The sequence below is a fragment of the Paratissierella segnis genome (genome assembly GCF_014385195.1).
Lineage (GTDB): Bacteria > Bacillota > Clostridia > Tissierellales > Tissierellaceae > Paratissierella > Paratissierella segnis.
The window spans coordinates 1-57,671 of the sequence record NZ_JACRTG010000030.1 but is presented as its reverse complement, the minus strand read 5'-3'; the positions used below and the strand labels follow the sequence as shown (position 1 = coordinate 57,671).

50 protein-coding genes (1 of these 50 running past the window's edge) are annotated in these 57,671 nt (G+C 33.7%); 33 read left to right on the top strand and 17 right to left on the bottom strand.

What is annotated here, in order from left to right:
• The 9 genes from H8707_RS12830 to H8707_RS12790 form a co-directional block, all read left to right on the top strand.
• Positions 1-881: the end of a phosphoribosylformylglycinamidine synthase gene (locus tag H8707_RS12830; RefSeq protein WP_262430542.1), read on the top strand. It extends 2,806 nt beyond the left edge of the window; only the last 881 of its 3,687 coding nucleotides appear in the window; its start codon lies beyond the left edge, outside the window; the stop codon is at positions 879-881.
• 10 nt (positions 882-891) lie between these two features.
• Positions 892-1,371, top strand: coding sequence for a 5-(carboxyamino)imidazole ribonucleotide mutase (gene purE / locus H8707_RS12825; RefSeq protein WP_262430541.1), 480 nt, complete (start codon positions 892-894; stop codon positions 1,369-1,371).
• A 13-nt stretch (positions 1,372-1,384) separates the two neighbouring features.
• On the top strand, positions 1,385-2,731 hold the full coding sequence (gene purF / locus H8707_RS12820) for an amidophosphoribosyltransferase (protein ID WP_262430540.1): 1,347 nt from the start codon (positions 1,385-1,387) through the stop codon (positions 2,729-2,731).
• A gap of 45 nt (positions 2,732-2,776) precedes the next feature.
• The gene (gene purM / locus H8707_RS12815; protein ID WP_262430539.1) at positions 2,777-3,817 is read left to right on the top strand and encodes a phosphoribosylformylglycinamidine cyclo-ligase; all 1,041 of its coding nucleotides are present in this window, start codon (positions 2,777-2,779) and stop codon (positions 3,815-3,817) included.
• Complete coding sequence (gene purN / locus H8707_RS12810; protein ID WP_262430538.1) at positions 3,799-4,428, top strand: phosphoribosylglycinamide formyltransferase; 630 nt, start codon at positions 3,799-3,801, stop codon at positions 4,426-4,428. Before purM ends, purN begins: the two co-directional genes overlap by 19 nt.
• Positions 4,429-4,432: 4 nt before the next feature.
• On the top strand, positions 4,433-5,965 hold the full coding sequence (purH, locus tag H8707_RS12805) for a bifunctional phosphoribosylaminoimidazolecarboxamide formyltransferase/IMP cyclohydrolase (RefSeq protein ID WP_262430537.1): 1,533 nt from the start codon (positions 4,433-4,435) through the stop codon (positions 5,963-5,965).
• 152 nt (positions 5,966-6,117) lie between these two features.
• Positions 6,118-7,368, top strand: a complete 1,251-nt coding sequence (purD, locus tag H8707_RS12800) for a phosphoribosylamine--glycine ligase (RefSeq protein ID WP_262430536.1) — start codon at positions 6,118-6,120, stop codon at positions 7,366-7,368.
• 165 nt (positions 7,369-7,533) lie between these two features.
• Positions 7,534-9,204 (top strand): formate--tetrahydrofolate ligase, encoded by a 1,671-nt coding sequence (locus tag H8707_RS12795; RefSeq protein ID WP_262430535.1) that lies wholly within the window; start codon positions 7,534-7,536, stop codon positions 9,202-9,204.
• 110 nt (positions 9,205-9,314) lie between these two features.
• On the top strand, positions 9,315-9,620 hold the full coding sequence (locus H8707_RS12790; protein WP_262430534.1) for a YerC/YecD family TrpR-related protein: 306 nt from the start codon (positions 9,315-9,317) through the stop codon (positions 9,618-9,620).
• A gap of 68 nt (positions 9,621-9,688) precedes the next feature.
• Here H8707_RS12790 and H8707_RS12785 read toward each other — a convergent pair whose 3' ends face one another.
• Positions 9,689-10,129, bottom strand: a complete 441-nt coding sequence (locus H8707_RS12785) for a GNAT family N-acetyltransferase (RefSeq protein ID WP_262430533.1) — start codon at positions 10,127-10,129, stop codon at positions 9,689-9,691.
• Positions 10,130-10,172: 43 nt separating this feature from the next.
• Entirely contained in the window at positions 10,173-10,601 is a 429-nt protein-coding gene (locus H8707_RS12780; protein WP_262430532.1) for a MarR family winged helix-turn-helix transcriptional regulator, read from the bottom strand.
• Positions 10,602-10,777: 176 nt separating this feature from the next.
• On the opposite strand from H8707_RS12780, the gene H8707_RS12775 reads away from it, so the two are divergent.
• From H8707_RS12775 to H8707_RS12750, 6 genes are all read left to right on the top strand, one after another.
• Positions 10,778-11,461 (top strand): response regulator transcription factor, encoded by a 684-nt coding sequence (locus H8707_RS12775; protein ID WP_262430531.1) that lies wholly within the window; start codon positions 10,778-10,780, stop codon positions 11,459-11,461.
• A 1-nt stretch (position 11,462) separates the two neighbouring features.
• Positions 11,463-13,334 carry a sensor histidine kinase gene (locus H8707_RS12770; protein WP_262430530.1) on the top strand — a complete coding sequence of 624 codons (1,872 nt, stop codon included), beginning with the start codon at positions 11,463-11,465 and terminating at the stop codon, positions 13,332-13,334.
• Between the two features lie 77 nt (positions 13,335-13,411).
• Entirely contained in the window at positions 13,412-14,767 is a 1,356-nt protein-coding gene (locus tag H8707_RS12765) for an ABC transporter substrate-binding protein (RefSeq protein ID WP_262430529.1), read from the top strand.
• Positions 14,760-15,647, top strand: a complete 888-nt coding sequence (locus H8707_RS12760; RefSeq protein WP_262430528.1) for a carbohydrate ABC transporter permease — start codon at positions 14,760-14,762, stop codon at positions 15,645-15,647. The genes H8707_RS12765 and H8707_RS12760 overlap by 8 nt, the downstream gene beginning before the upstream one ends.
• 12 nt (positions 15,648-15,659) lie before the next feature.
• Complete coding sequence (locus tag H8707_RS12755) at positions 15,660-16,529, top strand: carbohydrate ABC transporter permease (RefSeq protein WP_262430527.1); 870 nt, start codon at positions 15,660-15,662, stop codon at positions 16,527-16,529.
• A 6-nt stretch (positions 16,530-16,535) separates the two neighbouring features.
• On the top strand, positions 16,536-17,864 hold the full coding sequence (locus H8707_RS12750) for an efflux RND transporter periplasmic adaptor subunit (RefSeq protein ID WP_262430526.1): 1,329 nt from the start codon (positions 16,536-16,538) through the stop codon (positions 17,862-17,864).
• 185 nt (positions 17,865-18,049) lie between these two features.
• Here H8707_RS12750 and H8707_RS12745 read toward each other — a convergent pair whose 3' ends face one another.
• The 6 genes from H8707_RS12745 to H8707_RS12720 form a co-directional block, all read right to left on the bottom strand.
• Complete coding sequence (locus H8707_RS12745) at positions 18,050-18,868, bottom strand: glycerophosphodiester phosphodiesterase family protein (protein ID WP_262430525.1); 819 nt, start codon at positions 18,866-18,868, stop codon at positions 18,050-18,052.
• A 56-nt stretch (positions 18,869-18,924) separates the two neighbouring features.
• Entirely contained in the window at positions 18,925-20,205 is a 1,281-nt protein-coding gene (locus tag H8707_RS12740) for an MFS transporter (RefSeq protein WP_262430524.1), read from the bottom strand.
• A 414-nt stretch (positions 20,206-20,619) separates the two neighbouring features.
• The gene (locus H8707_RS12735) at positions 20,620-21,675 is read right to left on the bottom strand and encodes an ADP-ribosylglycohydrolase family protein (protein WP_262430523.1); all 1,056 of its coding nucleotides are present in this window, start codon (positions 21,673-21,675) and stop codon (positions 20,620-20,622) included.
• Between the two features lie 38 nt (positions 21,676-21,713).
• Positions 21,714-22,676: a translation initiation factor eIF-2B gene (locus H8707_RS12730; protein WP_262430522.1), complete on the bottom strand. Its 963-nt coding sequence runs from the start codon at positions 22,674-22,676 to the stop codon at positions 21,714-21,716.
• A 2-nt stretch (positions 22,677-22,678) separates the two neighbouring features.
• A complete protein-coding gene (locus H8707_RS12725; protein WP_262430647.1) occupies positions 22,679-24,049 on the bottom strand; it encodes a PTS transporter subunit EIIC in 1,371 nt (456 codons plus the stop codon).
• A 9-nt stretch (positions 24,050-24,058) separates the two neighbouring features.
• Positions 24,059-24,922, bottom strand: a complete 864-nt coding sequence (locus H8707_RS12720) for a PRD domain-containing protein (RefSeq protein ID WP_262430521.1) — start codon at positions 24,920-24,922, stop codon at positions 24,059-24,061.
• Positions 24,923-25,591: 669 nt separating this feature from the next.
• On the opposite strand from H8707_RS12720, the gene H8707_RS12715 reads away from it, so the two are divergent.
• The 14 genes from H8707_RS12715 (at position 25,592) to H8707_RS12650 (ending at position 41,694) form a co-directional block, all read left to right on the top strand.
• The gene (locus H8707_RS12715) at positions 25,592-27,022 is read left to right on the top strand and encodes a PTS transporter subunit EIIC (protein WP_262430520.1); all 1,431 of its coding nucleotides are present in this window, start codon (positions 25,592-25,594) and stop codon (positions 27,020-27,022) included.
• Entirely contained in the window at positions 27,003-28,448 is a 1,446-nt protein-coding gene (locus H8707_RS12710) for a glycoside hydrolase family 1 protein (protein ID WP_316699682.1), read from the top strand. The genes H8707_RS12715 and H8707_RS12710 overlap by 20 nt, the downstream gene beginning before the upstream one ends.
• 132 nt (positions 28,449-28,580) lie before the next feature.
• The gene (locus H8707_RS12705; protein WP_262430519.1) at positions 28,581-29,534 is read left to right on the top strand and encodes an ABC transporter permease; all 954 of its coding nucleotides are present in this window, start codon (positions 28,581-28,583) and stop codon (positions 29,532-29,534) included.
• 16 nt (positions 29,535-29,550) lie between these two features.
• Positions 29,551-30,420 (top strand): ABC transporter permease, encoded by an 870-nt coding sequence (locus tag H8707_RS12700; RefSeq protein ID WP_262430518.1) that lies wholly within the window; start codon positions 29,551-29,553, stop codon positions 30,418-30,420.
• A 167-nt stretch (positions 30,421-30,587) separates the two neighbouring features.
• Positions 30,588-32,249, top strand: a complete 1,662-nt coding sequence (locus tag H8707_RS12695) for an ABC transporter substrate-binding protein (RefSeq protein WP_262430517.1) — start codon at positions 30,588-30,590, stop codon at positions 32,247-32,249.
• 78 nt (positions 32,250-32,327) lie between these two features.
• Positions 32,328-33,314: an ABC transporter ATP-binding protein gene (locus tag H8707_RS12690; RefSeq protein ID WP_262430516.1), complete on the top strand. Its 987-nt coding sequence runs from the start codon at positions 32,328-32,330 to the stop codon at positions 33,312-33,314.
• Positions 33,314-34,294, top strand: coding sequence for an ABC transporter ATP-binding protein (locus H8707_RS12685; protein WP_262430515.1), 981 nt, complete (start codon positions 33,314-33,316; stop codon positions 34,292-34,294). The genes H8707_RS12690 and H8707_RS12685 overlap by 1 nt, the downstream gene beginning before the upstream one ends.
• Positions 34,295-34,441: 147 nt before the next feature.
• The gene (locus tag H8707_RS12680; protein ID WP_262430514.1) at positions 34,442-35,851 is read left to right on the top strand and encodes an amidohydrolase; all 1,410 of its coding nucleotides are present in this window, start codon (positions 34,442-34,444) and stop codon (positions 35,849-35,851) included.
• Positions 35,852-35,950: 99 nt separating this feature from the next.
• The gene (locus H8707_RS12675) at positions 35,951-36,952 is read left to right on the top strand and encodes a Gfo/Idh/MocA family protein (RefSeq protein WP_262430513.1); all 1,002 of its coding nucleotides are present in this window, start codon (positions 35,951-35,953) and stop codon (positions 36,950-36,952) included.
• 225 nt (positions 36,953-37,177) lie between these two features.
• Complete coding sequence (locus H8707_RS12670) at positions 37,178-38,059, top strand: PRD domain-containing protein (RefSeq protein ID WP_262430512.1); 882 nt, start codon at positions 37,178-37,180, stop codon at positions 38,057-38,059.
• Between the two features lie 544 nt (positions 38,060-38,603).
• On the top strand, positions 38,604-39,083 hold the full coding sequence (locus tag H8707_RS12665) for a PTS sugar transporter subunit IIA (protein ID WP_262430511.1): 480 nt from the start codon (positions 38,604-38,606) through the stop codon (positions 39,081-39,083).
• Between the two features lie 63 nt (positions 39,084-39,146).
• Positions 39,147-39,611 (top strand): hypothetical protein, encoded by a 465-nt coding sequence (locus tag H8707_RS12660; RefSeq protein WP_262430510.1) that lies wholly within the window; start codon positions 39,147-39,149, stop codon positions 39,609-39,611.
• A 90-nt stretch (positions 39,612-39,701) separates the two neighbouring features.
• Complete coding sequence (locus H8707_RS12655; protein WP_262430509.1) at positions 39,702-41,357, top strand: putative manganese-dependent inorganic diphosphatase; 1,656 nt, start codon at positions 39,702-39,704, stop codon at positions 41,355-41,357.
• A 103-nt stretch (positions 41,358-41,460) separates the two neighbouring features.
• Positions 41,461-41,694 carry a hypothetical protein gene (locus H8707_RS12650; protein WP_262430508.1) on the top strand — a complete coding sequence of 78 codons (234 nt, stop codon included), beginning with the start codon at positions 41,461-41,463 and terminating at the stop codon, positions 41,692-41,694.
• Between the two features lie 432 nt (positions 41,695-42,126).
• Here H8707_RS12650 and H8707_RS12645 read toward each other — a convergent pair whose 3' ends face one another.
• The 4 genes from H8707_RS12645 to H8707_RS12630 form a co-directional block, all read right to left on the bottom strand.
• The gene (locus H8707_RS12645; RefSeq protein WP_262430507.1) at positions 42,127-43,209 is read right to left on the bottom strand and encodes a DUF871 domain-containing protein; all 1,083 of its coding nucleotides are present in this window, start codon (positions 43,207-43,209) and stop codon (positions 42,127-42,129) included.
• A gap of 136 nt (positions 43,210-43,345) precedes the next feature.
• Positions 43,346-44,668 carry a PTS cellobiose transporter subunit IIC gene (celB, locus tag H8707_RS12640; RefSeq protein ID WP_262430506.1) on the bottom strand — a complete coding sequence of 441 codons (1,323 nt, stop codon included), beginning with the start codon at positions 44,666-44,668 and terminating at the stop codon, positions 43,346-43,348.
• A gap of 18 nt (positions 44,669-44,686) precedes the next feature.
• Complete coding sequence (locus tag H8707_RS12635; protein ID WP_262430505.1) at positions 44,687-44,995, bottom strand: PTS sugar transporter subunit IIB; 309 nt, start codon at positions 44,993-44,995, stop codon at positions 44,687-44,689.
• A 49-nt stretch (positions 44,996-45,044) separates the two neighbouring features.
• The gene (locus H8707_RS12630; protein WP_262430504.1) at positions 45,045-45,407 is read right to left on the bottom strand and encodes a PTS lactose/cellobiose transporter subunit IIA; all 363 of its coding nucleotides are present in this window, start codon (positions 45,405-45,407) and stop codon (positions 45,045-45,047) included.
• A 329-nt stretch (positions 45,408-45,736) separates the two neighbouring features.
• On the opposite strand from H8707_RS12630, the gene H8707_RS12625 reads away from it, so the two are divergent.
• Positions 45,737-48,406 (top strand): sigma 54-interacting transcriptional regulator, encoded by a 2,670-nt coding sequence (locus tag H8707_RS12625; protein WP_262430503.1) that lies wholly within the window; start codon positions 45,737-45,739, stop codon positions 48,404-48,406.
• Positions 48,407-48,443: 37 nt separating this feature from the next.
• Here the strand turns inward: H8707_RS12625 and H8707_RS12620 are convergent, their stop codons facing one another.
• Complete coding sequence (locus tag H8707_RS12620) at positions 48,444-49,985, bottom strand: PucR family transcriptional regulator (protein WP_262430502.1); 1,542 nt, start codon at positions 49,983-49,985, stop codon at positions 48,444-48,446.
• A 253-nt stretch (positions 49,986-50,238) separates the two neighbouring features.
• On the opposite strand from H8707_RS12620, the gene H8707_RS12615 reads away from it, so the two are divergent.
• From H8707_RS12615 to H8707_RS12605, 3 genes are all read left to right on the top strand, one after another.
• Positions 50,239-51,003 carry a glucose 1-dehydrogenase gene (locus H8707_RS12615; RefSeq protein WP_262430501.1) on the top strand — a complete coding sequence of 255 codons (765 nt, stop codon included), beginning with the start codon at positions 50,239-50,241 and terminating at the stop codon, positions 51,001-51,003.
• Positions 51,004-51,070: 67 nt separating this feature from the next.
• Complete coding sequence (locus tag H8707_RS12610; protein ID WP_262430500.1) at positions 51,071-52,306, top strand: hypothetical protein; 1,236 nt, start codon at positions 51,071-51,073, stop codon at positions 52,304-52,306.
• Between the two features lie 32 nt (positions 52,307-52,338).
• Positions 52,339-53,358 carry an aminomethyltransferase family protein gene (locus H8707_RS12605; RefSeq protein ID WP_262430499.1) on the top strand — a complete coding sequence of 340 codons (1,020 nt, stop codon included), beginning with the start codon at positions 52,339-52,341 and terminating at the stop codon, positions 53,356-53,358.
• A gap of 75 nt (positions 53,359-53,433) precedes the next feature.
• Here the strand turns inward: H8707_RS12605 and H8707_RS12600 are convergent, their stop codons facing one another.
• The 4 genes from H8707_RS12600 to H8707_RS12585 all read right to left on the bottom strand — a co-directional run bounded on the left by H8707_RS12600 (position 53,434) and on the right by H8707_RS12585 (position 57,529).
• Entirely contained in the window at positions 53,434-54,756 is a 1,323-nt protein-coding gene (locus H8707_RS12600) for a D-serine ammonia-lyase (RefSeq protein WP_262430498.1), read from the bottom strand.
• 26 nt (positions 54,757-54,782) lie between these two features.
• Positions 54,783-55,553: a class I SAM-dependent methyltransferase gene (locus tag H8707_RS12595; protein ID WP_262430497.1), complete on the bottom strand. Its 771-nt coding sequence runs from the start codon at positions 55,551-55,553 to the stop codon at positions 54,783-54,785.
• 140 nt (positions 55,554-55,693) lie between these two features.
• Positions 55,694-55,939, bottom strand: coding sequence for a transposase (locus tag H8707_RS12590; protein WP_394354675.1), 246 nt, complete (start codon positions 55,937-55,939; stop codon positions 55,694-55,696).
• Between the two features lie 57 nt (positions 55,940-55,996).
• On the bottom strand, positions 55,997-57,529 hold the full coding sequence (locus H8707_RS12585) for a PucR family transcriptional regulator (RefSeq protein ID WP_262430496.1): 1,533 nt from the start codon (positions 57,527-57,529) through the stop codon (positions 55,997-55,999).
• Positions 57,530-57,671: the final 142 nt, after the last annotated feature.

Sequence of the window (57,671 nt, the reverse complement as noted above, 5' to 3'; positions counted from 1 at the left end):
ATGAAACAATGGAATTAGAAGATTTAACAGCAAAATGGGAAGGTACATTAAATGATGTATTTCCAATAAATAGAGATTCCGAACAAGCTTCAATCAAACCCTATAATAGAGGGCAAATTGCAAAGAGCAAACACAAAATTGTTAAGCCAAGGGTATTGATTCCGATATTTACCGGTACTCATGGTGAATACGATATGGCACAAAGCTTTATAAATGCAGGTGCAGAAGTTGAAACATTTGTGTTTAAATCATTGAATAAAAAATATATAGAATCGTCCTTCAAAGAGCTTTCAAAGAAAATAGAGAAATGTCAGATTCTAGGGTTTCCAAATGGACAAATTTATGGAGATGAACCTGAAGGAAGCGGAAAGCTAATAAAACTTATCTTCTCAAATTCATATGCAAAAGAGTCCTTGAATGAACTTTTAAATGTTAAAGATGGATTGATCCTGGGAATCGGAGAAGGGCTGGCAGGATTGCTGAGATTGGGACTTATAGATGTTTCGCCATTTTTAACCTATAATAGCTCAGGAAAATTTTTATCCGACTTTGCGGATATTGAAGTCATTTCAAATCTATCGCCATGGATGAATTGTATGGAAGTAGGAGAAATATATACTTCACCGTTGGCTACAAAGGAAGGAAGAATCATTTTAGGTGAAAATGCAGATAAGTTAATCGAAAACGGACAAGTGGCAACTACCTTCTATAAATCCAATCCTACAGGCTCACAAATGGCTGTAGAATCGCTAAGCAGTAAAGACGGAAGAATTTTAGGAACAGTCGCATCTATTGAAAGATTGGACAGCAATATATATAAGAATATAGATTTAAAAGGTACACACAAAATATTTAAATCAGGTGTAAAATACTTTGATTAGGAGTGAAAAAATGAAAGTCAGCATAGTAATGGGAAGTATTTCAGATAAGGAAATAAGCGGCAAGGTGATTAAAATTTTAGAAAAGTTTGGAGTAGATTATGAAACAAGGGTCATATCAGCTCATAGAACCCCTTATAAAGCCTTGGAATTTGCAAATGGAGCAGAAGAAAACGGCATAGAGGTTATCATCGCTATAGCCGGAAAGGCGGCACATCTTGCAGGGATCATAGCAGGCATTACACCGCTTCCGGTAATAGGTATTCCTGCTAAATCATCTACCATGGACGGACTTGATTCATTGCTTTCTGTAGTACAGATGCCAAAGGGAGTTCCCGTTGCGACCGTAGCAATTGATGGAGGAGAAAATGGAGCACTACTGGCAGTACAGATGTTGTCAATCAAATATCCGGAGTTAAGAAAGAAATTTAAAGAGTATAAGAAGGAAATAGCGGAAGAAGTTATTATGATGGATAGGCAGATTAACTCGTAAGGGGGAAGTAAATTTGAGTGGTGTATTTGGCATATTTAGCAAAAATTCAAACAGTGTTTCCCAAATAATATATTATGGTCTTTTTGCACTTCAGCATAGAGGGCAGATAAGCTGTGGAATTGCAATTAATAACAATGGATTTTTAGATTATCATAAGGATTTGGGATTAGTTCATGAGGTGTTTTCAAAGGATATCTTTGATAGATTGAGAGGGAATATGGGTATAGGGCATGTGAAATATGCCTCCTCTCATGAAGAGCAGACCCAAACAAATACAGAGCCTGTAGTTATGGGTTATAAAAAAGGTGCTTTTGCATTGGCTTTCGATGGCAGTATTGTTAATTCCAATGAACTTAGGGATAAATTGAAGGAATCAAATACCGTGCTTCAATCAGATTTAGATGCAGAGGTTATAGCAAATGTAATAGCTAAAAATCAATGTGCTGATTTAGAGGATGCATTAAATAAAACTTTAAATGAAATAATAGGCTCCTACAGCCTATTATTGATGACAAACGATATGTTGATAGGAGCTAGGGACCCAAACGGTTTGAAGCCGCTTTCCTTAGGGAAATTAGGCGATGATTATGTACTGGCATCGGAAAGCTGTGCATTTGATGCAATTGGAGGAGATTTTGTTAGAGATATAGAACCGGGTGAAGTTGTTTTAATAAATGATAATGGAATAAAAACAATATCAAAAAATTTTTCAGAGAGAAGGCCTTGTTTATTTGAGTTGGTGTATTTTGCAAGGTCGGATAGTTTTATGGATGGAAAAAGCATTTATAGATCGAGGATAGAAGTTGGTAAACAATTGGCAAGGGAATCCCAAATTGACGGAGACATCGTAATCGGCGCTCCGGATTCAGGGATAGTATTTGCCATAGGATATGCTGAAGAATCCAAAATACCCTATGCTGAGGGAATGATAAAGAATAGATATGTTGGACGGACATTTATCCAGCCCAGCCAAGAGTTAAGGGAGCAAGGTGTAAGAATCAAATTAAATGTTCTTAAAGAAAATATAGAAGGCAAAAAAGTAATCTTAGTAGATGATTCGATAGTCCGTGGCACTACGATCAAAAGGACTGTGGATATGCTTAGAGAAGCAGGAGCAAAGGAAATTCATGTGAGGATCGCATCACCACCGGTGCTCTATCCATGCCATTTAGGGATGGATACTCCAAGCAAGGATAATCTAATATCGGCAAATATGGAAGCAGAAGAAATAAGGGAACTCATAGGAGTGGATTCGTTATATTTTTTGACTTTGGAAGGATTATTAAAAGCTATAGGTAATAATGGATTTTGCAAGGGGTGCTTTACAGGAGAATACGCAGTAGAGGAAGGAAAAAAGTAAGAGGTAAAAACATAGTGAATTGTGAATTGATAAGGAGGTTTTATAATGCCTTTAACGTATAAGGATGCAGGCGTTGATAAAGAAGCGGGATATAGAGAAGTTCAGCTTATAAAAAGTTTTATAAAGAAGACTCATATCCCAGGAGTTTTATCGGAATTAGGTGGATTTTCAGGCTTATTTCAACTGGATATATCAAAATATGAGGAACCGGTATTGGTTTCAGGGACGGATGGAGTAGGTACTAAGTTAAAATTGGCTTTTATGATGGACAAACACGATACCATAGGAGAAGATTGTGTTGCAATGTGTGCCAATGACATACTGTGTCAAGGAGCTAAGCCTTTATTTTTTTTGGATTATATAGCTACAGGGGAACTTATTCCTGAAAAAATGGCCAGCATTGTGGAAGGAGTGTCCAATGGATGCATAAAAGCAAAATGCGCATTGATAGGTGGAGAAACAGCAGAAATGCCCGGATTTTACAATAAAGACGAATATGATATAGCAGGATTTTGTGTCGGAGTAGTAGATAAGGGAAAGATAATTAACGGCAGTAAGATCGAAGAAGGTGATTATATCATTGGGTTAAAATCCAATGGTATACACAGCAACGGCTATTCAATGGTGAGAAAGATTGTGTTTGAAAAGCAAAATTTGGATTTAAATACCTATATTGAAGAATTAAATTGCACTATAGGAGAGGAGTTATTAAAACCAACGAGAATTTATGTAGATCCCGTTTATGAATTAATAGAAAAGTTCAATATTAAAGGGTTATGCCATGTAACAGGCGGTGGATTTTATGAGAACATACCTAGGATGTTTCCAAAAGGACTTGGAGCATTTATAGATACGTCAAAGATAAGTACTCCGTATATTTTCAAACTATTACAAGAATGGGGAGATATTGAAACGGAAGAGATGTATTCCACGTTCAATATGGGCGTAGGCATGGTATTGGTGGTATCAAGAGACGAAATAGACGAAATAACAAATTATTTAGATTCCATCAATGAATCATTTTATCTTTTGGGTGAAGTAAAAAGAGGAAATGAAGGTGTTGTCCTATGTCATCAAAGAGGATAGGAGTTCTTATCTCAGGCAGCGGTACAAATCTTCAAGCAATAATTGATAATATCAATTCTGGAAATATAAACGGAGAAATAAAACTTATTGTTTCAAACAGAAAAGATGCATATGGATTGGAAAGAGGAAAACTGGCAGGGATAGAGAATATGTATTTACCACGCAAAGAATTTTCAACTGATCAGGAATATGACGAAAGATTGATATATGAATTTAGACAGCGGAATATTGATTTGATAGTATTGGCAGGATATCTCAGAATACTTTCCAAAAGTTTTATAGAGGCATTTAATAATAGGATAATAAATATTCACCCTTCGTTGATACCCAGCTTCTGCGGGAAGAATTATTATGGAACAAAGGTACATGAGGGAGTATTAAAATATGGTGTTAAATATACCGGTGCAACGGTTCATTTTGTAGATGAAGGTACTGATACCGGACCTATAATCTTACAGGATGTAGTAAAAGTTGATAATGATGATACGGTTGAAGAACTTCAAAAAAAGGTGTTAAAGATTGAGCATAAAATTTTTGTAGAAGCAATTAGCCTGTTTTGCGATGATAAATTGAGTCTGAAAGATAGAATAGTGAGAATAAATAGGGAGTGATTTTGTGAAAAGAGCGTTGATAAGCGTATATGATAAGGAAGGAATAACCGAATTTGCAAAAAACTTAAGTCTGTTGGGTTGGGAGATTATATCAACCGGCGGAACTTCAAAGATTTTAAAAGATGCCGGAGTAGATACTGTTGAAGTTGAAAGCATTACAAATTTTCCTGAAATATTGGATGGCAGAGTAAAAACATTGAATCCGTATATTCATGGGGGATTATTGTACAAAAGAGATAATAAAGCCCATGTAAAGACGGTTGAAGATCTTCATATTAAGGCAATTGATATGGTAGTAAACAATCTCTATCCATTTGAAGAAACTATAAACAATCCAAAATCCTCATATGAAGATATTATTGAGAATATAGATATTGGTGGACCTTCTATGATTAGAGCAGCAGCAAAAAATTATGAATATGTAACTGTAATTGTAGATCCAAAGGACTATAATAAGGTACTTAATGAATTAAAGGACCATGATGATACATCAATTGAGACTCGTAAATATCTGGCAAGAAAGGTATTTAATTATACTGCATACTATGATGCTGTAATTTCAGATTTCTTTAATGGCGAGGAAAATATAAAATATCCGGAAAGAATAACTTTCCCATTTAAAAAGGTACAAGAGTTAAGATATGGAGAGAATCCTCATCAAAGCGGGGCTTTTTATAAAAAAGCATCTGAAGTAAAAGGGACTATAGCATCGGGGAATCAAATTCATGGTAAGGAATTGTCTTATAACAATATTAATGATGCCAATGGAGCATTAAAGATTTTAAAAGAATTTGACGAGCCTACTATCGTAGCCATAAAACATTCCAATCCTTGTGGAATAGGATGCGGCGAAAATTTGTTGGAAGCTTATATAAAGGCTTTTGAATGTGATAAGGAATCAATCTTCGGAGGGATTATTGCCGCTAATCGAGAGATTGATAAGGATGTAGCTGAAAAAATAAATGAGATATTTATAGAAATTGTGTTAGCACCTTCCTTCAGTGAAGAAGCTACTGAAATATTGAGCAGAAAGAAAAATATCAGATTGGTTCAGATTGAAGATATAATGAAAAATAACTATGAAGAATTGGATTTTAAAAATGTATTGGGAGGATTATTGATTCAAGACAGGGACAATAAACTTTTGATTGATGATCTAAAAGTAGTGACAAAGAAAAAACCAAGTGATGAGGAATTGGAAGATTTGTTATTTGCATGGAAGGCAGCAAAAAATATTAGTTCCAATGGAGTTATACTTGCGAAGGATAAAGCCACAATAGGAATTGGGCTAGGAGAGGTCAATAGATTTTGGGCGGTAGAGAATGCTATAAGCAGGGCGGAAGATAAAGTAAAAAACGGCGTATTGGCTTCAGATGGATTTTTCCCTTTTAAAGATTCCATCGAAATATTAGCTAAAGCCGGAGTCAGCGCGATTATTCAACCGGGAGGCTCAATTAAAGATAAGGAAGTAATTGAAGAAGCAGATAAGCATGGAATGGCAATGATCTTTACAGGGATGAGACATTTTAAACACTAATCCAATTCACAGTTCATAATTCACAATTGAAAACCCTAATTCATTGCTGTTGTCATCCTTGAGTGAAACGAAGGATCTCCGGTTTTGGAAAAGAGTGAAGAACTAGGAACTAAGAATGAAGAGTGAACTTAATAGAAAGAAGGTGGTTTGTTATGAAAATTTTAGTGATAGGCAGCGGTGGAAGGGAACATGCCCTTTGCTGGAAAATAGCCCAATCTAAAATGGTTGAAAAAATATATTGCGCTCCCGGAAATGGCGGTACAAGGGAAATTGCAGAAAATATTGATATACAGGTTAATGAAATAGATAAATTGTTAGACTTTGCCATTAATAATAAAATTGATTTGACAGTAGTAGGACCTGAAGATCCCCTTGTAAATGGAATTGTAGATATATTTCAAGAAAATGGACTTATGATATTCGGACCTAATAAGCTATGTGCAAAATTAGAAGGAAGCAAAGAATTTTCTAAAGTCTTTATGGAAAAATATAATATACCTACTGCAAAATATCAATCCTTTATAAATTATGAAGATGCCGTTAAAGCATTAGATGATTTTACCTATCCTCTCGTCATAAAGGCGGATGGGCTGTGCTTAGGAAAAGGAGTGATTATCTGCAATACTAAAGAAGAAGCCATAAATGCATTAAAAGAAATACTTGTGGATAGGATATTTGGAGGAGAAGGCGAAAAGGTAGTCATAGAAGAGTATTTAGACGGGATAGAAGCATCTCTATTGTGTTTTGTAACCGAGGGAAAAATAATTCCTCTTGAAAGTGCAAAAGACTACAAAAAAATCTATGAAAATGACTTAGGACCAAATACAGGCGGAGTTGGTTGCATATCTCCAAATCCTATATTCACAAATGAGCTTTCTTCGATAATAAAAGAAGATGTTTTAGATAAAATATCTTATGGATTAACACAGGAGAAGATGGATTTTAAGGGGATACTCTTTATAGGATTTATGATTGCCGATGGAAAACCTAAGGTACTTGAATTCAATGTAAGATTTGGAGATCCTGAAACACAAGTGTTGATTCCAAGATTAAAATCGGATATAGTAGAGCTATTCCTAAAGGTTATTGACGGATCTATTGATAAAAGGGATATAAATTGGTCTAAGGATTCATGTATTACTGTAGTCTTAACTTCCAATGGTTATCCGAAGGAATATAAAAAGGATTTTAACATTGATATTAAAAATCTAGATAACTCAATTATATTATTCCATAATGGCACTAAATATAAGAGTGGCAAACTTTTAACCAATGGGGGAAGGGTATTATCTGTAACGAATGCAGGGAAAGATTTGCAATCAGCTAGAGAAGCCGTATACGATAATATAGGGAACATTCAATTTGAAGGTCTTTGCTATAGGAAAGATATTGGACTAATTTAATATATCCTTGTCTTTTTTTGTATTTCATGTTCACAAATTAAAAGAAATTTGTTATACTACTTTATAGTGTGAAAAATGATTATAGAGATACCCCAATTATTGTAAATTATACAAAATTGTGGGTATCATATAATTATGTAAAATATTTTGTAAGGAGGGATTTTTTTGAAGACTGACGTACAAATTGCTCAAGAAGCCAAGATGATTCCTATAAATGATGTAGCGGCTAAATTGGGAATTAGTGATGAAAACCTTATCAATTATGGTAAATATAAAGCTAAAGTTTCATTAGATGTCTTGGAAGAGTTGAAAGATAAACCTGATGGAAAGTTAATTTTAGTCACTGCTATCAACCCAACTCCGGCAGGTGAAGGAAAGACTACTACAAATATAGGACTTTCAATGGGGCTTAATAAAATTGGGAAGACTGCCATTACTGCAATAAGAGAGCCTTCCTTGGGACCAAGCTTTGGAATGAAGGGCGGTGCAGCAGGCGGAGGATATGCACAAGTAGTTCCTATGGAGGACATAAACTTACATTTTACAGGAGATTTCCATGCTATAACCACATCTCATAACTTGATATCGGCACTATTAGACAATCATATTCAACAAGGTAATGAACTAAACATTGACCCCAGAAGAATCGTTTGGAAAAGGGTCATGGATATGAATGACAGAGCTTTAAGAAACATCGTTATAGGTTTAGGGGGCAAACCAAATGGCGTTCCAAGAGAAGATGGTTTTGATATTACTGTTGCTTCAGAAATCATGGCGATTTTCTGTCTGGCCTCCAGCTTAGAGGATTTAAAAGAAAGAGTCGGAAATATAATTATAGCTTATAGATACGACGGCAGTCCGGTATTTGTTAAAGATATTCATGCACAAGGTGCAGTTGCTTTACTTATGAAGGATGCTATGGATCCAAATCTTGTTCAAACGTTGGAAAATACTCCTGCTTTAATTCATGGAGGACCATTTGCCAATATTGCCCATGGGTGCAACTCGATGTTAGCTACCAAATTATCATTGAAATTAGCTGAATATACAATAACGGAAGCAGGTTTTGGTGCTGACTTAGGCGCCGAAAAATTCTTTGATATAAAGGCTAGATTTGGTGATTTAAAACCTGATGCAGCTGTAATAGTTGCAACTGTAAGAGCTCTAAAACATCACGGCGGGGCTAAAAAAGAAGAATTAGGTATAGAAAACTTAGAGCAGCTTTCCAGAGGATTTGAAAACTTAGAAAAGCATATAGAAAATATTCATAAATTTGGAGTCCCTGCAATAGTTGCAATCAATCAATTCCCAACTGATACAGAAGCTGAGTTGAAATTTGTGCTGGAAAGATGTAAAGAATTAGGCGCAGAAGCTGTTCTTTCCGAAGTTTGGGCTAAAGGCGGCGAAGGCGGAATAGAATTGGCTAAAAAGGTTGTCGAAGTAGCTGAAAGCAAACAATCTAATTTCAAGCTTTTATATGATGCAGACGAACCAATAAAGGTAAAAATTGAAAAAATAGCCAAAGAAATTTATGGCGCTGATGGAGTAGATTTTACAAAATCATGTGAAAAGACAATTGTAAATATCGAAAAAATGGGTTTTGATAAGATGCCGATATGTATGGCAAAGACCCAGTATTCACTCTCAGATGATCCGACATTGTTAGGAAGACCATCAGGCTTTAGAGTAACCGTAAGAGAGATTAGAGTATCAAGAGGAGCAGGATTCTTAGTTGCACTTACCGGAGATATAATGACTATGCCGGGATTGCCAAAGGTTCCGGCTGCTAACAACATTGACATATTACCTAGCGGAGAAATAGTAGGACTGTTTTAGAAAATGAGATATATATGATAAATGGGGCGGTATGTTAACCGCCCTAGTTTGAGCAGTTTCACTTTAATGAATTAATATGTAACATGCATATAAAAACAGGAGGATAATTAATGGAATACAATTCAAAAATACAAAATTCACAGACTGACGGCTTTTTTGAAGCAGTATTAAAATTAGAAAATATGGAAGAATGTTATAGGTTTTTTGAAGACATTTGCACGGTAAAAGAAATTCAGGCAATTGCCCAGAGGTTAGAAGTTGCAAAACTATTGGTGGCAAAGAAAACCTATAATCAAATAGAATTAGAAACCGGTGCAAGCACTGCAACCATAAGTCGAATAAATAGATCTTTAAATTATGGTGCTGACGGATATAAGCTTATATTCAAAAAACTTGGGATAATTGAAGAAGAATAAGAGATTTAATAAATCAGAAGCGGCGTAATCCATTGAGGCTACGCCGCTTTCCATATATATTTAATTAATTATTCTTTCATCATTTGAACATAGGGTAGCTTCTGATAACCCATTTTGTCATAAAGCATCATTGCCCGTTTGTTGTCCGGTTCAACTTCCAACCTATATCGTTGAGTAGGGATATGCTTCTCCATCCACTTGAAGAAGTAACTTCCGCATCCACGTCCTTGATATTCAGGAACTATGTATAGTTCTTCAATCCATACAGCAGGACCCCCGGCTTCTCTGCAATAGGTTTTATTCAAAAGTGCATAACCGATTATTTTTGAATCTGCCTCGAACATATAGCAATCAAGATACATATCGGAACGCATTAATTCCTTAAATGCTCTATTATGATATTCATTATCTATATCATGCAAAACAGCTTCAGATGAATAAAATTCTCGGCTCATAGCCAAAAATATGTCCTTATCCTTTGACGCGATTTTTCTTATATTCAAATTCATTTTTATAAGTCCTAACTCCTTTCTTCACGATGCATTTAAAATATCATACCTTAAAAGCAATTTTCAATTCATCACAAAAATTTTCTAACTCGTCAATCATTGTAGCATTAGGTGAGGCTTTTTCAAGAGCTGTTTCCTCCGCATTATAAATCTTGTCAAGAGACTCACGTGCATAAGACCTTCCTGCTTCCGTCAGACAAATATTCATCTCACGGCGTTTTCCCGGGATTTGTTCAAGAGTAATATATCCTTTTTCAACACATTCCTTTGTGATTGTATTTAAAGTTGTCCTTGGGAACAACCACTCCTCACAAATTTGTTTTTGAGAGTGGGGGATACCATCGTCAAGCGCATATAAAAGCCGTATGATGTTTGCTTTGACACCGAGCTCTTTGGATATCTTTTCATAAATATTTTCAATTCGATTAACAGCAATCATAATCCTGCGTATAGCCGCTCTCTGTTCAGTCATATTTACACCTCCAAAAATCCTAATTCGTATTATATTATAATACGAATTAGGATTTTTGTCAAAGGGTACCAAATGATAGCGCAATAATGAAATATTGTTTGCTATAGATGGCGGATAAATTATATAATATATGTATTGAGAATTATGAAAAGTTTCATAAAGAGGTGTAAAAATAAGTGGAAAAAATACTTGTTGTGGATGATAATATTCAGCTGGTGGAGACCATTTCGATTTACTTAGAAAATGCAGGGTTTCAGGTTTTTCAAGCTGAAAATGGGAAAGATGCATTGGAGAGCTTGAGATTATGTAAAATAGATTTAGTAATAATGGATATTATGATGCCTGAAAAAGACGGTATAAGTACTACCAAAGAAATAAGATACAAGGACAATATCCCCATAATACTTTTATCGGCGAAATCTCAAGAAGAAGATAAAGTGGAAGGCTTGGACTCGGGCGCAGATGATTATATTACCAAACCATTTAGTAAGGATGAGTTAATTGCAAGGGTTAAAGCTCAATTGCGTAGATATAAAAACTTAAATAAAATGCCCACGAAGGACTCCGAAATTCTAATTAGAGGACTGAAAATTGATTATGAAAGCAAATCTGTAACGTTAAACGATGAGATTATCAATTTGACTCCAACGGAATTTAAGATATTATATTTATTGGCAAGAAATCAAGGCAAGGTATTGTCCATAAAGACCATATATGAAAGTGTATGGAATCAAAAATTTTTTAACTCTGAAAGTACAGTTATGTTTCATATAAGCAATTTAAGATCAAAGCTTGAAATCGATGTAAAACGCCCAATTTACTTGAAGGTAGTTTGGGGACAAGGATATATGGTGGAATAAAATGTCAAATAATAAGACAAATAGAATAATTTTATATATCATTTCAATACTTATGATAGGTATGAGTATAGTGCTCTCCGTATCTATTTGGAACAATAGAAGCCTTTTTTTCGACGAACATGTATACTCAATGGTTGACTATGGACCTTATATGAGATTAATTTATAATTCCATCAAAAATGATGATTTTAACAGCCGGGAGTTAACGGATTATTCCTTCGTATATTACAATTTTTTGATTGATGGAAAATGGTATACAAATTTACCTGATGACAGCAATACTGAAGAGCTTATTTCCATATATGTAAAGGAAAATATAAATGATAAGGGTTTTTTATCAGAATCTGATATTAGATATTTAATCCTAAATGAAATTGATGACATAGGGGATGAAGAGTTTGTAGAAGGCTATATATACATTGACATGACAAAAAACTTGCAGGGATACTTTCAATATTCCATTAGAAATAATTTGAAACTCCAGTCCATATTATATTTTGATTGTATTTCGTTTCTGGTTTTAATAGCTATTGGATTGACTTTAATTTTTAAAAATTTCAAATTAGGACAAACATATATATCCGATAAATTTGACTCTATCCCTATAGATATTAAAGTTATATCCCTTATACTTTCTGTCGCAATCATATTATTATTTTCACATAAATATATCAAGATGTTTAAATTATTTTCTAACTTAAGAAGGAGAATAATATCATTTTGCATGTTAAGTGTTTTAACTGCATTTGGAATGATATTATTTTTAGATATACTGTATATGATGAGAACTAATAGGGATAATTATATGGAACTAAAGAGAAAGTGGGATGACAGATACCTAAAAAGAGTCCCTGTGGGTCTAAGCTTATTTATACTGATGGCTTTATTATATATATCAATGCTAAGTGGATTTAATGGCAGTTCAATTAGTTCAATTGAGGGATATTTTTTTATTAAGGAGAACATCAATACTTTAGCAACGCATTTTATAATTATAATAATATTGTCTTTGACAATTTCTAAAATGATAAAAGTCAAGAATTTATATACAAACCATGTTTTATCAGAAATAAAAGAAATTGCCTCAGGGAATTTGGAAAGAGATGTATCAGTTGTAGGAAATGATGAAGTATCGGATATTGCAAAAAATGTGAACTTGATTAAAGATGGATATATAAAAGCAATTGAAGAACAGAAAAAGAGCGAAAGATTGAAATATGAACTGATAACAAATGTTTCCCATGATTTAAGATCTCCTCTTACTTCTATTATAAATTATTTGGATTTATCCAAAACCTGCAATGCGGAGGAGAAGTTAAAAAGATATATAGAAGCAGCGGAGTCAAATTCCAAGATATTACTTCTATTAATTGAGGATTTGTTTGAGCTTTCTAAGATGGAAAGCGGAAATGTAAAACTTTCTAAGACAAATATAGATTTGATTTTATTGTTAAAACAGGTTGCCTATGAGTATAATATAATTTGCGAAAATGAAGACAAAGAGATTGTCATAGAGTCATCTTCAAAGGAGCTTCAATATTTTTGTGACAGCCTTGGGATTTCAAGAGCATTCAATAATCTAATAGATAATGCAGTGAAGTATTCATTGCCCAATACTAGGGTATATATTGAAGTAACTTGCCATGATAAAGAAATAGTAATAGAGGTCAAAAACATATCATACTACAAATTGGACTTTGACCTAAATGAACTGTTTTTAAGATTTAAGCGAGGAGACAAATCCAGAGCATCAGAAGGTACAGGTCTAGGGTTAGCTATTGCTAAAGGGATAATATCTCTGCATGACGGCAGTATTATTTTGAAAAATGATGGAGACTTGTTTAAAGCAATTGTTAGTTTGCCTATAGAATAATCTAAGGAATTCCTAAGGAATAACCTCCTATTTTTATCCTATAATTTATATAAGGATAGAAACGGGAGGTTATTTATATGAAAAGAATTTTAGTGCTATTGATGTGTGTCTTAATTACCCTTTCAGGATGCACACAAAATTCAAAGGACGTTATCGATCATGCAGATGAAGTGACGCAAACTGAGAAAGCAGACAAAAAAATTGAGGGAGAAATAACGGTCTCTCTTTTGGATGAAATGGAATTTGTAGATATTGCAGCCGAAAAGTTTATGGACAAATACCCTAATACAAATATAAATGTTGAAACATTTAGAGAAACTGAATTTATTGAAACAACTGACGGTGCCGTTATGAGCGTTGCGCCAACTGAGGAGTTTTCAACTGAAAGCTATCTGCAGCAATTAAATACAAAGATAATGTCGGGAAAAGCTGCTGATGTTATTTTTACCAATCCATTGCCTATGATAAAATATCGTGAGATGGGTGTGTTTGAAGATCTAACCGATTACATAGATGAAAAGGGTATAGATGAGGAAAATTATTTTATGAATATAATCAACTTGGGGAAAAGCGAAAAAGGACAATTTGAAATGCCTTTAAGCGTATATTTCGATATTATTTCATTCGATAATGAATTGGTCGATGATTCAGGGATAAAACCCAATGAGAACTTGAAGTCAATCTCATATTCAGATGCGTTAAAGATAGCAATAGATTTAGTTGACAATACCAATAGGGACAACACCTACCTTTCAATAGGAAGAGCCTATGAAGTAGCATATCAATTAGTAGAGGAAAATCTTGAAGACTTTATAGATTTCGATAAAAAGAAATCATATTTTGATAAAAAGGAATTTATAGACATTTTAGAATATGCAAAGAAGCTGGATCAAGAAGGATATTTTGATAAGGGTACCATCGATTTCTACAATATGGAGTATCATTTTGCCTATGATATAGATTTTCCAAGTCAAGCCGCTGCATTTACCCTATATGATGATAGCATAAGTTATCAATCCATGCCTATTTGCAATAAAAATGGGAAGGTAATGGCGAGAATGGGTAGTGCTTTTGGAATCAACAGTCAGTCTGAAAACAAGGATTTAGCATGGGAATTCATTTATTTTCTTATGAGTGAAGAGGTACAAAGCATGCCTTCATTTTATACTACGGGTATAAATAAGGGTTCCTTTGATGCTTCTGCAGGACGATATGCGGAAATGATGAATTCCGATGAATTTTCCTTTGAAATATCGGATTACAAAAATCTTTTAAGAACTTGGTATGAACAGGTAGAGGTAAATAGATTTGCAGACTACAATTTAAGCAATATTATATATGAAGAAATGTATAATTATTTTGAAGATGTGTGCACAGCCGAAGAGGCAAGTAAAAATATACAAGATAGAGTAGATAAGTATTTTAATGAATAATAATAATTTGGAAAGCGTGAGGAAATTGCGTAAGAATAAGACGGCGTATTTGATGCTTTCTGCAAGTCTATTGGGATTTTTGTTTTTTTATATTATTCCCTATTTTATTTCTATGTTCTATGCTTTCGTAGACAATCCTTTGAGCAAAAGTTTTGTCGGATTAATTAATTACAGGGATTTATTCAACAATAAATATTTTTTAAGAGGGCTCAAAAATACAATTATTTTTATGTGCATATCAATTCCTTTAAATATGATAATTTCTCTTGGACTAGCTATGATTTGCAATAAAATAAAAGTTTTTAGTAAATATCTCAATTTGGTTTTTTTGATTCCTCTGGCTATTCCTTCTGCAACAACGGCATTTTTTTGGAAGCAGGTTTTTTCTTTGAACGGATTTTTGAACAAATTTTTAGGAATATTCAATTTTGAGGCAGTGGATTGGCTAAACAGTAAGTACAGCATGTACATAATGGTGTTCATTTTTCTATGGAAGAATATCGGATACAATATGATACTTTTTATTGCAGGGCTAAACAATATTCCAAAGTCCTATTATGAATGTGCCCAGCTTGAAGGAGCAAGCAGATGGCAACAGTTCAGGATTGTAACATTGACCTACCTTGTACCTACATTTTTTTTAGTATTTATCATGACTTTTATAAACTCATTTAAAGTTTTTAAAGAGATTTATATATTAACCGGGGATAACCCACATGAGAATATATACATATTGCAGCATTTTATGAACAATATGTTTATGTCACTTAATTATCCTAAATTGGTTAGTTCAATATCAATTCTAATTACAGTTATAGTTAGTTTGATTATTGTAATGTTTATTTTTGAAGGTAGAGTTTCCAAAAATCTATCTGAATAGGAGTTAAAAGATATGAAAATCAATTCAAAAAAAGCAATAAAGACAGTTTTAATTGTTATTTTTTTCATAGCAACTTTGATTTATATTTCACCTTTGATTATCACTATTTTAAATTCTTTTATGACTGAAAGGGAAATTAATGAAAATTATGCACTGATTAAAACAATCTTTGAACCGGATAAAAAATATATTGATTTTAAACTAATACCGAATCCAGTGAGTTTGGAACAATATAAAAAATTGTTGATTGAGACGCCTGTCTATCTTAAGTCTTTTTGGAATTCAGTGATAATTACTGTGCCTATTATAATCGGTCAAGTGGTCGTATCTGCATTGGGAGCATATGGCTTTACTGTGCTTGAATTTAAATTTAAGAGAGTGTTGTTTTTTATGTATATTGTTGTAATGCTGCTTCCGCTGCAGGTTACTCTATTACCTAACTATATTGTAGCTGAATTTTTGCACATAAAGGAGAGCTATTTGGCAATCATTCTCCCTGCTATTTTCAACCCTTTAGGCGTTTTTTTACTTTACCAGCATATGAAGCTTGTGCCAAAATCCTATTTGGAAGCAGCACAAATAGATGGAGCAAATCATCTTGAGACATTTTTCTATGTAGTTTTACCGAATGTTACAGGGGGTATAGCTTCTCTAGCAATTCTTACATTTATTGAATATTGGAATTTAATAGATCAAGGGATAATATTTATCACAGATAGAAGTAAGGAGCCCCTTTCATTATTTTTAGCAGGTATGGGTGAACCACAGTTGGGACTTTCATTCGCGGCATCTACCTTTTATGCAACCCCTATTCTAATAGTATTTTTTTATTGTCATGATTATCTTAAAATTGGTATCCAGACATCTGGGCTAAAGGAGTGAAACGTTGTGAATAAATCAAAAAAGCTTACAATGGCGTTGGGTATATTTTTTACCATTGTTTTAATTTTAACATTTTTCTCCAATACAATATATAATTACAATTTGCCTTTAGTTACTATAGCAATGCCCGGTAAAGGGAAATTGGTACATAAAGTAACGGGGAATTCAGAAATTGAATACAAGGATTCTTACAAGGTTTATTCCGATATAGAAGGCAAAATCCATGAGATATATGTTGATGAAAATCAATCTGTAGAAAAAGGTGATGCCATTGTGAAGATCACACCAACAGAATCTGAAGTGGATTTATTAAAGCAAGATATTATAAAAAAGGAGAATGAAATCTCCTTAGCCCAACTAAAATTGGATAGATTATCTGAAGAGGATAAGAAATATACGGACGAAATGGAAAAGCAAAAATCAAAGATGAATGATATTGAAACAAAAGGGGAAGTAAAGCAATATAAAGATAAAATAAAAAACGCCAAGGAAGAATACGAAAAAATAAAAAAACTATATGAAATAGGGGCGGAGCCATATAGTAAGGTCTTAGCCCAAGAAAATTTAATCAAGGAATTGGAAAATGACTATGATATATTTATGGACCAAGAAATGACAACCTCCAGTGAATCTTTATCCAGTCTTCACTTAAATAAAAAAGATACAAAGATATCCATAAAAGAAACAGAGCTTAATATAAATGTATTGAAACTGGAATTGGAATCATTAAACAAAACCATGAATACTTATAAAGACGGTACAATCTATGCTGACCGCAGCGGTATAATCCATTTGTATAATTTGGAATTAAAAAGTACGGTTACTTTGAGTTCTCCTATAGGTGTAATCGGTGTGGTATCAGATGATTATATATGTGAGCTGCGTATTGACAGCAAAGAAAGAGAAAATATAAATCAAAACAGTATAGTCAAGATAAATAGCACAGGTACCAATTCAGGGATTAAAGGTGAAATCTTGTCCATAGATAAAATTGAGGGAAGCGATATGTATGAAGTTAGGATCGGAGTCCTATCTGAACAAGAAATCTATGGGCAATCATGCAATATTACAATTGAAAACAGCAGTGATATATATGATATTCTTGTGGAAAATTCTGCAGTTAGAAAAGATGCAAACGGATATTATATCTTCGTCGTTAAAGAAGAAAAAGACAGTTTAAAGAAAAAATACATTGTAAAGAGGGTAGATGTCACATTATTGGATAGGGATGAAAAATATTCGGCTATAGATGGATTGGAATTTATTGAGCCTGTAGTTGTGAGATCTGAGAAGAATATCTACAACGGAAACAGAGTTAAATATATAGAGAAATAAAGCGTATATGCATTATTGATAAGATATGTTTGGCAGAGATGTAAAAACCTTAAGCTATATAATGTCCATTGTAATGACAATTATCTTCTCAATAATAGTGAATTTCTTCATGTCTAAAAAGTTAAAAAACATTAAGATGGTGGACTCAATGAAAGCAGTTGATTAAATATTAAGGAGAAAGGGCATCAACCATTCTCCTTAATAGGTATAAAATCTTCAAATATAAACAAATCGAAATTGCTTTTATTTCGTTCCAATTCTTCAATAGATTGTATCGTATATGCTATGGTAGGTATTTTATATAAGCAGTGATTTATTTTAAAGGACAGCATATTTTTATACCTATGATTAAAAGCGATAAAATCAGGTTTTGTAATGAAATTAAACAATAAATTTTGCAAAGTAAAATCTAAAACCTTATTAGTTTTTTTAGATCCCTTTTTTACAAATTTTGTAGAAAGCTGCCCCCTCACAATAAGGGGCCTATTTTTTTTGTACCACATAAGAATATAAGGATTGAAGGATTCAACACAATATACGCCATTATAATTATCAAGAATAGGCGCTGTGATTTCACAGAGATTTGAATTGTTGTTGTGTGTTTTAAATTCTATGATTAAAGGGACTTGACCCTTCACCAAATCCAAGACTTCTTTTAAGCTGGGAATGCTTTCTTCCGAATTGGATAAACGCAAATTTTTAAGCTCAGCAAAGGTAAGCTCATCTACTTTTTTATCTAGTCCGCACATTCTTTTCAAAGAAAAATCATGAAAAACTACAGGGATGTCATCCTTAGTTAGTTGTACGTCAAGTTCAATTCCATACCCTTCTTTTACTGCAAGTTCAAATGCCAAAATTGAATTTTCTGGGGCAATATTTCCCTCTTTGTGCAATCCCCTATGGGCATAGTCTCTGTTTTCAAAATGGGAAAAATCTTTGCGATTTATCATCCTTGGCATAATTAAAAAAAGATATAGAATCAATATTCCAAACAAATAAAACATTTACTCATCTCCAAATTTTTGGTTGACTTAAATTAAAATGATACCGCAACTTATAGTTAATTATCAACAGCAAAATGATCCAATGCACTGGATTTTTTAGGAGGTTTTGAGTCTCCGTGCCGTACCATCGACATTGTACATAGAGATAATAAGGAAAAGATTAGAGAATATGGAAACAAAGTCCTATAGGATATATTTTCTAACAGGGCACCTGACAATATTGGGGTTAATACCTGTGCCGCCATGGAAAATGTATAATAAAGTCCGGTATATTTACCGACATCAGAGCTCTTACTCATTTCAACCACCATTGGATAAGAGTTTACATTTATCGCTGCCCAGCCAATTCCTGTAAAAGCAAATACGACATTAATCATTGGTGAATACTCTTTAAATAAAAATCCGAAAAAATATGAAATACTCATTATAATAATTCCCGCCATAATTGTTTTCTTTCTTCCTATGTTAGTGGAAATGATACCTATCGGTATATAGGCGAGAATAGCCGCACCTGTTGCTACCATTAGAGCGTTTGCAAAGCTTCCTCCCTGTAAATTCCAAACCTTAACAGCATATCTTGAGAAAGCAGTTGTTACGGCATTATATGCTACAAACCATAAGAATATGGATGCGAGTATAAAGTATAAGCTCCTTTTAACATCCTTTGGCATTGACATATCTTTATTTGTATTTTTTATATGTTCTTTTTCCGGCGCTATATTATCGTTCGAAATTTCCATCGACAACTTTTTTTCTCTGATTGTAATTAGAAGGATTGTAATAGATATTATCATCAAAGCGGATACAGAGCTAAAAATCTTAGTATAATTTGGATGTGCTGTTTTTGGGATGAGAATACTGATCATTGCCAATGTAATAATAGCTCCAACAGCACCCATAAGATTGATTATCGAATTTGCCTTGCTTCTAAGCTCTTTGGGCGTTAGATCAGGCATCAAAGCAACTGCAGGTGAGCGGTAGGAACTCATTGCAAGCAATACCACACCCAAGGAAATAAAAAATAAGGTGAAATTCTTTGTTTGATCGGCTATGGGTATCAGTGTCATGGATAAGACGGCAATAACAGTTCCTGCCAGTATAAATGGAGTACGTTTTCCAAGCTTGGTATTTACCCTGTCTGAAAGAGAACCAAAGAGCGGAAGTAAAAATAAGGCTAAAACATTATCCACTGCCATTATGGCTCCGGTCAAGGTTTCGCCGATTTCAAAGGTATTTTGTAAGATTAAAGGAATGATATTGTCATATAATTGCCAAAATGCTGATATAGATAGGAAAGCAAGTCCTATAAAAAAAGTACGCTTATAATTAAGTTTCACAGATTAACCCCCTTTATTTCAATTCACAATGCATAATTCACAATTTATAATGTATACCTATACCCACTCAGTGAAATTTCACAAAACCAAAGGTTTTGAAATTTCTACTGTTGGGCACACGGCAGTTCACAATGCATAATTAAAAGATAAAAGATTGCTTGGGTAGAGCCTTTGGGACTAAGGAAAAGAGAACCCTCCGCTTTTAATTGTGAATAGTAGCTATAATTGATTATAGCATTAGAGAAATATATAAACAATGCTTTAATTAAATAGTATATCGGATCTAAAAGAGGGATCCCTAGAAGAGCTCAGCGTGATAGCTTCATCGTCAATTATAATTCATATCACTAATTATACTCATGGTTTGTAAAATACAAAATGGATAGAAGCTTTCCTTCTATCCATTTATTAATGCTATTTGATATTTTTGTTGGCTATTTGTATCAAATCTTCGCCTAGTTCTCTTAATTTCAAATCTGGATTAGCATCTTCAAAGAATTCAATCCAATCCTTTTCGATTGAAGATAATCCGCAAAAAGCCCCGGATAACATACCGGCAATACATGCAATAGTATCTGTATCACCACCAAGATTAGCTCCATAAATTACAGTCTTTCTCGCGTCCCCTTTAGTTGCTAAAAAAATTCCAATAGCAGAAGCCACACTGCTTTGAATTGAACCGTCATTTCCTACTATAGAATCTAATTGCTGAAGCGTTTCCTCCATTGTTACAGTATCAAAGGCGACTTCAATGCTTTTAAATATTTTAGGCAGCAAGTTCAAACCTGAAGCATTTCTAGCTTCTTTATTGCCAATTATATATCCCTTTTTTGCTCCATATATGCAAGCTTCAATAACTGACACAACCGTAGAATCTTGCGTTAATGCCTCGGCAATGCCGCAAGCAATTGCACTTGAGCCTGCAAATGCATGCTGGGTTCCATGCGATGGTTTAGACATAGTGATTGCCATTTCAGTGGCTTTATCCAAATTGCCGGGATTCACTAATCCTGCTGCCGCAACTCTCATTGCAGCCCCGTTTGTTGTTCCGCGGTCATATGTCTTTCCAGTCATACCAACTTGTTCAGGATCTTTTCCGCTAATCAATTCTCCAATTACAAATCTAGTTGTCGCTCCTGCATTTCTTGGATAATACTTGGGATAATTCTTTGACCACGATACTAGAGCCTCTGCAGCATCATTAACTGTAAACTTTCCATTTGATTTTACTACAGCCTTTGCCATTTCATACATTTGAGATGTGTCATCAGTAATTTCTCCGGGTATATTTCCTTGAACGTACAAGCTATCTCCTGGTCCATAAAACTCAGTAATGTAGCCTCCGAATTTTTCTAATATTTCATTTTGACTCAGCGCTTCTGACGGAGCTCCCATTGCATCCCCTATACCAGCTAAATATAGACATCCAAGTATTCTGTCCTTTAAATCGTAATTTTTAATTTTAATCATCCCTTCTGATATAATGCTTAAGACTTAGAATTAAATATTTATCTAACTCCTATTTTTTTTTCTAATTCATTCCAATAAATTGATAATTGTGCCGGATGAAGAAATCCAAACTCTGTAATAATAGCTCGTATATCGCTAGCTGGAGTTAAATCAAAGAACTGGTTAATAACTTCTAATTTCTCCATCTTTTTAAAGTCATCTTTATTGACTAACTCCCATTTGCTTCTTCTTTCTAATTCCACAGCATAACCGAATTGAGTTCTCAAGTCCAACTTATACAATTCGCTGGCTATGAAGACTGGAATTCTGCAAAAACTTGCTAATTTTGCAATTTGTGCAGTTCCCATTTTATTGGCTACGCTCCCATCAGCACTTAGACTATCTGCTCCCATTAATACATAATCCGCTAAATGAAGGAATTCATAAACAGATGCATCTGAAATGAATTTTGTTTCTACATCCAATTCCTGTAAGATATTTACTGCATTTCTTGATTCTCTGAGAGGTCTGGATTCAGTACAAATTACTTTAAATTTTTTCCCTTGTTTTGCAGCTCTAATAAATACCTCCATCAATGTACTGCTATAACTATGCATCAAGATTGTATCATTGTCCTTGATATAAGCTGCCCCAATATCACCCACTTTTTTTACCGAATCAAAAGAATAGCTTATTATACTATCGGCAACTTCGCTAATTATATGAGATATTTCATTCACGGACTTTTCTTTGTTTAGTTCCAGCTCTTTTTCAATAATCAAGCTAGTATTATTTATTGTTGCCATAGTAGGCTTTAAATCATGTAATTTATTCCTAATTACTTTAAAACGGCTTTCAATTTCCGAATAATTGTTAAATTTTTCTTTCTCTACTGCTAGCTTGAAAGCCCAAGCTGCAGCCCTTCCGAAAGGGCTTCCCCCTTTAACATTCATATCTTGAATTTCTTGCAAAACATGATCGGTTGAAATAAACTCAATATCATTAACCTTAATCTCTTCCATAACTAAATCCTTTCATCAATACCCATCGCATAAGTTAAAGCGAATGTAGTTAATCCCCCGACAAGACAACCTAACAATAACCCTTTAAATCCTTGTCCGAAATATACCGGGAATGTGTATATTCCAAATGCTACAGCTGCAGTTGTTCCAGCAAAACTTGCTCCGGTAATTGCACCGCCAATTGCGCCGCCAATACAGACTGCAATAAAGGGTTTCTTATATTTCAAATTAACGCCGTACATAACCGGCTCCACCACACTACCTGATAGGAGAGCCATAATACTTAAAGTAAAAGCATTCTTTTTTATTCCCTTATCCTTAGCTTTAAGAGCTACAGCTAATCCTGCAGTTACTTGGCATATTAACGATGGAGCATGTGTCATTATTACAGTATCTCTTCCTGTTGCCGCTATATTTGGCACAGTTACCATTCCTAAAATTGCTATGTGCATTCCAAAGATAATTAGTATTTGCCATATACCTCCTATAAGTCCTCCTGCCAAAATTGGACTGAACTCATATAATTTAGTAAATATTGAAGCAAATACTTTACCTCCCCAAACTCCAATCGGACCTATGATTGTAATAAGCAAAGGTGTCACTATTAGGGCAGACAGGAATGGTACAAAAATACTTTTCATAAAACTTGGAAGAATATTACGCAACCAATTGTCTATCTTTGCAAGTAAATATGTTCCAAAGATTGCCGGTAAAACTGAGCTTCCATAATAAACGTTAGCTACATTAATACCAAGAAAACTAATAGAAGCGCCATCATTAAATAAGTTTGTAAATCCAGGATATACAAGAATTCCAATGACCATTAAGGTTACACCTGCATTAGCCTTAAAGTACCTTGCCGCTGACCAAGCTATTATAATAGGGAAAAATCCGTACAAAACATCTCCAAACGTTAATAACAGTTGAATAGTTGAATTTGTTTCCGGTACTCCCAATATTATCGCTAACCTAGCTGTTGTCGTGATGAACCCTGATGCCATCATTGCAGGAATAATCGGTGAAATAATACCTGATAGTAATGTAATCAAACGATTAAGAATACCTTGTTTTTCGACGACGGTTTCATCAATATTCTCATTAACACATTCCTTACTAACAATATCATTGTTTTCAATTAAAGATGCTACTTCATCAAAAACCTCATCAACAATTCCACCCAGCACAATTTGCAGTTGATCTCCTATAGCAATAACTTTCATTACCCCGGGAAGTTTTTCTATTTTTTCAATATTGGCTGATTTTTGATCATTCACAGTAAGTCTCAAACGAGTCATGCAATGTGAAATTTCATTGATGTTTACCTCACCTCCAACTTCATTAATTATTTGTTGAGCCAATTCTTTTTTAGACATTTCCACAGTCTAGTTTTCTCCTTTCGAATTATTTAAAATTGGTAAAAGATGCATAGTTATATATGCTACTTCTTGTTCACTCGTGACGATATTGTATTCATTCTTTAAATATGCGCATATCTCTAAAGAAATTGTCCATTCGTCATAAAAGTTTTCCTTAATCATCCCTATAAGCTTGGCATCATCACCTCCATTTTTGATATTCTTATTTGATAGAGCTCTTGTCAACAAATATTTTAAATGTGTTATCAATCTCGAAAAATAGTATGATTCTTGATCAATTTCTAGATGCCTTGAATTAGACAAAAAATCCGTTAAAAAATCCGTTAACTCCTTCAGTATTACAACTACTTTTTTGTTTTGACTCTGACTTAATTCTGACATTGCGTTAACAAAATGAAAGGCAATAAATCCCACTTCGTTTTCATCAAAGGATGTTTCCAATCTGTTGTTGATTTCCCTAACAACCTTGGTAGCAAAATCATACTTCTCTCTTTCAAATGCTTTTATTTCATTAAGCAATGGATTGATTATAACTTCACCCTCTTGATATCTTTTATTTGCAAAGACTATATGATCAAGCAAAGTAAGATATAGAGACTCCTTAAAATCATAATTAAACTCTTTCTCAGCATAGTCCATTATCCATTGAACTAACGCATAATAGGAATAGGGAATATCACGTAATAAGGGTTCAATATATTCATTATTTTTTGTAAAAACTCTTTCAATTAAACTTGGATTAACTTGACCTCCAACATAGCGATTAGGGTCTACTCCAACCGCTTTACCTAAAATAATCGCCTCTTGATGATTTTCATCTATAGAAACAATGGCGTTATTATTTATTGTCTTCAGATAAAAATATTTCATACTTACCCCTCCATAGTTTTTTGAAAGTTTACCCAAAAAATAAGGGCTCGAAAACATTTGTCTTCGAGCCTAGTGTTGCTTTTCACCAACGAACTAACTCTTTAGGTTAAATTTTAGCAAACTAACAATGCAATGTCAATATAAAACTTGCCGTTAGATAGCGTCAAGTTCTGAAGGAATCAAACATGTATAATATTGACCTATGAAAAATATTAAGATGGTCGATTCAATGAGAGGAGTTGATTAAATAATCATTGGTAAAATAAAAAACCACAGCATTTTCAGAGATCCGTGTCACATATGTTTGACTTCTCCAGAAATTTATTAAATTTTATTAAAATAGACTGTTGACATATCACTCATTTATATGTTATCCTTGATTATAAGGAACAAAGAAACATTAGAGTTAATATTATCTGAAATTATTGAGAATAGGTGTGTTACTGATAGCAATCAGGCATAAACCTATGTATGGTTTTATAACCATATATGGATTTATGCCTTTTTTTTATTTCTTTTCTGGGAGACATTGATGTTAATGAGATATTTATATAAAAAAATAAAGGATACCTCAAAGACTATGAGAAGTTTTGTTATTAAATGTAATTAGTATAGAATACTTGAAACAATAATAGATTGTAAATTTATTATATAATTGGGGGCATACAAGTGGCGGTTAATATGAATGAATTGGCATCTATAATTATAGAAAAGGTTGGTGGTATTGAGAACATCTCGTTTGTAACACATTGTGTTACGAGATTACGTTTTATATTGGTAGACAAAGAAAAAGCAGATACGATGTATTTAAAAAAGTTAGATGGGGTTTTAGGTGTTGTGTATGGATCTGGTCAATATCAAATTGTACTTGGAGCAAATGTATTGCCTATATTTAACATTATCGAAAAAGAATATGACATTAATACAGGTGACAATGATAACAATAATTATATAGGAAAGGTTGAATCTGTTGAATCTAATGAAAAAGCAAAAAAAAGATTAGTTTATTATATAGAAAAGATTACCCGCTTTTTATCATCTTCATTAACACCGTTTATTACTGTATTGTATGGAGTGGGTATGTTAAAAATAGTTTTAAGCCTTTTATCCTATTTTTGGCCAAGTTTATCTAATAATTCTACTTACATAATGTTTAATCTTTTTTCAGAAACACCTTTTTATTTTATGCCAATTCTAATAGCCTATGGGTCAGCTAAAACGTTGAAATCTAACCCCATATTTGCTATCACGGTTTCTGCAATGTTGTTGTATCCAAATTTGACATCATTGCTGGAGAAGAGTGGGACAATGACATTTTTTGGATTGCCTGTTTTATCAGCATCATATTCTAATACCCTTTTACCCGCAATAATGTCAACTATATTACTAGCAAAATTAGAAAAGTATTTTTATAAAATAATTCCTCCGGCTTTATGCACAATTCTTGCTCCCCTATGTATATTAACGGTTGCTCTACCTATAGTTTTGGTGGTATTAGCACCAATTGGTATTATCATTGGCAATAATGTGGTTAATATATTTGTCTGGATTTCCAATATTACTGGAGGGATATCTATAGGATTGCTGGCAGCAGTTTGGCCGTTTATTTTAATGGGTGGTATGAATATGTTGTTTGTTGCTCCTATGACTGAATTTTTGGCATCTAATGGTTATGATAATCTTTTTAGACCGGCATGGATACTACATAATATTGCTGAGGGAGGTGCATGTATTGGTGTAGCTCTAAAGACAAAGAATAAGAAATTCAGGTCAGATGCAATTGCTGCAGCAGTTAGTGCTATTGTATCGGGTGTTTCTGAGCCTGCGTTATATGGAATCAATTTGAGATTAAAGAGACCCTTGATTGCAGTGATGATTGGGGGGTTGGCAGGGGGTAGTATTGCTGGTTTTCTTGGTGCTCGTGCTTATGCATTAGTGTACTCTAGCATTTTATCTATCCCAGTTTTTGAAGACACGATTATTGCAATAATCTATGCTATAGTAGCATCCTTCTTTGTGTCATTTATAATTGCCTTTATTTTAGGGTTTGATGATATAGAAGAAGGGCTGAATAAAATTAATGAAGGGAATGATATTTAGTATGAAAAACAATAATTATGAGGTAAGAAAGAATTTTCCGAAAAATTTTTACTGGGGTGGAGCAGTTGCTGCCAATCAATGTGAAGGTGCTTATCTTGAAGATGGAAAGCAAATGTCCACAGCTGATATTAAGGCAAGAGGTTTTTTTGGCGGAATTAAAAGGGATGCTGAATATTATCCAACACATAAGGCTATTGACTTTTATCATTCCTACGTGGAAGATTTAAAATTGTTAGGAGATGCTGGATTCAATATATTCAGAACATCAATTAATTGGACAAGAATATATCCAACAGGCGAAGAAGATATGCCTAATGAAAGTGGGTTAAAATTTTATGATAATATGTTCAAAGAATGTATAAAAAATGGAATGACGGTGATGGTTACAATATCACACTATGAAACACCACTTGCTTTAGTAGAGAAATATGGTGGATGGTATAACCGTAAGTATATCGATTTTTATATGAAGTTTGTAAAAACAATAGTAGAAAGATATAAGGGAATTGTAAGCTATTGGCTACCATTTAATGAAATTGGCAATGTTGCAGTAACACCGATCTGTTGGGATGCAGCAGCTATCCATCCGGATTCTGAAAACTTACTACAAAAAATGTACCAAGCAGCACATAATCAATTTGTTGCTAGTGCTTTAGCTACAAAGCTAATTCGTGAAACTGATCCTAACGCATTAGTAGGTGGAATGATAGCATATAAAACAGTTTATCCGCATACTTGTAATCCAGTTGATGTAGTTGCATGTGAAAACGAAAAAAGAAAGGAATATTTCTTCTCGGATGTTCAGGTTAGGGGGTATTATCCATCCTATATTTGGAAGTTTTTTAACGATAATAATATAACCATTGAAATGGAACGGGGAGATGAGGAGATCATAAGGTGTCATACACTCGATTTTATCTCTTTTAGTTATTATCGTTCAAGGGTTGCTTCAAGTGAATATGTAGAGCCTGGAGAAATTGATATGAATACTATAGAAGGTATATCTAATCCATATTTACCAAAAACAAATTGGGGATGGTCTATAGATCCAGATGGGTTAATGTTAGCACTTATGGACCTATATGATCGATATCAAAAACCTTTATTTGTTTCCGAGAATGGGCTTGGAACTATAGATAAAGTAGAGGCTGACGGAAGCATAAACGACGATTACCGAATTGAATACATGAAATTGCACATTCAAGCAATGAAACGAGCAGTTGAACAAGGGGTTGATTTATTCGGGTATACTATGTGGGGACCTATTGATATTGTCAGTAATGGAACCGGACAGATGTCCAAGAGGTATGGGATTATTTATGTTGATTTGGATGATGATGGAAATGGAACTGGCAAGCGTATTAAGAAAAAATCTTATGATTGGTATAGGAAGGTAATCCAATCAAACGGCGATAACTTGGACTAAGCTAAATATAGACACATATTTCAAAAAATTATTAGAAACAATGCTACAAATCCTTGGCACATGTTTTGGTTGTCTATGCTTTAATCGTAATATAATTTCATCCATTACATTAGAAGTAGAAGGAGTGACGAAATGGCAAAATATATAGTACGGCGAATTGTGTTATCTATTCTAACATTTTTTTGTATTACAATAATTGTTTTTTTTATTTCATATTTGGCACCAGGTTCTTCTTTAGATTATATATTGGCAAACTCTAATATGTCACCTGAAGAAATAGAATTACGTGCTTCACAATTAGGCTTAAATCAGCCGGTTTATAAACAATATCTTACATGGTTAAAGGAATTTTTTAAAGGAAATTTGGGTATTTCACTTCGTGAATATAGAAGTGTAACAGAAATGATTGGAGAAAGATTTGGAAATACATTATTGCTGACATTTTCATCATTGCTGATTGCTTATTTCATTGCAATTCCCATTGGAATTCACTCCTCAAGAAAGCCCTACTCCATAGGTGACTTTTTTTCCGCTACTGCCGCACTTGTGTCAATGGCTTTACCGGGATTTTTTATAGGTATGTTTATGATCTGGATATTTTCAGCAAAACTTGGTTGGCTTCCTATGGGTGGAATGTATTCGTCCAGTGCTGAACATTCTATTATAGACTTATTAAAGCATATGGCAATGCCTGTCACTTGTTTAGCATTACAACAGTTAGGAAATGTGATGCGTCAAATGAGAAGCAGTATGTTGGAGGTTCTTAGTGAAGATTATGTGCGTACAGCTCGAGCAACAGGATTGTCAGAAATAAAGACCGTGTATATACATGCTCTGAGAAATGCAATGGGTACTATTGTTACTTTGTTTGGCACTTCATTACCTTTTTTAGTTGGAGGGGCTGTAGTTACTGAACAAGTCTTTTCATGGCCTGGGATAGGTAGTCTGATGGTAACTAGTATCACAACACGTGATTATCCTGTAATTATAGGTATCACTGTCGTGGTTGCAACCACAGTTTTATTGGGCAATCTTTTGGTAGATATTACCTATGGGATATTGGATCCAAAAGTGAAATATGATTAAGGGGGGATAGATGTAAATGAAATCTGTAGAGAATAAACATAGCTCCTATTATAGTGATGTTTTTAGGAAATTTCGACGACATAAGATTGCGATGTTCTGTCTAGGTATAATGACTTTTATAATAATTGCAGTTTTGTTTATACCCCCGCTATTAGGCTTAGACCCATCAAAGGCAACTCTTGGGAAGAGTTTTCAAGAACCGGATGGAATTTTTATACTTGGTCTTGACAGATTAGGAAGAGATAATTTTGTTCGACTTCTATATGGAGGCCGTACATCTTTGTTGGTTGGATTAGTGTCTACATTTATTAGTATCATAATAGGTGTTCCACTAGGTCTTTGTGCAGGTTATTTTAGAGGACCATTTGAAGTGATTATTATGCGTATGGTTGATATATTTATGGTATTTCCATCGATGATCTTGATTTTGGTATTTGTATCTATTATAGGTCCTTCAATATGGTCTGTGACAATTATAATAGGAATAATGGGATGGCCGAATTTTGCACGTATAGTATATGGAAGTGTTTTATCAGTTACTTCCAAAGAATACGTTGAAAGTGCCCATGCTATTGGAGCTTCACACTTCCGTATTATAAAGGATTATATTCTCCCAAATGCAATTTCTCCTATACTTGTGACAACGACGTACAGAACGGCGTCTGCAATTTTAGAGGAAGCGTCTTTGAGCTATTTGGGGATGGGTGTTCAACCGCCAACTGCTTCGCTGGGAAACATTCTTAATGATGCACAATCTATAACAACCTTGACAATGCGTCCGTGGTTTTGGATACCACCGGGTTTGTTGTTGATGTTCATTGTATTATCAATAAATTTTATTGGGGATGGGCTTCGTGATGCACTTGATCCTAAGATGAAAGTATAATTTTACATGAAAAAAGAGGTCTTTATATGCATAAAGATATCTCAGACTGTACAAATAGATATTGTCAAACTAGATTATTGTAGGTTCAGTATCAATGATTAATGCTCTATTTTGAATAATTTGGTCTTATTTAAGAAGAAATAATAATTATAAAAGGAGGAATTTTTATGAAGTTGAGAAGAAAAAGATTTTTGAGCATGCTTATTTTGTTATTGGTAATAGCCATGACGGCTCTGTCTACATCTTGTAAGAGTAGTGATTCTGATGAAAGTGTAGCACCTGAAATACCTGCTGAGGGCGAGAATACTAATAAACGAGTTGATCAAGTTACGATTGCGATTCAGAGTTCGCCTGATACATTGAACCCATATAATGTAAGTGGTGCATATGGGGATCCCATAAACGATGTAATTTACGATAAGTTTTTCGATACTACTTATACAGGAGAATTAATTAATCGTCTATGTACTGATTACGATGTTGAAACTGATAGTGAGGATAACACAGTATTGACTTTCTATTTGGATGATAAGGCAAAATGGCATGATGGGGAACCTGTAACTGCCAAAGATGTGGTCTTCACAGCTAAGACAATAACCAACCCTGAAACTGTAACAACAAGACGTTTTTATTGGTCAAGTTTATTAGGTACAGATGATAGTGGAGTATGTAAAGATTCAGATGCTTTAGGTGTCAAAGCAATAGACGATCATACAGTACAATATACTCTTAAGGGAATGCGTAACATTGACGCATATATTACCATAGAAGGTCGTTTTCAATATATTTTACCTGAACATCTTTTGGGAGATATTCCAGCGGCAGATCTTCATCAATCTGATTTTTGGAAGAATCCTGTCGGATCTGGTCCATTTAAATTTAAGAATATGACGGTAGGCGAACGATATGAGTTTAGCTGCAACACAGATTATTATGGTGGTTTAGCTAATATGGATAATTTAGTGTATGTTGTTATGAGTCCTACTAATTACGCTACAGCGCTTGCGAGCGGACAGATTGACGCAAATACACAACTTAGTGAAATTCCAATTGATGATTGGCAATACCTTCAGACTTTGGACAACATTGAAACAAAATCAATTACTAGCTATACTTATCAATGGATGAACATTAACCAAAAGAAAGACTATTTTAAGAATTCAGATGTGCGTAAAGCTTTTAGCATGGCAATAAACCGCAATGCTATTATTGCTCAACTGTTAAATGGAGAAGGAACATACGCTGTAAGTTCTATTCCGCCAAGCAGTATCTATTTCAATAAGAACATTGCTGCAGACCCTTATAACCCCGAACAAGCACGTACACTTTTGGAAAATGCCGGATGGGATTTCAATCATGTAATTGATATGGTTGTTCCAATTGGAAATAAGGTACGTGAGAACTCAGCAGTATTGATTCAGCAAGATTTGGAGGCTATAGGTGTTAAAAGTAAGATACGAAATCTAGATTTTGCTACAATAATTGTGGAAATGCGTGAAGGTAATTTTGATTTTGGATTTTTAGGTGGCTTAGGTACAGATCCAGATGATGTCCGTTTGAATTTTGATATTGAGGGGTCAAATAATTTCAGCCATCTAGATAATACTGATTTTTATAAAGTGCTTGACAAAGCTAGAAGTGTTACAAGTGTAGATGAACGTAAGAAGTTATATGCTGAATGGCAAGAAATGTGCTTAGAGGAGACACCCATTGTATGGCTTTATCATCCTAACACATTATTTGCCTACAACAAGGATAAGTTTGATCATTATCCCTGTGAGGATTCTTTAGCTAATAACATGAGAGTTATGGAGTGGACATTTAAGTAATATTGAAATTTTGTCTCCAGATAATTGAGTGTTATCTGATGACGTATTTATGACGAAATAAAGGAAAGGGCGGATTATATGTCGAAGCTATTGGAGGTTAAGAATCTGCAGACTTGTTTTTATAGCAAGGATAAAAGAATTGTAAGTGCTATAAACGACGTAAATTTTAGCATTAAGAAAGGCGAAACGTTGGGTATAGTGGGTGAATCGGGTTGTGGCAAAAGCGTGACAGCATTATCTATTTTGCAGTTGATTCAGCCACACTCAGGAATGATCACACAGGGTGAAATCCTATTAAATGGACAAGATCTGCTAAAACTGAATGAAAAGAAGATGCAGCAGATTCGTGGCAATCAAATTTCAATGATATTTCAGGAACCAATGACTTCGCTTAATCCTTCTTTTACTATTGGATATCAATTAATAAGCCCAATACGTTTACATCGTAGATGCAGCAGAAAAGATGCTTATGATTATGCAGTTTCAATGCTGCATATGGTAGGTATTGCATCTCCAGAACAACGCATGAAGGAGTATCCACACCAGCTTTCTGGGGGGATGAGACAACGTGTAATGATTGCTATGGCACTTTCATGTGAGCCAGAGCTACTTATAGCTGATGAGCCCACAACAGCGCTTGATGTGACAATACAGGCACAAATATTGGAGCTGATGAAACAATTGCAGAGAAAATTACAAATGTCGATCATACTTATTACACATGATATGGGTGTAGTAATGGGAATGTGTGATAATATAGCAATCATGTATGCTGGTAATGTTATTGAATTTGCAGATAAATATCAAATTTTCAATTATCCAAAACATCCATACACTAAAGGGCTTCTTTCATCTATTCCTAGTTTAGATCGAGATGTGGATGTACTAAATACAATTCCGGGTATTGTTCCAAGTATAAGTAATATGCCTAGCGGATGTAAGTTTGGCCCGAGATGTCAGCATACATTACCGATTTGCAAACAATTACAGCCAAAGAGTATACAGGTAGGGAACGATCATAGTGTTAGTTGTTGGTTATATGAGCAAGAGGGAGGTGAATCATGATGAGTGATAAAGGATTGCTGGAAGTACAAGATTTATGTACCTATTTCCCCATCAATAAGGGAGTTTTACGACAAAAAGTTGGAGAAGTAAAAGCTGTAGATCATATAAATATATCCATAGATCAAGGGGAAACCCTTGGAATTGTAGGAGAGTCCGGTTGTGGTAAGAGTACATTAGGGCGCAGTATATTAGGACTTATTAAGCCTACTGGTGGACATGTCCTATTTAAAGGTGAGGATGTGACCAATATGGACTTTAAAAAATTAAGGAGTATGCGACAGCAAATGCAGATTGTATTTCAAGACCCGTTTGCTTCTTTAAATCCAAGAATGTTAGTCGAAGATATTATAGCAGAACCACTACGAATCCATGAAAGTAGTTTATCTAGGAATAAATTACAGTCTCGTGTCGAACAAATGCTTGAATTGGTTGGTATTGAATCGGATGCAGCTAATCGATATCCTCATGAATTTTCTGGTGGACAACGACAGAGAATCAGCATAGCACGGGCACTCATCATGAATCCCGAGTTTATTTTTCTTGATGAACCTGTAAGCGCGCTTGATGTATCTGTAAGATCTCAGGTACTCAATTTAATCAGGAATCTTCAAAAGGATCTTGGACTGACATATTTGTTTATATCCCATGACTTAAGTGTGGTACGACACATTAGCGATAGGGTAGGTGTGATGTATTTAGGTACAATTGTTGAGTTGGCATCAAAAAATCAACTGTTTAATAACCCTTTACATCCATACACGAAGGCTTTAATGTCTGCTATACCTATAGCAAATCCTAACATACCAATAAATCGAATTATCCTTGAGGGCGATATCCCATCACCGGCAAATCCTCCAAGTGGTTGCCGATTTCATACACGATGCCCCAATGTTAGAAAGGATTGCGATAAAACAGATATGTTGAATAGGATGATTGAGGTAGAACGAGATCATTATGTATCATGCTTGCTTTATAAGTAGATTATATGTGTTTTAAAGATTATATAAATGGTTCATAAAATAATGCTATGAAGTTAATATAATGAGATGGCTTGTTTTATACAATGATTGTTTAATATTATAAATGAGTAAATTAATTTGTATTTAATGAATGGGGGATTGAGCATTATGGATAAAACAATAGAATTTATAGACTCTAGGAGAGAAGAACTTATAAGCATTGCAAGCAAAATATGGGATTTTGCAGAAACTAAAAATGAAGAATACCGTTCTTCAGCAATTTTAGAGAATGCTCTTAAAGAAAATTCGTTTGTTGTCGAAAGTACAGTAGCAGGTCTTGAAACCGCCTTTATCGGAAGTTGGGGTAAGGGGAAACCGGTGATTGCATTTTTGGGTGAATATGATGCTTTGCCGGGTTTGAGTCAGGAGCCATGTAAAACATATAGACAACCAATTGTTGAAGGGGGAGCTGGACACGGTTGTGCACACCATGCGCTTGGAACAGCTTCGCTTGGTGCAGCACTGGCGGTAAAAAACTACTTAGAAAAAAGCGGTAAAGGTGGCACAGTGAGATATTATGGATGTCCTGCGGAAGAAGGAGGAAAAGGAAAACAGGTTATGGCTGTATCAGGAGCATTTGATGATGTTGATGCTGCTATAACATGGCATCCTACAGATGACAATAACATTTGGTCAATGAATTTCTTAGCTTCTAAGAGTGTAGTGTTCAATTTTGAAGGAACCCCGGCTGCTGCTCCAGGACAATCTGTTATAGGGCGCAGTTCACTTGAGGCAATAGAGTTGATGAATGTAGGAGCAAATTATTTACGCGGGCACATTGAATCACATAGTTATATAAATTATGCGGTAGTTGATGCAGGGGGTATTGCACCCAATGCTATTCCTGCACATGGATCTGTGATATATTTGTTGCGTGCTAGGACAAAGGAGTCAGTAAATCATATTTTCACTCGTTTGGTAGAGGTTGCAGAAGGCGCTGCAAAGATGACCGGAACTACCATGACATATGTAACCGAATTTGGTACAAGTGAACTAATACCTAATCGTGCTTTGGAAAAGATTTTATATAAGCATTTTTTGGATGTGGGACCTACACCTTTTACAAAAGATGATCTTGATTATGCAAAAGAATTGCGGAATACCTTGCCGCCCAATGCGGAGGGAATGACTTTCTCAGCATTACGCATGCTCTATGGAGATGTTGCCGAAACACTTATTCCTCAAATTAAGGACAAGGATATTAATGATATCATTTATCCGTATGTCCCTATTGAGGTATCTAAATTAGGCTCAACAGATGTGTGTGATGTAAGTTGGTTTACTCCAGTAGCTCAAGTTACAACTGCATGTTATGCAAAAGATACACCGGGTCATTGCTGGCAAGTGACAACACAAGGCAAAACACAACTTTGCTATAATGGTATGCTTACTGCAGCCAAAGTGATGGCATTAAGTGGGATTGAATTATTAACAGATCCTTGTTCATTACAAAGTGTACGTGAAGAATATGAGAAAAGAATAAAGGGTAAAGTATATCCAGAAAGTATATTAGAATAGTAAATTATTCGGGCAGGAAATTAGCATAAATTGATATCATAAGGTTTTCTGGAATATTATTAGCAATATGAACACAATGTAACATGGGGTGGAAGGACTATGAAAATTGGAATAATTGGAACTGGGAGAATAGTAAGGAGATTTTTAGATGCAATTTCAGATATAGATGGAGTAGATTGTGTTGCGTTGTATTCAAGGGATGGAATAAAAGGAATGCATTTAGCAAATGAATTCAAGATACAAACTGTCTATACAGATTTATTTGAAATGTTAAATAATATAAATATTGATTTTATATATGTAGCAAGCCCTAATAGTTTTCACTATGAACATTCATTAAAAGCATTGGAAAGCGGTAAAAATGTAATTTGTGAAAAACCATTTACATCTTCATTTGCTGAAGCTGTTAATCTTATAAATGTAGCCAAAAAAAAGAAATTGTTCTTGTTTGAGGCGATTACAACGATTCATCTTCCTAATTATAAGCTTGTAAAAGATAATGTTAAAAGGCTGGGAAACATTAAAATAATACAATCAAATTACAGCCAATATTCTAGTCGATATGACCAATTATTGGCAGGCGAAACACCCAATGTATTTAATAGGAAGTTTTCCGGGGGCGCGCTGATGGATATAAATATATACAATATACACTTTATCTTGGGGATATTTGGGGATCCCCAAAATATATCCTATTTTGCCAATAAACATAAAAATGGCATTGATACATCTGGGATCCTAATCCTTGAATATCCGGATTTTATTTCTACGTGTATTGGATGCAAAGATGTTTTAGGAGAAAACTTTGTTCAAATTCAGGGAGAAAAAGGATATATTTATGTTGAGAAAGGTTCGAATGGATGTGCTGGCTTTAGATTAATATTGAATGATGGGAAAACAGAAAGATATGATATTCAGGACAAAGAGAACATATTGTATTACGAAATAGTCGAATTTAAAAGGATTTATGAGGAGCAAGAATATGAAACATGTTATGAACTACTGGAACATACAAAGGCAGTAATTAGAATTGCTACTGTTGCAAGAAGAAACGCAGGTATAATATTTGAAGCAGATAAAGGAAGTATTGTAACAAAGTGATTATATGTTGATATTTTTGATTTTAAGAGCAAAAAATAGACTGTTGACATATCGCCAATTTATATGTTAATCTTATCCTTAACATGAATAATATAAAACATCAGAGTTAACATTATCCGGAAAAGGTGTGTTACTGATGACAATCAGGCATAAACCTATATATGGAATTGTATTATCATATATAGGTTTATGCCTTTTTAAATATTTTCCTTTGGGGGTATGACAATGGATAGGAAATATAGAATTTCAAAAGTGTTTAATAATAATGTTATCTTGGTAACTGATAAAAATTCGAATCAGGAACTTGTTCTGGTTGGCAAAGGCATAGGCTTTGGCAAAAAGGATGGGAAAAAAGTCATTTTATCAGAAAGTGATATAGAAAAGTCCTTCATTGCATATGATGAAAAGACCAAAACCGAATATTTTCAACTTATTAGTCAGATGAATAGCAATGTATTGGGTGTAAGTGAAGAAATCATAGCCTTAGCAGAGGAAAACTTGGGGCGATTAAATTCCCATATTCATATAGCATTAACAGATCATATTGGTTTTGCCCTTGATAGAATTAAAATGGGAATGGAAATATCAAATCCGTTTATATATGAAATAAAAGCCTTATACTCGGAAGAATTTAGGGTTGGATTGATGGCAGCTGAAATTATTAAGGACCGGCTCGATGTAGAGATTTCTGAATCGGAAATTGGATTTATTACTCTTCATTTTCATTCTGCAAGACAAAATAAAAAAGTAAATGAAACCTTAAAGGATACAAAACTCATTAAGGATATTATCGAGTTAATTGAAAATGAACTATCCGTTACTATTGATAATGGGGACTTAATATATACGCGATTGATAAACCATCTTAGATTGTCAATACAAAGGCTTGATGAGAAAAAATACATAGAAAATCCACTTTTGGACAGTATTAAGGAGCAATTTAAATACTCGTTTGCCGTAGCCGGAAAGATAGGCGAATATATAAAAAAAGAGAAGAATGTAGATGTACCGGATGATGAATTAGGGTATTTAGCATTTCATATTGAGAGAATAAATGAAACAAAAAAATTGATGAAGCGTAATGTTACCGAGTCAAATAAGAAATGAACCCATTATGTGGAAATTATTGTGAAACTGTATTTTGTCAAAAAATCGACTTTTCTTAAAGCTTTCAGATGGTTGTCTGCAGCTATGTATAATAGATTTAGTTATGTCAAACTCATGGATGCACTGGTTTTTTCAGTGGTAAAAGGTTGGTGCCAATAGTAATACTGGGATTGCATCATGCATTAAATTCAGTATTTTATTTTGAGGTAGCAAATATCAGTGGTATTGGGTGAAGAGCTTGTATGTAATCGTTGGACATCAAGTTCAATTTGTTGCAGATGAAATAGAAAAGATGAGGAAAGCAAAAAATTTAAGTTAAATGAAAGCCGGGTGGGGAAACCCACCCGATTTTTAAGATTATTTATTTTGAGTTGAAAAAATTAAATATAATAGTATTTAGTTTTTTGAGTTCAAAAATTCAGTAAAGGAGGGTATAATAAAAGAGATTGTGATATTGAAAAAAATTTAGATAAAGATAATTTTAACTATAAAGGTAAAAATATACTTACAGAAATAAAGTCTGTAAATAGATAGGAGGACATAAATGTTAAATCTATTTAAAAAGGAAATAAACGTTAAACTATTGGCACCAATGACTGGAGAAATAATAGAGCTAGAGGATGTTCCGGATGAGGTTTTTGCGAGTAAAATGATTGGAGATGGTTTAGCAATAAAACCGTCTGATAATGAAATATTGTCGCCATGTGACGGGAAGATAGTCCAGATATTTCCGACAAAACATGCAATAGGTATTGAAACAAACGAAGGATTAGAAATATTGATTCATATTGGAATTGATACAGTAGTATTAAATGGCAATGGTTTCAAGAGCTTTGTATCACAAGGCGACAGGGTGTATTGCGGAGATAAATTATTGGAAGTGGATTTAGATTATATAAATAAAAATGCTAAATCTACAATAACTCCAATACTGATAACCAATATGGACAAAGTAAAAGAATTTTCAAAAATCAATGGAGATGTGAAAAAAAATAAAGATGTAATAATGGAGATTAAAATGTAACTACTGGATAAAATCTAGACTAATATTAAATAATATAAGTACTAAGAGATTAAGGAGGATATAATGAAAAAGTTTAATTCTTTTATACTTATAATATTAGTCTTATCATTAATTGTAGGCTGTACTCCTCAAACTACTAAGCCTGAGAAAAAGGAAGATAAAGATATAGTAAATAGCGGGGATTCAAAACCTGAGCCCATGTTGAGTAAGACAACACCAGAGGACTTTCCGGAGGACATAGTTCCTTTATATGCAGTTGATAGAGTGGAACGAGGGATTTTCGCAGGGGAAAATTATTATCAAGTATATTATTATTCTAATACAGAACCGCAGGAATTATATGATCATTATGAATTGCTATTTAGCGATGATGATGATATAAACCTTCATGAAAAAATCAATGCATATGAATTTAATGGCAAAAAGAACAATTACAATATCAAATTGCATATAATTGCATCAAATGAGGAGAATTTTAAATCCACTGTAATAGTTATATTAAGTGGTGTAAATTCAGATATAGAATGATTGATAATTCATGATATGACCCTATATTTTTTCCTAAAATCAAAGATATTGTGGTATAATATCCGTACAATGATTGTTGGGAGGAATAAAATGAAGGATACAGTATATATAACTGGGCATAAAAATCCTGATTCCGATTCCATATGCGCAGCAATAGCATATGCTGAATATAAAAACGGAACCGGAGAAGTAAATGCTATACCGGTAAGACTTGGAGAATTAAATAGGGAAACAAAATTTATATTGGATTATTTTGGAGTTGAAGCACCGGCTCTTATAGAGACCGTAAGGCAAAGTGTAGAGGATTTAGATTTTGATATAATACCACCGGTTAGTCCTGATATATCGCTTCGGATGGCACTTAACCTAATGGACACGAACAATTTGCATAGCCTGCCTGTTGCAGATGAAAATGACCAAATAGTTGGCATTGCTACGATTTCGGATATTATTCAATCCTATATAGATGTTTGGGATAATGCTATACTTGGAAAATCCGGTGTGACAATTGATAATATAATAGATACATTATCAGCAAATCCTATTATTATGCCTGAAGAAATCAGACCGTTTATAGGTAAGGTTTTGGTTTTGGCAATGGAACCCGATTCAATAACTGATTTCATAGAGGACAATGATATAGCAATATGCGGGGACAGGAGAGATGTTCAAGAAATAGCTGTAAACAGCAATATATCCCTGTTAATAGTAACAGGGAACTCACAAATTGATGAAGACTTGATAAAGATTGGCGAGGAAAAAGGGATTACGGTAATCTCAACCCCATATGATACATTTACTACTTCAAGGCTCATAACACAATCCATACCTCTTAATTATGCAATGACAAAAGAAGATTTAGTCATATTTGCACTTGATGATTTGGTAGATGATGTAAAGGTTAAAATGTCCCAAACAAGATATAGATCCTATCCGGTTTTAAACGATGAAAACAAAGTGATAGGACTGATATCAAGGTATCATTTGATCTCCAGTATGAAAAAGAAAGTCATATTAGTTGACCATAACGAAAGAAGCCAATCAGTAGATGGATTAGAAGAATGTGAAATATTAGAGATAATAGACCATCACAGAGTAGCTGACGTATTTACGGGTAATCCGATATATTTTAGAAATGAACCTGTTGGAAGCACTTCAACCATTATTGCTTCTATTATGTTTGAGAATGGAAGAAGACCATCTAAGAAAACCGCAGGAATTTTGGCAGCGGCTATTATATCGGATACCCTTCTATTTAAATCTCCTACATCTACAAATGTAGATAAGATTATGCTAGAAAGATTAGCAAGAATAGCAGATCTGGATATCGACAAATTTTCCATAGAAATGTTTAAAGCAGGGACATCTCTTGTAGGTAAAACCCCTCAAGAGCTACTTGCACAAGATTTAAAATTATTCACAGTTGGTGGAGATAAAATAGGTATTGCCCAAGTATATACTATGGACCCGGATAGTTTAGGGGAAATGAAGGATGACCTGTTGAAGTTGATGGAAGAGAGAGCAAGGGAATATGATTATTCCGTATTTATTTTGATGCTTACGGATATATTTGACCAATCTTCTGAAATGGTAGTAGTAGGGCACAATAAGGATTTAATTGCAGAAGCATTTGATAAGACATTGGAGAACCACTCTTTCTTTGCTCCGGGAGTAGTATCCAGGAAGAAACAAGTAATACCGCCTATAACAAATATGTTATCAAATATCCATAATATGATTGGGTAAAACATTAGCATCCCGTATTCTTTAATTAATCTAAGAATAGGGGATGTTTTTTAATGGAGGAATAATTTTTAAATCTCAAAATTAAATACAGAGTGGTGATGTTATGGCTTTAGATTTAAATCAATTCCAATTAAATAGTGTTTCGGTAACATTGATTTCTTTATCAGTGATGTTTACAGCCGGATTTATATTGACACGTCTCACAAAGATATTATCTTTACCAAATGTAACTTGTTATATAATTGCAGGTATTATCGTAGGACCTTATTTCCTAAATATTATAACACAAGAATTGGCAGATAAAATGAGTTTTATAGGAGATATAGTGCTTTCTTAGGGTGCGAATTTGTTAAGGCTGAAAAGAATATTAGGAACTATTTAGGGGTAGCGCTTATTCCACAGGCAGGAGTCTCCATAGGTCTGGCATTTTTAGCACAGCGGATTCATCCGGTGGAAATTGGTAATATGTTGTTATCGATAATACTTTCATCATCTGTTTTATATGAGCTTATTGGACCAATTAGCGCAAAATATGCTCTTATAAAATCAGGAGCAATAAAATTGGATAAATAAGGTCACTGGGGACTACTAATCCCAGTGACCCTTTCACATTATTTTCCATAGCTAAGTTAGTCCTCACTTGATTTAAGTGCTTCTATATAATCACGAGCTCCATGAAGTATTCATAAATATAGACTATATCATCAATAAATCTATAGAAAACGATATATGGCTCTACTGCAATCATCCTAAAATTATAGTAATTTCCTTAAAGATTAAATTTAAACTTTTGCCATGGTTTTATATAGTCAATTAGAAATATTTCTTCTTCCGGTATATGTCCTACTACATTTGTCTTTCCGTCGTTGTCCATATTTTTTAATGCAATGTGAAGCTCCCCTGTGTAATTTTGATAAAGAGAATTATCTATTGTTATATCTCCTCTTTTGACGGCTCTTGTATTAAAGGGCTCAAAGCCGGGAGTATCCGGTGATACTCTATATCTGCTGGATCTTATCATATATTCGGATATATCTCCCCTATTGAAATGAATATTGTTAAAAATCATGTCTCTTTGAGCATCAGGGATTCTATTTTCCATTTCAATTTTTAGGCTAAGCATATATGGATCAATACTGCTTAAAGCTTTTAATTCTTCGTCAGAGGCAAATGCATTTGCAATTATTACATCATCAATTAAATCTGTAGCAAACAAATGCTTTGCCTGAACTTCTATAGGAAGGTTTCTATGCTCTTCCAATGTACACAATCCTTCACTTACAGGCCATGGCCCATAATCGGCATTTTTCGATGAGACAAATGCGGCCGTTCTTATATTGTATTTTTTGAACTGCTCATTACATCTCATAAAATGATCGTATCCTATACCAGAATATCTGTGAGGATAAAAATTGTGGCATCCCAGAATATTCTCCGAATTAGGTTGAAAGCTGAATATGTTATCCACATATTTTGTTCCTGCACTCATATTTAATTCTATTTTCAATCCAAATTTATTAAAAGTCATTATGGACTCTTCCATTCCTGTGAATCCATTGTCCAACCTTATCCCATAAAGTCCCATATCTTTAAAGATACTTAAGTCATCATAGCTTATTTCCAGATAATTAAATACCTCAGGATTTATATCCGCTATAACCTCCATTTTGTATTTGTTGGCATTAGCTACTGTTTTTTTAAATTCGTCAAGTATTTTTTCCTTATCTCCTTTAACGGAAAGAAGGCATGTGAATACTCTCATAAATCCGTATTTAGCCGCTTTATCAATATATTTTAAGTTTTCATCCAATTTTACATGAGCAGGATATACGGAAAATCCGATTTTTTTCATAATAATTCCTCCATTTTTTTAATTCGACAAAAAGCGAGATTTTAGTTATAATAAAACATAAGATTAATTCTCGTTAATCTTTTAAAAGACATTCAGGTGACTGTGCGAAAGTCACCTGAATGCTAATTATTTTAATTTATTTTTGGGGAGCTGTCTTATAGGATTTTTCTTGTTCAAGATATTGTTTATCAACAGTCTTTATAAAAGGTAGATAAATAAAGAATGATACAATCAATCCTACAAGTTGCAATAAGGCTCCCCTTATACCTCCGACAAGGAAACCGCCTATTATCGGAGGTGTTGTCCACGGAACCAATATACCATTTGGTTTAGGGACAAGTCCTATAGCCATTGAACCATAGCATAATAGACATAATGCTAAGGGAGTTATTATAAACGGAATTAACATCATTGGATTTAAAACTATAGGCAATCCAAACATTAAAGGCTCATTTATATTGAATATCCCCGGGAAAATTGAAAGCCTACCGAGTTTTTTGCATTGTTCTGATTTACATACAAGCAGTATTGCAATGCACAATCCCAATGTTGCGCCTCCTCCTCCCATCCACAAATATATCTGATTAAATTGCTGGGTTATAATATGAGGAAGTTCACTTCCGGCTTGATATGCAGCAAGATTATCTGCCGCTAAGGCTATCCAAATTGGATTCATTACAGATTGTACGATGTCCGCACCTACTATTCCAAATATCCAAAATAGTCCTACAAAGAAATTAGCAATCAAGGCAGCGCCCAAAGTGTCTCCTAAAGACGTAAGAGGTAGTTGTAAAATGGTATATATGAAATTGTGTATTGTTCCAAAAGGAGTAAATGTGAATATTAATCTTATTATATCGAAAACTATTATAGTAATTGTAGCCGGAATTAAAGATGAAAAAGCCTTTCCGACTGCAGAAGGAACTCCTGCCGGCATTTTGATTACCCATCCTTTTTTAATTACCCATCTTACTATTTCAGTTGAAAGTATAGCTGCAAGAATTCCTACAAATAACCCTTTTGTACCCATCCATTCCGTTGGGATTATACCTGTAACGTTAAATGACTCATTCATTCCCTCCGGCGTAAAACTTGTAACAAAAGGCGTCAATACAAAAAATGCTACAAGAGATATAACTGCAGTATTTAGCTTTTCTAATTTATAATAATCCGATAAGCTTCCCGAGATACCTAGTATTACAAATATTGTCATTACGGACATGGTTGTATTGTAGGCTACTGAAAAGAAACTCATCCAATTTTCTCCAAATGTTCTTGCCATAAATGCATCGTATCCATTAATAGGCAAATAAGCAAGTAACATAAATATGGAACCGATTATAAGTAAAGGCATAGTCAGCATGAATCCGTCACGTACTGCGAGTAAATATCGGTTGTTTGCTAATTTATCTGCCACTGGCATTAATTTGTTCTCAAATGATTCCATCTTTTTGCTCATAACTAATCCTCCTTATATTTATTTTTCCATCATTTTCATTGCCTTTTCCAGTACTTTTTCCCCATCTACCATACCATAGTCTACGGAGCTGATTACATCTACCGGAATTCCTTTTTCGGCACATAATTTTTGGGCTCTTTTATATGCATACCTTATTTGCGGACCTAGAAGCACCAGATCCAAGTCATCTATAAGCTTTTCCATTTTAACTTCAGGAAAGGCTTCAATTGATACGTCCAGTCCCTTTTTTTTTGCTGCTTCTTGCATTTTAGTTACCAACAGACTTGTTGACATTCCTGCAGAACAAAACAAAGCAATTCTTTTCATTGATTCACCCCCTTTCTGAATTCATAATAACTGCGCCATCTTGTTAGCGTTACTTCTCTTTGCTGTTTTTCTTCAGTTCATTGATTTCTTTTTGCATATCTATCATGTATTTGATCATATCCTTGGCTAGAAGGGTGGTCATCAGATGATCTTGAGCATGAATAGTCAATAGATTTATTTCCATATAGATTCCTTGAGCTTCTTTTTGAATGGAATCGGTTTGCAGATTATGAGCTTCTATGATATATTCGTCAGCTCTTTTTAAATATTTTTCTGCTTTTTCATACTCATTGTCTCTAACCGATTCAAATGCTCCATATATGTTACTTCTGGCATCACCGGAGAGACTTATTAATTTGAATATATATTCTTCGTTGAATTTAGCCTCAACAGAATTAGCTTTTTTTTCCATAGACAATTCCTCCATTATGTGAATTTTAATCTAAGACAAATTAATAAAAATATTTTTCTATGTTTATCTATTAAGATTTAAATGCATTTTTTGTACCAAACACTAATTTTAATTTATTTGTTGTGCATATATTGCATTTGCAGGTTTAAATATATATTAAAAAATAATGCTTGATTAAATATACTAGTGTTTGACATTCTAAACACTTAAACAACTAGCGTTTAAGTGAATTAAACACATTATGGAAGGATAAAACTATGATATAATCTTTTTAAGATGAAGTTTTATGTATTGGATATGATTTTTAGATTAGAAAGGGGGATCAATTCGTGGCTAAAAAAGACATGATATATAATAAAGTTTTAGAAATCGGAGATGAAAGAGGCATTGATACTAAAACGATATCCTCTCTTGTAAATATGAGCAGGGCTAATGTAAGCCATGAGTTAAACAATCTGGTAAGAGAAGGGAAATTATATAAATCTTCAGGAAGACCTGTTTTATTTTTTGTTGCCAAAAGTAAGACTGCAGCTAAAAAAGAGGGTAAACTCGATCAATTGGTTAAGAATAATATAAGTTTGAAAAAGGTAGTAGAACAGATGAAAGCTGCTATTTTGTATCCGCCCAAGGGGCTGCCTTCAATGCTTTTGGGAGATACGGGAACTGGAAAATCAATGTTTGCTTCAATGATGTATGAGTATTCTAAAGAAATGAGCATAAGAAAAAAAGATTCTCCCTTTGTAGTCTTTAATTGTGCAGATTATAGCAATAATCCAAATTTGCTTACTTCCCAGCTCTTTGGAGTTAAAAAAGGAGCTTTTACCGGCGCTGAAGTTGATAGGGTCGGACTTATAGAAAAAGCCAACGGAGGCGTTCTTTTCCTAGATGAACTTCATAGGCTTCCTCCTGAGGGGCAAGAAATACTTTTTACATTTTTAGATACAGGATATTTCAGACGAATTGGGGATTCGGAGACAAGAAAATCCGATGTACTTATAATTTCAGCTACTACGGAGAATCCAAATTCCACATTGTTAAGAACTTTTATAAGGAGAATCCCCATAATAATAAAAATTCCTTCTCTAAAGGAAAGAACTCTGGAAGAAAGGCTTTATCTGATTAAGAGCTTTTTTAAGCAGGAAAGCCTTAGATTAAATAGAGAAATATATGTATCGTTGAATACAATGAGGGCATTTTTATCATATGACTGCCCCAATAATGTAGGACAATTAAAAAGCGATGTTCAGCTTGTGTGTGCTAAAGCTTACTCAGAATTTCTTACAAATATAAAGCCTGATGTGAGAATTAGAAACGGTAATCTACCTTTATATATAAAAGAAGGTCTTTATAAAGAAAAAGAGCACAGGGCACTTTGGAATAAGCTGGTAGGGGAGGAAATAGAGTTTTTTAAGTTTTCAAGCACTATAGATCATAATCAAGAGCAGTTTGAGAATGAAGATAACGGAGTATATAAAATTGTAGAACAAAAGTTAGAGAGGTTAAAATCTCAAGGAATATCGGATATAGCCATAGAAAACATTTTAGGCAAAGACATATCGTCATATTTTCAGAAACACATCAACGGAGTTTCTGAAGAAATAAATAAAAAGAATTTATTGAGCATTATAGGAGAAGAAGACTTTAATCTAATTGATAGGGTTATTTATTATATGGCTACTGAACTTGGAAGGAATTTTAGCGGCAATACCTATACGTGTTTGGTTTTGCATATAGATACTTTAATCAATAGAGTTTATAACAATAAATCCATTACCAATCCTCAGCTAAATAAAATCAAAGAATTGTATCCTAAAGAGTTTGAAATAGCTTTAAAGGCAAAGGCTATTATAGAAAATTATGTACATCATGAAATAGCCGAAGATGAGGCAGCTTATTTGACCATTTTTCTTCTTCCTGAAGATCATATTAAGAACGGAAACAATAAGGTTAAGGTTATACTTATTGCTCACGGAGATTCAACTGCTACATCAATGGCTGATGTTGTAAATAAACTTTTGGAGGAGCCATGTGTTCATGCAATAAATGCACCCTTAGATTTAAGTCCTTTAAAAGTTTTGGATGAATTGAGAAAATTCGTGTCGGAAAATAAGGAGATTAAGAATTATATTTTGCTCGTGGACATGGGCTCCCTTACTACTTTTGCGGATACTATAGAAAAAGAATTTGATGTTTCAATGAAAGCAGTTCCTCTTGTTTCAACTTTGCATACACTGGAAGCTGCGAGGAAAGCGCTGATTGGTCTTTCCTTAAATGAAATCTATAAATCGGTTTTAGCTGTAAATTCATATTTTGAGATGAATAAGTCATTGGCAGGAGAAGAAAAAAATAAAGCGAAGGTGGCAATTATTGTATCATGCTTGAGTGGAGAAGGAGGGGCTATAGCGATTAAGAGCTTTTTGGATAACAACCTTAAATACGATAAGGAGATATTTGAAATAATACCACTCAATTGTTTGGATAAAAAATATTTTAAGCAAAGGATTAATGAAATACGCGAAGAAAAGGAAATATTATTTATTGTTTCTTCATTTTCATTTGATATAGATATTAAACAGTATAATATGTATGATGTAATAAATATGAATGTTATGGATGAAATACAGGAAAGCATAAATATAAAAACTACTTTAATAAAAATGCCGATGATTCTTAAAGAAAATATCCCGAATCTTGATGGAGAGGTACTTTATAATGATATAAGCTATTTTTTAGGCAGAGTAGAAAACGAACTTTCCATTAAATTAAAAAGTGAAAAAACCATCGGAATAATCTTGCATATTGCTTTTATGATAAGCAAGCTAAAGAGCGGGGAAGTTCCTTTTGAATACCCCGATAAAGATGAATTTATAGATGAAAATCTATATTGCTATAATACTATTAAGGAGTGTTTTATATTTTTATGCAATAAATATTGCGTGGAAATATCGGATAATGAAATCTGTTATGTAATGCGATTCTTTTTGTATGACCCGGTGTAGTGGGGGCATAATTTAGGATGTGCAATAAGCCTAAAATTTAATTATTAGATATCTTCAAAAGCTTTAGGCAAATTAGCAAATGTAGTCTGGTATTGGAATCGGACAAATCAATACCAAACTGGTTTTCAATTTTCTTTAGTCGTTTCAAAACGCTGCTTCGGTGTAAATATAAGGCTTCGGCAGTTTTGGTTGCATTCATCTCATTTTGTAAATAGATATCCAGAGTTTTAACATAGTCTGATTGCTTCTTTTTATCATATTCGATTAAAGCCTGTAATCCATGTGGATATAGATTAGGAAGAGATATATCCTTTATGCATTGAGACAACATATATTCCAAAATATGATCCTGAAAGGAATAAATCGTGTCTTTACAATTGCTTTCAGTAACTCTGTGAAGAGCGTAATCAGCTTGGTCAACATAATCATTAATTTGGAGTATGTCTGTAAATGGGCTGCTGATTCCGGCCACATAGTTCATTTGCTTTAACAGAGATTTGAACATATCAATAACTTCTGCAGCCTTATTATCCTGGCTCTCAGATATTCTGATTATGCCTTTTATAGTGTCATGATAAAGAATGGAGGTTACAATGTTGGGCATTAACGCATTAAGTAATGACGCCATATACTGTTTTGGCATATACTCTTGATTAACTTCTTCTAATTTGAAACAAACCCAGCATTCTCCGGGCATTGGGGATAATTCCCTTTGCGCTTCTTTATTAAGGGGCTCCTTGTTTAATGCTTTACGTAAGGCCAATTCAAAAGTAGATTTTTTAGGATGATAATATCTTAAATGTTTTAAAAAAGCTTTTTGGAAATAAACGAAAAAGTGGTCTGCAATAACAAAATCACTGTCACGAAATGCCCTATTTGATTCGGAAACGGCAATGCATCCGGCAAAATATCCCAGAGGATAAAGATTGAAACAATAAGCGCGATATTCCATACGAATAGAGGAAATATATGGTGCTTTAATTTTTTGTTCTTTTTTACATACTTCTTTTACCTTAATAGAATAATCAATTGATAGATGACGCTTACCTTCTGTAGTAGTAGCTTGTCCTTGTTCGTCTTCTTTTAAATAATAATAAGAATCAAATAATACTTGTAAATTTTGATTTGTTACGCACATAGGGTTCTCCAGCATTTCTGTTCCCATATTTAACATTTTTTCAAGATCGATATCATTACTGTTTTCCAACTCATCCCGTAGTGAACAGTCCCAAGCATCATACTTATCAAATATTTTTTGTATGTCATGAAATACGGAAATAAAATTTGGAGCATTGTCTATAAATAAAATCTGGATATCTACGGAGGTAAATATCTCATCAAATTGATAATCACCTATGAATACAAAAGCAATGTCTTTAGGGCAAATGATTTCTTTAGTGACAAATAAATGCTTAAAGGATTCAATAGGTGCAATATAGATGCGCTCTTTTTCAAAAACGCAATCTTTCTCATAAAGAAATGGGCGTTTATAGAAACAACGGAAATCATTTGACCCCAAACGCGTTATATGATAAGACTTTGATAAGTTTTCAGCAATGATATCAAGATTTAATTTCATGTGATACACCCTCAAATTTATAATATTTTCACATTTAAAAAATATATTAATTAATTATTATATAATAAAATGTTGAAATTGTATATATTTTTTGTGCAGATAGTTGAAAAGTCTACAAAATGTATACCAAACCCGATAAATAATCTGACTATTTAGACTATATCCCACATAATTATATATAGTATAATTTAATCAACAGAAGGGATTTTTTCCTGTGCATTATTAATAAAATTTAAAAATGGGGAGGAATAATATGGAACGTCTATCTGGCAAGTCAGTTGTTGTAACAGGTGCTTCTTCAGGCATGGGGAAAGCGATTGCAACCCTTTTTGCCCAAGAAGGAGCTAATGTAATTGCAGTCGCAAGGAGAGAAGAAAGGCTTAAAGCGTTGGAAACAGAATTAAAGGATGTACCCGGTAAGTTTGTTAGCTATGTAGGAGATATTTCAAAGCGGGAAACCAATGAGGCAATGATCGACTTTGCGGTAAAACAATTTGGTAAATTTGATATTTTGATTAATAATGCCGGCATCATGGATGATATGTCGGGTGTCGGAGATTTAACAGATGAAATGTATGAAAGATTGATGGCTGTCAATACCTATGGACCTATGTGCGCCATGAGAAAAGCTGTGAATGTATTTAAAAAATCAGGTACAGAAGGGGCGATTGTAAACATAGCATCTATAGGCGGGTATAGATTCAATAGTGCAGGAGCATCTTATGTGGCTTCTAAAGCCGCTGTGATTGCATTGACAACAAATACAGCTATGATGTATGCACCGGATAAAATCAGATGCAATGCAATTGCACCCGGTGGTATAAGTACAGAAATCGGAAGCACCATGACTTCTATTAATCCCAATGGATATGGCCGAATCCAAAATTTGCTTAAATGTCAAATTGCCGTTGGTGAAGCGGAAAATATTGCAAATGCAGCACTTTTCCTTGTAAGTGATGAAGCAAAATTTGTTAGCGGTGCAGTATTACTGGTAGATGGTGGATGGGGAGCTATATAGATATTTTTTATAAATGTAAATAGGGGTTTTAAATGGTTAAATTTATTATTTTGAAAGGAGAGATATTATGAGTAAAAAAGTTGATGAAAGAATTCCCAGAGAAGTTGGGTCAGGTGTGCTTCCTGATAATCCTGCTGCAAGATCTCCTTGGGGGAAATTAGTTTCTTATCGAGATGCTATTCACTATTCTGCTCGATATAATGCAGTTTTTAGTGCGTCAGCTCTCCAAGCACTTCGTATATTGGTTCCGGATTATAAGGAGAGAGCAACACTTATGAGTGATAATGCATACAAAAGATTGTATCAAGTCTTTACCAGTCAATACGGGCCATATGCAATGGATGAACAAAATTCGCATCCATTTTTCAGGGGCAATTTTGGCGGCGGATTAACGGGAGATGCAGGTGATGATGCTCTATTGATGTGCGGAAGGGTTAATGATTTTGGAACATATCGTGTTGAGAAAGAATTGGATGTCTGTGACTGGGATATCGTAGGCTCCGATTTGTGCCGTGCTACTACACAATCCTTGCAGGGAACTGCAGATGGACAGGCAACACATTTACAGCCCGGAACCAAGCTGGAGTATTGCATGGTTGAGGCCAAAGGGTGCGGGGATCCGCATTGCCGTATTGTAGCTGAGAGTCGAGACAAATATCCTATGCCCGAACATGAAATTTGGGAAAGCTTTGGTCCGATAGCCACTGAAGATCAAATAAGGTATACACCGGAAGAAGATATGGTTAAAGAATCCCAAGTTTTCCGTGAAGAGTGCAATAACACTTTCTGCAACGGAACATGTTGGGAAAGAGATGCAAGCAGTGTATATAAACAGCCGGCTACTGCTGCAACTACCTATATTTTCCCTGCAATTGAGCAATTAATAGCGGAGAAAAAATTCGATGAAAAATTTGTAAATCATATACTTAGATGTGTTTTTGAAGCATCCGGCAAGGCTGCGTTTGGAGAATTTTATGCAAAAGAAGGTTTAAGAAATTGGCTTGGCGTACCAAGGGATATTGATGATGGACGTATTATGGGCGCGCATATTGAAATGTTTCTGCAATGTATGCTAGTTGATTATGAAATCGAAGCCTTCAATAATGAAGAGGTTATTTATGTAATTGATCGAAATAGACTTACATTCAATACACCAAGGGCCGTTGATGCTTTTGTATATATGTGGTATGGGATGACTAAGACTTTAGTAAGCGCTGAGTGGTCTTTATGGGAGGAGCCTAACGATACTCCGGCTGATAAACTGCGCATTAAGATAGCAAAGAAAATCGATAAATTCTGTTAAGATTTTGTGTTTAAATAGGAAGGAGTGAAATCATGACCAATAAAAATATATATAAATATGATAATATGAAACGTACGGAACATATGGCTGTTAGGAAAACTGCCGGGTGGTATTTATGGACTCATCATTTAATGGAGGTAACAGGCAGAGACAGTGCAATCTTTCTTGACAAGATATATGCAAATCCAATTGCAAATTTAAAAGTTGGAAGAGACAGATATACTACCATGCTTAACGACAATGCAGAGATAATTGACGATGTAGTAGTATTTAGATTAGGTGAAGAAAAATTTTGGATATCCACGCTTTTTATGAATAAGTTAAAGCCTTGGCTGGATCAGCATAAGGGAGAATATGAAGTGCAATATACTAATATAACAAAAAAATATCATATGTATGCTGTCCAAGGACCTAAAGCAAAAGAATTGATTAATTCAATGGTTGAAGAAAACATAGATGATCAGAAGTTTTTCAGTATAAAAGATAATAAAATTGATGGAATCCCTGTAAAGATTAATTATGGAGGATTTACCGGAGAAAAATTCGGTTATGAAATTTATTTTCCTTCAGAAGAAATCGGGAAAATAGAAGCAGAGCTTAAAAAACATGGTGAGCCACTTGGAGCAAAAGAAGTTACTGAATTCCAAATTATGGCATGGACATTACCTACAGAAGCCGGATTTTACTATTTAAGAGATCTTCTTCATACCAATCCCATAGAAGTCGGGTTGGATTCCGGAATAGATTGGGATAAGGATTTTATCGGGAAAGAAGCTCTTTTGAAAGTAAAGGAAAATGGTCCTGCTCGAGAAATGCTTGGATTTACCATGGACCAAGACGATGTTCATCTTAATGCAAAAGATTTAGGAGGTCCGGGAGATCCTATTATTGTAGATGGAGAGGAAATAGGAAGATTATCCAAATTTAATTATAGCTATGTGCTGGACAAAAACGTTGGATACATTTTAGCAAAAAAGGATGCTTTAAAAATTGGTGATAAAATAAAAATCAAGGATTATGAAGCTGTTATCAGTGAAAGGAAATTTATTTAATAAATGTTGTTGTATAAAAGGTCATTGTTTTCAATGACCTTTTATACATTAAGTTATTTTCAGATGATAAAATGATTATAGATAAGTTTCTAAATAAGTATTCATAACTTCTTTCGGTACTAAATTACCGCCCGTTGCCCAAGCAATATGAGTCGAATTATCTAATTTATCCATTAAATCGTACTTATCTAAATAATTCTTTGCTGATTCATATTCAAATAACTTGACTACTCCTTCAAATGCTGCACAAGCCGAAGGCTCTATTTGAATTCCTTCAGATTTATTCAATTTTCTCATGTAATTAAACAGTTCTTTGTCTTCAATGGTAAATATGCCGCTTAACAATGTATCCATTATGGTACCTACAAATCTCGAAGGTGTTCCTACAGCCAGACCATCTGCTTCGGTTTTTCCATCGATGCCAAAATCCTGAACGCTTACCTTATCATTTAGACCTGTTGCCATTCCAATTAACATACTTGGTGCATGAGTTGGCTCAACAAAGAAAACATGTGCATTGTCTCCAAAGACTTTTTTTAATCCGAAGGTTACACCGCCGGGAGAACCACCAACACCACATGGAATATAGAAGAACACAGGATGATCTTTATCCGCTTTAATATTCAAATCCTCCATCTGCTTTTTTATTCTTAAAGCTGCAACAGCATATCCCATGAACAAAGTAACAGAGTTTTCGTCATCGACAAAATAACTGTTTGGATCTTTCGCTGATTGTATCCTTCCTTGTTCTACTGCTTTTGTAAAGTCACCGTCATATTCGACAACTGTTGCTCCCTTTGAACGTAAAAGATCTTTTTTCCACTGTTTAGCGTCGGAGGACATATGAACAACTACATTAAATCCTAAGGCAGCTGACGTAATGCCAATAGAAAGACCTAAATTTCCGGTAGATCCAACTTGAATAGTGTATTTTGAAAAAAATTCCCGATTTTTTTCATTTGCTAATTCACTATAATCGTCTTTTAGTGTAATTAAACTGTTCTCTAATGCCAATTTTTCTGCATGATATAAAACCTCATAAATACCACCGCGTGCTTTAATAGAGCCGGCTATTGCTAAATGAGAATCCATTTTTAGAAATAAATTTCCCTTTATATCGCTAGTTTCCTTTAACAAAGGTTCCATTTTTTCAATTTTTCTCAAAGGAGATTCTATTATTCCATTTGATTCCTCAGTATCCTCAAAATACTCTGTTAATAAAGGTGCAAATCTTCTCAATCTTTGATCTGCTTCATAGATATCATTCTCAGTAAAATCAATATTTTCCCAAGCTTCTTTATCTGTTTTTTTGTTAGGATTGATCCAAACTGTTGGTTTTAAATCAACAATATCTTCCATTACCGGAATTTTTTCAATCCATTTTTGTATATTTTGCATATAATCACCCACTTCCTTTTTATAATCTATTCTTTACTAGCTATAATGAAAAACCTATGGCATGTGAAATCAATATAACCTAATTTTTCAATCATATCATGAATTTTTAACAATTTGTCAAAATATTTTTCTATTGCAAAATCCGGTACTTGCCATGGTATGGCCTTCAAATAATATACAATAGCTCCTATGTCGTAGAATCTTGTTTTTACCAAATCTTCCCTTTGTTCAAATATATTTAAGCCTATCTCTTCTAATTCAGCGATAGCTACCTTTAAATTCCAATCAATAAATTCAAATTCAGAAGCTCCCAAAATCTCATTTAATTCCTTATCATTTAGTCCGCCAACCTGCTGAGTAATAAATATGCCCTTATTCTTTAAAATTCTTCTAACCTCTTTAGGTGAATAGGATTCATGTTTATTTAGTATGAGTTCAAAAGTTTCATTATTAAATGCCAGTTCTTCATCATCTTCAACTTTATATATTTTTACACCTAAAGGTTCCAATCTATTCCTTGCAATAGATATATTAGGCTCATATCCTTCTGTAGCGCAAGTATATTTAGGGAGTGGACTTAAAGTGGATAAAAATTCTCCCCCGCCTGTACCCATATCAAGTAAGGAAGAAATTCCGTATTTTTCCCTCATTACTTTATTTCTATAATTCCAAGACAGTGGGAACTCCTGCATTCTTCCGGTTCTTTCTATATATGAAAAATCCCATCCCTCAAACTTTTCATTTGATATATTTATTAGATAATCAAACAGTTCATTGTTTGCTAATCTTCTCTTCATACTTAATATTCCTCCTTTTAAATACTACTAAAATCTAAAATAAAATATCTTTTAAGGAGGACCTCTTATGAGTTGTTACAATCCATATGCAATAAAATAAATATACATAAATTTACTCCCTCTTATAAATTTCTTTCAATTTATATTTGTATTAGATTATATATCAAGTTATTCACTTTATCAATTATATCTAGGACATAGCCTATCACTACATATGCAGCTTTTACTACAATTTGTTTATATTCACAGATCTTGTAATGTATAGCATCCATGAATACAAATGAGTAAGTATTTTTAAGTGGTCTATTTTTCAATTCTGTAACTATAGGGAATATTCTATTTGTAATATTTGATACCATTTCAGCTGATAGATTAGCATCATACAGTGGACATGAGCAAAATTATTTACAACGACTGTTAAATAAAATGCATAATGCAAAATTTCATCTCATTGATTTTATTATTATCCAACAGGATAATAGATATGGGAGAGTATTGTCAGGATTATCAATATTATCTTTTCCAATAAGCTCTATTATTTTATTTAGCCTATATATAAAGGTATTTCTATGTATGAATAATTTGCTTGAACTTCTCTTCAAGCTTTTACCAGTTGATAGATATATGTATAAACTATCAACATAATTTGAATTTGTTTCTTTGTCATATTCATTTAATTTTTTTATTTCAGGCATTAACAAAGTTTCTAGGTTAATTGAACTTGTTAACACATTTAAGATAGTATCTAAGATATAATCTTGGTAATAAAATATTCTACGATCAGTAGTGGAACTTATTCCAAAAGAATATGCTGTATCTGCTTGTTCATAATACATTTTTAGTTTCTTAAACTCTGAAAATTCCGTGCTTATACCACAATATAAATTTAGTTTATTTATAAGAGGTGACATCGCGGTTTCAAGTAGAATATCATTATTTTGTCTAGTAATGTTCTGGAAAATTACTATTGAATCATTATATTCAAAAGACTGGCAATAGCTAAATGTTTCATTGAGAAAGAGAAAAATTGCATTCCAACTGGTACTATTTTTTTCATTGCCTTTTATTACAAGCACCCTAAAAATATCCGTAGCGAACCAATTAAATTTAGATAATATATGGTTGAGATAAGAGTCGGTATATGGATTATTACTTATGTATCTTATAAAAATTTGTTCAATTTCAGAATAAGAGTCTCTATATATAGTTAGTCTCTCCATTGATGCTGATAATATATAACTAAGGTAATTAGCTAAGCTAATCGATTTTGTTGTCAGTGGAGATATTATTTCAGTCATACATATACTTCCACATCTTGTTTCTTTATTATACAAATTACAATGTAAACAGTTACAATCTATTTTTGGGAACTTATATATAAATGCATTATGTGAAGTTTTTATAAAACTATAAAGATCCGAATCAGAATCTTTTAGAAAAGGGATTAAATCAATAGATGTATGCCCTTTTTTTACAACGTCAGTCCAAATAGGATCATCATATGGTATTAGCTCTTCTCCTGAAAAAGAAATACAGAACATATTAGAGTCAAAGAGTGCAATTGGATTACCCATGATTTCTTTTCCTAAATTTAGAATTTCTTTAATACTGTCATTTTTAAGCAAATGTTCATAAACTAAATTTTCCCACCTATTATAATAGTTGAATAAATCTTGTACTTTGTTCATGACATCTATTTCATTATAATCTTCTTTGACAAAAAAAATATTTTTTGTAAGAACAAAACTATTATAAGATTTAGAATTAGTTATAATAATGGCGGTAAAATAATCTTTATAATCATATTTTTCTAAACTCTTAGCGCTTAAAATATATATAATATCTTCTTTAGGCTTAGAATTAAAATCAGTTAAAATCTTCACATCAAGTAAATTCAAATCCGTTTTATCCTCTATTTTTAAATCAGCCCATAGATTTGATAAGTCTTCTTTAATAATATGAGTATTTAATTTCATAAGATCACCCCTTAGGAATAGTAGGTAGTGTCAATAAGACACCCCTCTTTTTTTATTAAAGCCTTATATTATCAAGGGTTACAGAGTTTTTTATAAAATAAAAACAATGACCCCCTATTTTCTGTTATAATTTGAGTTACTA

Excerpts from the sequence above, each read along its gene's own strand:
- H8707_RS12700 (WP_262430518.1), top strand. The coding sequence starts at position 29,551 with ATGAAATCTGTAGAGAATAAACATAGCTCCTATTATAGTGATGTTTTT.
- celB (WP_262430506.1), bottom strand. The coding sequence starts at position 44,668 with ATGAGCAAAAAGATGGAATCATTTGAGAACAAATTAATGCCAGTGGCA.
- H8707_RS12670 (WP_262430512.1), top strand. The coding sequence starts at position 37,178 with ATGGATAGGAAATATAGAATTTCAAAAGTGTTTAATAATAATGTTATC.
- purD (WP_262430536.1), top strand. The coding sequence starts at position 6,118 with ATGAAAATTTTAGTGATAGGCAGCGGTGGAAGGGAACATGCCCTTTGC.
- H8707_RS12605 (WP_262430499.1), top strand. The coding sequence starts at position 52,339 with ATGACCAATAAAAATATATATAAATATGATAATATGAAACGTACGGAA.
- H8707_RS12745 (WP_262430525.1), bottom strand. The coding sequence starts at position 18,868 with ATGTTTTATTTGTTTGGAATATTGATTCTATATCTTTTTTTAATTATG.
- H8707_RS12730 (WP_262430522.1), bottom strand. The coding sequence starts at position 22,676 with ATGGAAGAGATTAAGGTTAATGATATTGAGTTTATTTCAACCGATCAT.
- H8707_RS12675 (WP_262430513.1), top strand. The coding sequence starts at position 35,951 with ATGAAAATTGGAATAATTGGAACTGGGAGAATAGTAAGGAGATTTTTA.
- H8707_RS12655 (WP_262430509.1), top strand. The coding sequence starts at position 39,702 with ATGAAGGATACAGTATATATAACTGGGCATAAAAATCCTGATTCCGAT.
- H8707_RS12585 (WP_262430496.1), bottom strand. The coding sequence starts at position 57,529 with ATGAAATTAAATACTCATATTATTAAAGAAGACTTATCAAATCTATGG.
- H8707_RS12720 (WP_262430521.1), bottom strand. The coding sequence starts at position 24,922 with ATGAAATATTTTTATCTGAAGACAATAAATAATAACGCCATTGTTTCT.
- H8707_RS12690 (WP_262430516.1), top strand. The coding sequence starts at position 32,328 with ATGTCGAAGCTATTGGAGGTTAAGAATCTGCAGACTTGTTTTTATAGC.
- H8707_RS12600 (WP_262430498.1), bottom strand. The coding sequence starts at position 54,756 with ATGCAAAATATACAAAAATGGATTGAAAAAATTCCGGTAATGGAAGAT.
- H8707_RS12630 (WP_262430504.1), bottom strand. The coding sequence starts at position 45,407 with ATGGAAAAAAAAGCTAATTCTGTTGAGGCTAAATTCAACGAAGAATAT.
- H8707_RS12760 (WP_262430528.1), top strand. The coding sequence starts at position 14,760 with ATGAATAATAATAATTTGGAAAGCGTGAGGAAATTGCGTAAGAATAAG.
- H8707_RS12595 (WP_262430497.1), bottom strand. The coding sequence starts at position 55,553 with ATGAAGAGAAGATTAGCAAACAATGAACTGTTTGATTATCTAATAAAT.
- purM (WP_262430539.1), top strand. The coding sequence starts at position 2,777 with ATGCCTTTAACGTATAAGGATGCAGGCGTTGATAAAGAAGCGGGATAT.
- H8707_RS12615 (WP_262430501.1), top strand. The coding sequence starts at position 50,239 with ATGGAACGTCTATCTGGCAAGTCAGTTGTTGTAACAGGTGCTTCTTCA.
- H8707_RS12780 (WP_262430532.1), bottom strand. The coding sequence starts at position 10,601 with ATGACTGAACAGAGAGCGGCTATACGCAGGATTATGATTGCTGTTAAT.
- H8707_RS12735 (WP_262430523.1), bottom strand. The coding sequence starts at position 21,675 with ATGATTAAAATTAAAAATTACGATTTAAAGGACAGAATACTTGGATGT.
- H8707_RS12770 (WP_262430530.1), top strand. The coding sequence starts at position 11,463 with ATGTCAAATAATAAGACAAATAGAATAATTTTATATATCATTTCAATA.
- H8707_RS12790 (WP_262430534.1), top strand. The coding sequence starts at position 9,315 with ATGGAATACAATTCAAAAATACAAAATTCACAGACTGACGGCTTTTTT.
- H8707_RS12685 (WP_262430515.1), top strand. The coding sequence starts at position 33,314 with ATGAGTGATAAAGGATTGCTGGAAGTACAAGATTTATGTACCTATTTC.
- H8707_RS12765 (WP_262430529.1), top strand. The coding sequence starts at position 13,412 with ATGAAAAGAATTTTAGTGCTATTGATGTGTGTCTTAATTACCCTTTCA.
- purN (WP_262430538.1), top strand. The coding sequence starts at position 3,799 with ATGTCATCAAAGAGGATAGGAGTTCTTATCTCAGGCAGCGGTACAAAT.
- purE (WP_262430541.1), top strand. The coding sequence starts at position 892 with ATGAAAGTCAGCATAGTAATGGGAAGTATTTCAGATAAGGAAATAAGC.
- H8707_RS12680 (WP_262430514.1), top strand. The coding sequence starts at position 34,442 with ATGGATAAAACAATAGAATTTATAGACTCTAGGAGAGAAGAACTTATA.
- H8707_RS12755 (WP_262430527.1), top strand. The coding sequence starts at position 15,660 with ATGAAAATCAATTCAAAAAAAGCAATAAAGACAGTTTTAATTGTTATT.
- H8707_RS12710 (WP_316699682.1), top strand. The coding sequence starts at position 27,003 with ATGAAGGGAATGATATTTAGTATGAAAAACAATAATTATGAGGTAAGA.
- H8707_RS12645 (WP_262430507.1), bottom strand. The coding sequence starts at position 43,209 with ATGAAAAAAATCGGATTTTCCGTATATCCTGCTCATGTAAAATTGGAT.
- H8707_RS12725 (WP_262430647.1), bottom strand. The coding sequence starts at position 24,049 with ATGTCTAAAAAAGAATTGGCTCAACAAATAATTAATGAAGTTGGAGGT.
- H8707_RS12785 (WP_262430533.1), bottom strand. The coding sequence starts at position 10,129 with ATGAATTTGAATATAAGAAAAATCGCGTCAAAGGATAAGGACATATTT.
- H8707_RS12660 (WP_262430510.1), top strand. The coding sequence starts at position 39,147 with ATGAAAAAGTTTAATTCTTTTATACTTATAATATTAGTCTTATCATTA.
- H8707_RS12705 (WP_262430519.1), top strand. The coding sequence starts at position 28,581 with ATGGCAAAATATATAGTACGGCGAATTGTGTTATCTATTCTAACATTT.
- H8707_RS12620 (WP_262430502.1), bottom strand. The coding sequence starts at position 49,985 with ATGAAATTAAATCTTGATATCATTGCTGAAAACTTATCAAAGTCTTAT.
- H8707_RS12650 (WP_262430508.1), top strand. The coding sequence starts at position 41,461 with ATGGCTTTAGATTTAAATCAATTCCAATTAAATAGTGTTTCGGTAACA.
- H8707_RS12665 (WP_262430511.1), top strand. The coding sequence starts at position 38,604 with ATGTTAAATCTATTTAAAAAGGAAATAAACGTTAAACTATTGGCACCA.
- H8707_RS12635 (WP_262430505.1), bottom strand. The coding sequence starts at position 44,995 with ATGAAAAGAATTGCTTTGTTTTGTTCTGCAGGAATGTCAACAAGTCTG.
- H8707_RS12610 (WP_262430500.1), top strand. The coding sequence starts at position 51,071 with ATGAGTAAAAAAGTTGATGAAAGAATTCCCAGAGAAGTTGGGTCAGGT.
- H8707_RS12695 (WP_262430517.1), top strand. The coding sequence starts at position 30,588 with ATGAAGTTGAGAAGAAAAAGATTTTTGAGCATGCTTATTTTGTTATTG.